Origin of the sequence: Burkholderia sp. AU39826, from assembly GCF_020419965.1 — a bacterium.
Lineage (GTDB): Bacteria > Pseudomonadota > Gammaproteobacteria > Burkholderiales > Burkholderiaceae > Burkholderia > Burkholderia semiarida.
Genome location: NZ_JAIZQG010000003.1, coordinates 397,092 through 449,204 on the forward strand (window position 1 = coordinate 397,092; position 52,113 = coordinate 449,204).

The 52,113-nt window shown below is 67.3% G+C and carries 51 protein-coding genes, 3 pseudogenes and 1 riboswitch (1 of these 55 cut by a window edge); of the genes and pseudogenes, 34 read left to right on the forward strand and 20 right to left on the reverse strand.

Annotated features, from left to right (window positions below; translation table 11 throughout):
* The 7 genes and pseudogenes from LGM42_RS10820 to LGM42_RS10850 all read left to right on the forward strand — a co-directional run.
* Positions 1–2,020, forward strand: the 3' portion of a protein-coding gene (locus tag LGM42_RS10820) for an ATP-binding protein (RefSeq protein ID WP_226232233.1). The gene continues 1,055 nt to the left of window position 1, outside the view; only the last 2,020 of its 3,075 coding nucleotides appear in the window; its start codon lies off the left edge, out of view; it ends in the stop codon at positions 2,018–2,020.
* A 120-nt stretch (positions 2,021–2,140) separates the two neighbouring features.
* Positions 2,141–2,329 (forward strand): hypothetical protein, encoded by a 189-nt coding sequence (locus tag LGM42_RS10825; protein WP_081059181.1) that lies wholly within the window; start codon positions 2,141–2,143, stop codon positions 2,327–2,329.
* 350 nt (positions 2,330–2,679) lie between these two features.
* A complete protein-coding gene (locus LGM42_RS10830; RefSeq protein WP_226232197.1) occupies positions 2,680–3,339 on the forward strand; it encodes a response regulator in 660 nt (219 codons plus the stop codon).
* 98 nt (positions 3,340–3,437) lie between these two features.
* Positions 3,438–3,668: pseudogene (locus tag LGM42_RS10835) on the forward strand (transposase); the annotation flags it as partial.
* Complete coding sequence (locus LGM42_RS10840; RefSeq protein WP_226232198.1) at positions 3,653–6,658, forward strand: ATP-binding protein; 3,006 nt, start codon at positions 3,653–3,655, stop codon at positions 6,656–6,658. The pseudogene LGM42_RS10835 and the gene LGM42_RS10840, both read left to right, overlap by 16 nt.
* Positions 6,659–6,940: 282 nt before the next feature.
* A complete protein-coding gene (poxB, locus tag LGM42_RS10845) occupies positions 6,941–8,662 on the forward strand; it encodes a ubiquinone-dependent pyruvate dehydrogenase (RefSeq protein WP_226232199.1) in 1,722 nt (573 codons plus the stop codon).
* A 480-nt stretch (positions 8,663–9,142) separates the two neighbouring features.
* Complete coding sequence (locus LGM42_RS10850) at positions 9,143–9,733, forward strand: class I SAM-dependent methyltransferase (RefSeq protein WP_059608813.1); 591 nt, start codon at positions 9,143–9,145, stop codon at positions 9,731–9,733.
* A gap of 173 nt (positions 9,734–9,906) precedes the next feature.
* Here the strand turns inward: LGM42_RS10850 and LGM42_RS10855 are convergent, their stop codons facing one another.
* The 4 genes from LGM42_RS10855 to LGM42_RS10870 all read right to left on the reverse strand — a co-directional run bounded on the left by LGM42_RS10855 (position 9,907) and on the right by LGM42_RS10870 (position 13,296).
* Positions 9,907–11,046, reverse strand: coding sequence for an acyltransferase family protein (locus LGM42_RS10855; protein ID WP_226232200.1), 1,140 nt, complete (start codon positions 11,044–11,046; stop codon positions 9,907–9,909).
* Positions 11,043–11,849, reverse strand: a complete 807-nt coding sequence (blaOXA, locus tag LGM42_RS10860; protein ID WP_226232201.1) for an OXA-1043 family class D beta-lactamase — start codon at positions 11,847–11,849, stop codon at positions 11,043–11,045. The genes LGM42_RS10855 and blaOXA overlap by 4 nt, the downstream gene beginning before the upstream one ends.
* Before the next feature lie 338 nt (positions 11,850–12,187).
* On the reverse strand, positions 12,188–12,541 hold the full coding sequence (locus LGM42_RS10865; RefSeq protein ID WP_060968014.1) for a hypothetical protein: 354 nt from the start codon (positions 12,539–12,541) through the stop codon (positions 12,188–12,190).
* Entirely contained in the window at positions 12,538–13,296 is a 759-nt protein-coding gene (locus tag LGM42_RS10870; RefSeq protein WP_226232202.1) for a hypothetical protein, read from the reverse strand. Before LGM42_RS10870 ends, LGM42_RS10865 begins: the two co-directional genes overlap by 4 nt.
* Before the next feature lie 253 nt (positions 13,297–13,549).
* Here LGM42_RS10870 and LGM42_RS10875 point away from each other — a divergent pair, with 253 nt between their 5' ends.
* Both LGM42_RS10875 and LGM42_RS10880 read left to right on the forward strand, forming a co-directional pair.
* Positions 13,550–13,900 carry a hypothetical protein gene (locus tag LGM42_RS10875; protein WP_226232234.1) on the forward strand — a complete coding sequence of 117 codons (351 nt, stop codon included), beginning with the start codon at positions 13,550–13,552 and terminating at the stop codon, positions 13,898–13,900.
* A 128-nt stretch (positions 13,901–14,028) separates the two neighbouring features.
* On the forward strand, positions 14,029–14,601 hold the full coding sequence (locus LGM42_RS10880) for a hypothetical protein (RefSeq protein WP_059579673.1): 573 nt from the start codon (positions 14,029–14,031) through the stop codon (positions 14,599–14,601).
* Between the two features lie 27 nt (positions 14,602–14,628).
* Here LGM42_RS10880 and LGM42_RS10885 read toward each other — a convergent pair whose 3' ends face one another.
* A complete protein-coding gene (locus tag LGM42_RS10885) occupies positions 14,629–15,504 on the reverse strand; it encodes a LysR family transcriptional regulator (RefSeq protein ID WP_006485479.1) in 876 nt (291 codons plus the stop codon).
* Between the two features lie 161 nt (positions 15,505–15,665).
* Here LGM42_RS10885 and LGM42_RS10890 point away from each other — a divergent pair, with 161 nt between their 5' ends.
* From LGM42_RS10890 to LGM42_RS10900, 3 genes are all read left to right on the forward strand, one after another.
* On the forward strand, positions 15,666–16,985 hold the full coding sequence (locus LGM42_RS10890; RefSeq protein WP_226232203.1) for a DUF3422 family protein: 1,320 nt from the start codon (positions 15,666–15,668) through the stop codon (positions 16,983–16,985).
* A 34-nt stretch (positions 16,986–17,019) separates the two neighbouring features.
* Entirely contained in the window at positions 17,020–17,223 is a 204-nt protein-coding gene (locus LGM42_RS10895; protein WP_226232204.1) for a hypothetical protein, read from the forward strand.
* Positions 17,224–17,331: 108 nt separating this feature from the next.
* Positions 17,332–17,766, forward strand: a complete 435-nt coding sequence (locus LGM42_RS10900) for a GNAT family N-acetyltransferase (RefSeq protein ID WP_226232205.1) — start codon at positions 17,332–17,334, stop codon at positions 17,764–17,766.
* Positions 17,767–17,837: 71 nt separating this feature from the next.
* Here the strand turns inward: LGM42_RS10900 and LGM42_RS10905 are convergent, their stop codons facing one another.
* Entirely contained in the window at positions 17,838–18,734 is an 897-nt protein-coding gene (locus LGM42_RS10905; protein WP_059640526.1) for a LysR family transcriptional regulator, read from the reverse strand.
* Positions 18,735–18,872: 138 nt separating this feature from the next.
* Here LGM42_RS10905 and tam point away from each other — a divergent pair, with 138 nt between their 5' ends.
* Positions 18,873–19,658, forward strand: a complete 786-nt coding sequence (tam, locus tag LGM42_RS10910; protein WP_104013144.1) for a trans-aconitate 2-methyltransferase — start codon at positions 18,873–18,875, stop codon at positions 19,656–19,658.
* Positions 19,659–19,748: 90 nt separating this feature from the next.
* On the opposite strand, the gene LGM42_RS10915 is transcribed toward tam, so the two are convergent.
* From LGM42_RS10915 to LGM42_RS10930, 4 genes and pseudogenes are all read right to left on the reverse strand, one after another.
* Positions 19,749–20,633, reverse strand: a complete 885-nt coding sequence (locus LGM42_RS10915) for a helix-turn-helix transcriptional regulator (protein ID WP_226232206.1) — start codon at positions 20,631–20,633, stop codon at positions 19,749–19,751.
* Between the two features lie 502 nt (positions 20,634–21,135).
* The gene (locus LGM42_RS10920) at positions 21,136–21,999 is read right to left on the reverse strand and encodes an XAC2610-related protein (RefSeq protein WP_226232207.1); all 864 of its coding nucleotides are present in this window, start codon (positions 21,997–21,999) and stop codon (positions 21,136–21,138) included.
* Between the two features lie 40 nt (positions 22,000–22,039).
* Positions 22,040–22,408, reverse strand: coding sequence for a hypothetical protein (locus LGM42_RS10925; RefSeq protein ID WP_060316113.1), 369 nt, complete (start codon positions 22,406–22,408; stop codon positions 22,040–22,042).
* Between the two features lie 22 nt (positions 22,409–22,430).
* A pseudogene (locus LGM42_RS10930) lies at positions 22,431–22,634 on the reverse strand (winged helix-turn-helix transcriptional regulator); the annotation flags it as partial.
* Positions 22,635–22,678: 44 nt separating this feature from the next.
* Between LGM42_RS10930 and LGM42_RS10935 the strand changes: the two are divergent.
* The 6 genes from LGM42_RS10935 (at position 22,679) to LGM42_RS10960 (ending at position 30,297) form a co-directional block, all read left to right on the forward strand.
* Complete coding sequence (locus LGM42_RS10935) at positions 22,679–23,335, forward strand: glutathione S-transferase N-terminal domain-containing protein (RefSeq protein WP_226232208.1); 657 nt, start codon at positions 22,679–22,681, stop codon at positions 23,333–23,335.
* A gap of 87 nt (positions 23,336–23,422) precedes the next feature.
* Positions 23,423–23,809, forward strand: coding sequence for a hypothetical protein (locus LGM42_RS10940; protein WP_059579699.1), 387 nt, complete (start codon positions 23,423–23,425; stop codon positions 23,807–23,809).
* Between the two features lie 92 nt (positions 23,810–23,901).
* A complete protein-coding gene (locus LGM42_RS10945) occupies positions 23,902–25,194 on the forward strand; it encodes a TolC family protein (protein WP_226232209.1) in 1,293 nt (430 codons plus the stop codon).
* An 11-nt stretch (positions 25,195–25,205) separates the two neighbouring features.
* Entirely contained in the window at positions 25,206–26,729 is a 1,524-nt protein-coding gene (locus LGM42_RS10950; RefSeq protein ID WP_226232210.1) for an efflux RND transporter periplasmic adaptor subunit, read from the forward strand.
* Positions 26,726–29,932 (forward strand): efflux RND transporter permease subunit, encoded by a 3,207-nt coding sequence (locus LGM42_RS10955; RefSeq protein WP_104013139.1) that lies wholly within the window; start codon positions 26,726–26,728, stop codon positions 29,930–29,932. The genes LGM42_RS10950 and LGM42_RS10955 overlap by 4 nt, the downstream gene beginning before the upstream one ends.
* Entirely contained in the window at positions 29,929–30,297 is a 369-nt protein-coding gene (locus LGM42_RS10960; RefSeq protein ID WP_060316099.1) for a copper-binding protein, read from the forward strand. The genes LGM42_RS10955 and LGM42_RS10960 overlap by 4 nt, the downstream gene beginning before the upstream one ends.
* Positions 30,298–30,391: 94 nt before the next feature.
* On the opposite strand, the gene LGM42_RS10965 is transcribed toward LGM42_RS10960, so the two are convergent.
* Complete coding sequence (locus tag LGM42_RS10965) at positions 30,392–31,402, reverse strand: sodium:calcium antiporter (RefSeq protein WP_226232211.1); 1,011 nt, start codon at positions 31,400–31,402, stop codon at positions 30,392–30,394.
* A gap of 69 nt (positions 31,403–31,471) precedes the next feature.
* Positions 31,472–31,640, reverse strand: a riboswitch (yybP-ykoY riboswitch).
* Positions 31,641–31,755: 115 nt separating this feature from the next.
* Here LGM42_RS10965 and LGM42_RS10970 point away from each other — a divergent pair.
* The 4 genes from LGM42_RS10970 (at position 31,756) to LGM42_RS10985 (ending at position 34,537) form a co-directional block, all read left to right on the forward strand.
* A complete protein-coding gene (locus LGM42_RS10970; RefSeq protein ID WP_059579714.1) occupies positions 31,756–32,031 on the forward strand; it encodes a metal/formaldehyde-sensitive transcriptional repressor in 276 nt (91 codons plus the stop codon).
* A gap of 12 nt (positions 32,032–32,043) precedes the next feature.
* Positions 32,044–33,051: a CDF family Co(II)/Ni(II) efflux transporter DmeF gene (gene dmeF / locus LGM42_RS10975; protein ID WP_226232212.1), complete on the forward strand. Its 1,008-nt coding sequence runs from the start codon at positions 32,044–32,046 to the stop codon at positions 33,049–33,051.
* A 2-nt stretch (positions 33,052–33,053) separates the two neighbouring features.
* Entirely contained in the window at positions 33,054–33,239 is a 186-nt protein-coding gene (locus tag LGM42_RS10980) for a DUF1289 domain-containing protein (protein WP_226232213.1), read from the forward strand.
* Positions 33,240–33,328: 89 nt separating this feature from the next.
* Positions 33,329–34,537 (forward strand): MFS transporter, encoded by a 1,209-nt coding sequence (locus LGM42_RS10985; RefSeq protein WP_226232214.1) that lies wholly within the window; start codon positions 33,329–33,331, stop codon positions 34,535–34,537.
* A gap of 23 nt (positions 34,538–34,560) precedes the next feature.
* Here LGM42_RS10985 and LGM42_RS10990 read toward each other — a convergent pair whose 3' ends face one another.
* Both LGM42_RS10990 and LGM42_RS10995 read right to left on the reverse strand, forming a co-directional pair.
* On the reverse strand, positions 34,561–35,970 hold the full coding sequence (locus LGM42_RS10990; protein ID WP_226232215.1) for a heavy metal sensor histidine kinase: 1,410 nt from the start codon (positions 35,968–35,970) through the stop codon (positions 34,561–34,563).
* Positions 35,967–36,638 carry a heavy metal response regulator transcription factor gene (locus tag LGM42_RS10995; protein WP_059579730.1) on the reverse strand — a complete coding sequence of 224 codons (672 nt, stop codon included), beginning with the start codon at positions 36,636–36,638 and terminating at the stop codon, positions 35,967–35,969. Before LGM42_RS10995 ends, LGM42_RS10990 begins: the two co-directional genes overlap by 4 nt.
* A gap of 228 nt (positions 36,639–36,866) precedes the next feature.
* Here LGM42_RS10995 and LGM42_RS11000 point away from each other — a divergent pair, with 228 nt between their 5' ends.
* From LGM42_RS11000 to copC, 6 genes are all read left to right on the forward strand, one after another.
* Entirely contained in the window at positions 36,867–37,223 is a 357-nt protein-coding gene (locus LGM42_RS11000; RefSeq protein WP_060011782.1) for a hypothetical protein, read from the forward strand.
* Between the two features lie 90 nt (positions 37,224–37,313).
* Positions 37,314–37,595 (forward strand): hypothetical protein, encoded by a 282-nt coding sequence (locus LGM42_RS11005; RefSeq protein ID WP_226232216.1) that lies wholly within the window; start codon positions 37,314–37,316, stop codon positions 37,593–37,595.
* Entirely contained in the window at positions 37,592–39,094 is a 1,503-nt protein-coding gene (locus LGM42_RS11010) for a TolC family protein (protein WP_226232217.1), read from the forward strand. The genes LGM42_RS11005 and LGM42_RS11010 overlap by 4 nt, the downstream gene beginning before the upstream one ends.
* A 1-nt stretch (position 39,095) precedes the next feature.
* On the forward strand, positions 39,096–40,391 hold the full coding sequence (locus LGM42_RS11015; protein ID WP_226232218.1) for a multicopper oxidase family protein: 1,296 nt from the start codon (positions 39,096–39,098) through the stop codon (positions 40,389–40,391).
* A gap of 66 nt (positions 40,392–40,457) precedes the next feature.
* Entirely contained in the window at positions 40,458–40,805 is a 348-nt protein-coding gene (locus LGM42_RS11020) for a copper-binding protein (RefSeq protein ID WP_059579844.1), read from the forward strand.
* Positions 40,806–40,819: 14 nt separating this feature from the next.
* Positions 40,820–41,200: a copper homeostasis periplasmic binding protein CopC gene (copC, locus tag LGM42_RS11025; protein WP_059579847.1), complete on the forward strand. Its 381-nt coding sequence runs from the start codon at positions 40,820–40,822 to the stop codon at positions 41,198–41,200.
* Between the two features lie 13 nt (positions 41,201–41,213).
* Here copC and LGM42_RS11030 read toward each other — a convergent pair whose 3' ends face one another.
* Positions 41,214–41,639, reverse strand: coding sequence for a transposase (locus LGM42_RS11030; protein WP_226232219.1), 426 nt, complete (start codon positions 41,637–41,639; stop codon positions 41,214–41,216).
* Between the two features lie 89 nt (positions 41,640–41,728).
* Between LGM42_RS11030 and LGM42_RS11035 the strand changes: the two genes are divergently transcribed.
* Positions 41,729–42,670 (forward strand): CopD family protein, encoded by a 942-nt coding sequence (locus LGM42_RS11035; RefSeq protein WP_059640496.1) that lies wholly within the window; start codon positions 41,729–41,731, stop codon positions 42,668–42,670.
* Positions 42,671–42,897: 227 nt separating this feature from the next.
* Positions 42,898–44,712: an ExeM/NucH family extracellular endonuclease gene (locus LGM42_RS11040; protein WP_226232220.1), complete on the forward strand. Its 1,815-nt coding sequence runs from the start codon at positions 42,898–42,900 to the stop codon at positions 44,710–44,712.
* A 216-nt stretch (positions 44,713–44,928) separates the two neighbouring features.
* On the opposite strand, the gene LGM42_RS11045 is transcribed toward LGM42_RS11040, so the two are convergent.
* Entirely contained in the window at positions 44,929–45,177 is a 249-nt protein-coding gene (locus tag LGM42_RS11045) for a hypothetical protein (protein WP_226232221.1), read from the reverse strand.
* Between the two features lie 238 nt (positions 45,178–45,415).
* Here LGM42_RS11045 and LGM42_RS11050 point away from each other — a divergent pair, with 238 nt between their 5' ends.
* From LGM42_RS11050 to LGM42_RS11060, 3 genes are all read left to right on the forward strand, one after another.
* A complete protein-coding gene (locus tag LGM42_RS11050) occupies positions 45,416–47,263 on the forward strand; it encodes a S10 family serine carboxypeptidase-like protein (RefSeq protein ID WP_226232222.1) in 1,848 nt (615 codons plus the stop codon).
* A gap of 43 nt (positions 47,264–47,306) precedes the next feature.
* Positions 47,307–47,738 (forward strand): hypothetical protein, encoded by a 432-nt coding sequence (locus LGM42_RS11055; protein WP_059579750.1) that lies wholly within the window; start codon positions 47,307–47,309, stop codon positions 47,736–47,738.
* Between the two features lie 135 nt (positions 47,739–47,873).
* A complete protein-coding gene (locus tag LGM42_RS11060) occupies positions 47,874–48,041 on the forward strand; it encodes a hypothetical protein (RefSeq protein ID WP_226232223.1) in 168 nt (55 codons plus the stop codon).
* A 96-nt stretch (positions 48,042–48,137) separates the two neighbouring features.
* Here the strand turns inward: LGM42_RS11060 and LGM42_RS11065 are convergent, their stop codons facing one another.
* The 5 genes and pseudogenes from LGM42_RS11065 to LGM42_RS11085 form a co-directional block, all read right to left on the reverse strand.
* Positions 48,138–49,616 carry an aminotransferase class V-fold PLP-dependent enzyme gene (locus LGM42_RS11065; RefSeq protein ID WP_226232224.1) on the reverse strand — a complete coding sequence of 493 codons (1,479 nt, stop codon included), beginning with the start codon at positions 49,614–49,616 and terminating at the stop codon, positions 48,138–48,140.
* 155 nt (positions 49,617–49,771) lie between these two features.
* On the reverse strand, positions 49,772–50,086 hold the full coding sequence (locus LGM42_RS11070; protein WP_060316206.1) for a TrfB-related DNA-binding protein: 315 nt from the start codon (positions 50,084–50,086) through the stop codon (positions 49,772–49,774).
* 18 nt (positions 50,087–50,104) lie between these two features.
* The gene (locus LGM42_RS11075) at positions 50,105–50,362 is read right to left on the reverse strand and encodes a PAAR domain-containing protein (RefSeq protein ID WP_059579755.1); all 258 of its coding nucleotides are present in this window, start codon (positions 50,360–50,362) and stop codon (positions 50,105–50,107) included.
* 79 nt (positions 50,363–50,441) lie between these two features.
* A complete protein-coding gene (locus LGM42_RS11080; protein WP_226232225.1) occupies positions 50,442–51,785 on the reverse strand; it encodes a virulence factor in 1,344 nt (447 codons plus the stop codon).
* Between the two features lie 65 nt (positions 51,786–51,850).
* Positions 51,851–52,113: pseudogene (locus LGM42_RS11085) on the reverse strand (virulence factor); the annotation flags it as partial.

Sequence of the window (52,113 nt, forward strand, 5' to 3'; positions counted from 1 at the left end):
GCTGCTGGTGCGCTTCTACCGGCGCATGCTCGTGCCCGTCTACGCGCGCTCGGCACGCGTGTTCGACAGCGAGGATCTGTGCCGCAGCGTGATCGGAATGGCGCCCGTCGGCATCGGGCTCGTGTCACGATCCGATCGCCGCGTGATACTGGCGAGCGACGTGCTGGCGCAGATGCTCGTGCCGTACGGCGGCGATCCGCAGGCGCTGGCGGCGCAGGTCCTCGCGCAATACGAGGGGTTCGTCGCGAACGAAGGCGCTGGCCGAACGATGACGACCGAACTCGTGCTCGACGCATCCGGCGCCGCGCCGCTGCATCTGGAGGTCATCGCGCACGGCGCGCGCTATCAGGGCGAGGACGTGATGATCGCGTCCTTCGCCGACACGAGTGCCCAGCGCCGGCTCGTGCATCAGCTCGAGGAAGCCGTGCGCGCGGCCGATTCGGCGAATGCCGCCAAGTCGTCGTTCCTCGCCGCGACGAGCCATGAGATCCGGACCCCGCTCAACGTGATCCTCGGCAACCTCGAATTGCTCGAGCGCACAGCGCTCGATGCATCGCAGCAGAGCCGCGTGCAGACGTTGCGCGCATCGGCGGAGGGCCTCCTCGCGATCGTCAGCGATATCCTCGATTTCTCGAAGATCGAGGCCGGCGCGATGTCGGTCGAGTCGATCGAGTTCGACGTGATCTCGGTGATCGAGCGCGAACTGGCGGCATTTTCCTCCGTCGCGAAGGCGAAGGGATTGCCGCTGTTCGCCGACATCGACGCGAGCGGCGCGCAGCGCATGCGCGGCGATCCGACGCGGCTCGCGCAGGTGGTCGGCAACCTGCTGGGCAACGCGATCAAGTTCACCCGCGAAGGCCGCGTCGTCGCCCGTGTGGTGGCGGGGCGAGGCACGGGCGGCGTACCGGAACTCGCGATCGGCATCGAGGACACGGGCATCGGCATCGATCCCGCGCAGCGGGCCAGACTTTTCAAGCCGTTTTCCCAGGTCGACGCGTCGATCACGCGGCGCTATGGCGGCACGGGGCTCGGCCTCGCGCTGTGCGATCGGCTCGTCGCGGCGATGGGCGGGACGATTTCGGTCGACAGCGCGCCGGGCGTCGGCAGCCGGTTTACCGTTCGGTTGCCGCTGCGCATGGAGATTGCGCCGAAATCCCGGGCGGTGACAGGCGAGCGCCGGACACTGATCGTCGTGTCGCCCGACGATGCGTGGCGCGCGTTCGCCTTTCCGCATCTGCGTGCATGGGGTTTCGATGTCGCGATGCATCCGAGTCCGATCGGGATTGCCGCCGGGTGCCTCGAGCGTGCTCACGCGATCGTACTCTTCGGCGATTCGGAGCAGTGGCGGCGCGACGAGCTCGACAGTCTCGGCGGCGGTACGCCGGTCGTACTCGCGACACCGGACGGCCCGCTGCAGCCGAACGTCGCGGGCCGCACGATCCGCGTGTCGAGCTATTCGTTGAACGGGTTGTGCACGGCGATCGAGCAGGCGCGCGTCGTGACGGCCGAGCAGCGGCGGCCGCCGGCGCGGGAAGGGAGTGACGATCGGCCAGCGGGAACTTCCGGCGCGCGTGTGCCTCGCGTGCTGGTTGCCGACGATGCGTCGGTCAACGGGTCGATTTTCCGCGAGCAACTCGAGGTGCTCGGTTGCGCGGTCCGGTGCGTGTCGTCCGGCGGCGCCGCGCTCGATACGCTCGCGAGCGGTGCGTGGGACGTGCTGCTGCTCGGCGCCGACCTGCCCGACATGTCGGCATGCGAACTCGCGGAAGCCGTCCATGCGCGCGCGTTGCCTGGCGACATGGTCGCGGTCGCATCGCATTTGACGCCCGAGGACGCGCGTCGTTACGCGGCGTCGAACGTCGACTGCGTGTTGACCAAGCCGGTGACGCTGGCCGACCTGCGTCGCAGCCTGGCCCGTATCGCACGACAGCGCGAGATACGGTTTCCCGCCGCCGCCGCGGACGAACGGCCGACGTCGAGAGCAGCCGTGGCTGCGGCGGCGCACTGGCCAGGACGATAAAAATGAACGATGCGACTGCGGCGTAGATCGCCCGTATCCAGACTGGGAAGGCAGGCACGCGGCATCGCTTGGATGCCGCGTGATTTCGATTGAACAAGGAGGGCGAAGGCCGTGCGCTATATGGGGAAGGTGTTCGGGCTGTTGCTTGGATTCGCGACGCTACCGGAGAAATCCAGACGGGATTTCCTCACGAGGCTGAACGAGTTCATGATGATGTCGCCGTCGCAGAAGCGGCGGGCGATCACCGAGTGGCAGCATGCTGCGGACGACAGGATGGATGAACCGGACAAGACCGTGGCCAGGCGTTAGGCAACGGGCCAAGGCGCTTTGCGGGACGGGATGGATCGACGGTGTGGGGGCCGTCGATCGGGTGTGCGTGGGCGTCCGATTGCCGAAACTGCGTGCCGTCGCGGCGCCGTGTTCCAGCCGGCGGCCGGCGCGTCGGCGGTGGCGTCGAAGCTCGACGGGCGCGGACCAGCGGAAGCGCCGCCCGTCCCGATTCTCGGTGGCGACGCCGAACCCGTCTATTATCTTAAAATTACGCTGCGCATCGCCCGGTTCGCTGAACGTCGCAATCCAACCGTTGCGAGATCGATTCGAATCCCGACGCGTCGCGCAACATGGCACGTCGGGCCGCGTGTATCGGGAGAAGAATAAAGATGGATGAATTTTTTGTGCGAGTGATGGTGGCGGACGATCATCCGTCGTCCGCACTCGGGATGTCGCAGGCACTCGCGGGCAGCAGCACGATCAAGCTGCTCGGCACTGTCTCGAATTCGACCGATCTGGTGGCGATGCTCGACGAGCAGCAGAGCGACGTGCTCGTCGTCGATTACGTGATGCCGGGCGGCAAGTATGGCGACGGCCTCACGTTGTTGTCGTTTCTGCAGCGCCGCTATCCCGCGCTTCATCTCGTCACGATCACGATGATCGACAATCCCAGTGTGCTGCATGCGATCCAGCGGCAGGGCGTGGGGTGCATCCTCAGCAAGTCCGATGCGATTTCGCATCTGGTCGGCGCGGTTCACGCGGCCTATGTCGGCGCGAACTATCTGTCGCCGTTCGTCAAGCAGTTGCTCGAGGGCACCGAGAAATCGACGGGCACGCGTGCGCTGACGGCCCGCGAAATCGAGGTCGTCCGGCTTTACGGGGCCGGCCTGACGGTCGGCGAGATCGCCATTCAGCTTCACCGGAGCAAGCAGACGATCAGCTCGCAAAAGTCGAGCGCGATGAAGAAGCTCGGCATCGTCCGCGACGCGGATCTGATCCGCTATGCAAGCGAGGGCCATCTGCCCGACATGCCTGGGACCGATGCGTAGACGGGCAACCGGCCGGCGGTAACCGTGACCCGGGCGGCGCGGGCGGCTGCACCGGCGCCGACGCGACTTCCACGACACCTGGAAAATCCAACAAAAGTATCGCTGCGCAGACCGCCCGTCGACGTGAGCCGCACGGCAGTGGCCTCGGACAAACCCGCTGGGGCGTCGAGCGCCCCTTCGCATGGCTGCGCAACTCCAGGCGCTTGCGTATCCGGTTCGAACGCCTCGCTGCCATACGCGAGGCGTTCATGAAAATCGCCGCTTGCATCATCTGCTGGCGGCAACTTCAAAAATCATTCTGCCAGCGTCTCTTATGCCCACCAAACTGAAAGCGCTGATTGCGCACGCTACCGCCCCGGGCCGCAAGCCGTTCGAGCCCGGGCGCGTGCGGCGCCAGCAGCAATGGCTGCTGTACGGAAGCGGTGTGGCGATCACGGTGTTCGTGCTGGTTTGCGCGGCACTTGTCGTGCGACTCGACCTGCAGGAATCGCTTACGCACTACCGTTCGGAGTTTCTGGTGCGCAAGGCCGACCTGCTCACGGAGATGGAGGTGGTCAGGGCGCTGCAGAACCGCTATGTCGAGAACATCGAGTTGATCGCCAAGAACCGCACGGCCGTGGCGCCCGATACGCTCGGGCGCTTCGCCGACGATCGCGGCAGGCTGGTCGTCGTCGGCGAGGCGGGGCGGGTGGCGTTTGCCGCGTTCGCGGTCGCTTCGTCATCGCAGTCGGCAAAGGCCTATGCTCCGTGGCTGGGCAGGCTGCTCGCGCAGAGCGAGGTCACGGGCACCATGCCGGCACAACAGCCCGGCGATCCGGGAATGGGCGGATATCTGATCGATCCGGAAGGCAATTTCGTCATTGTCGCCGGGTATCCGTTGGTCAAGCAGGTGCTGGCGCTTCCCGCGGGCTTCGACATCAAGGCATTGATCCGGCAGTTGCAGCCGCCGCCCGAGTTCATATCGGCGGCGGCCGAATCGGATTACCGGAAGATCCTGCTGGACCGGCGACAAGACCCGCTCGTCGGGCGTTCGGTGCTGCGGTTCGTGCAGGCAGTACGCGACCCGCAGGGCAAGCCGATCGCCTGGTTTGCCCTTGTCACGCGACCTGCGATCGACGATTTTCTGCGTTCTTCGTCCGTCGGCAAGGATTACGCGCTGGTCGCCCCGGGCGCGCATGTCCTGACGGGGCGCGAAGCGGATCCGGCGCTGACTGCCCGCGCACTCGACTTTGCACAAGGGGCGCACGATGAAAGGGCGGCGCTCCATCGCGTCGGCATGAATATCGTCATCGGCGACCAGATGGCGGGGTTCCGCGCGGCGTTGATCGCGACCATCTCGTGGCGCAGCCTGTTCGACGACGTGGCTGCCCGCCTCGGAATCGCGATCGGTCTCGCGGTGCTGGCGATCGGCATGGTGTGGTTCGCGATCGTGATGTTCGACCGACGCGCGCTGCGCCCGATGAACCGTCGTGCAATCCGGCTGATCGAAAGCGAGGCGCTGAACCGCACGCTGATTCGCACGGCGCCGGCCGGGCTCATGCTGCTGTCGCTCGCCAACGGCGACACCATGGTGCGCAACGAGGCCGCGCAGGCATTTGACGACACCGGAACCGAGCCGCCGCTCGGCAAGCGCATCTGGCAGGCCTATCACGACAGTATGGCGGGTGGGCGGACGCCACGTGTCGTCACGCACGAATTGCCGGTCGGTCGCGCCGGCGACGGGACGGCCTTTCTCGCCGCGCACATCGTCCGTACGCGCTATCGCGGCGTCGATGTGTTGCTCTGTACGCTGACCGACATCACCGCGCACAAGCAGATGGAGGGCATGCTGCGCGAGGCCCGGGAGGCGGCGGACGATGCGAACAAGGCGAAGTCGACGTTCCTCGCGACGATGAGCCACGAGATCCGCACGCCGCTGAACGCGATCGTCGGCAATCTGGAGTTGATGGAGCGCGCGCCGTTGCCGGCCGACGAGCGGCGACGCCTGCAGACGGTGATGTCGTCGTCGGATGCGTTGCTGCGCGTGATCAACGACGTGCTCGATCTGTCGAAGGTCGAATCGAACCAGATGGTGCTGGAGGCCGTGCCGTTCGATTTGCGTGCGGTTGTGCGCGACGTCGCGGCGATTTTCCGTCCGCTCGCCGCCGCCCGGCACCTCGCGCTCGAATGCAGGATCGATCCGCGACTGGCCGACGGTCATGTCGGCGACCCCACTCGCCTGCGTCAGATCGTGTCGAATCTCGTCAGCAACGCAATCAAGTTCACCGAGCGCGGCAGCGTGACGATCGAGGCGCGCCCGACGGGCGCCGACGGTCGAGCGCATGGCGTCGAGGTGGTGGTACGCGACACCGGTATCGGTATCGCGCCGGAGAGTCTGCCGACGTTGTTCGACGTGTATGTCCAGACCGATGCGTCGATCTACCGGCGCTTCGGCGGAACGGGGCTCGGCCTGCCGTTGTGCCGGCGCCTCGCGCGGCTGATGCATGGCGACCTGGCGGTCGAGACCCGGCCGGGCCAGGGCGCGACGTTCATCGTGTCGCTGCCGTTGCGCGACGCCCCGTCCGGATGGCGCGCCGAGTTCGACGAGACGGATTCCGCCGCGTCGTCGTTGCCGGCATACGCGGCGGGCGAGACGCCGCTGCGCGTGCTCGTTGCGGAGGATCATCCGGCGAGCCGCGCGCTGCTGCGCGATCAGCTCGATGCGCTGCATTGCGACGCCATGCTCGTCGCGAACGGTGTGGAGGCGATGCGCGCGTTCTTCGCGCATCCGTTCGACGTGGTGCTGACCGATCTCGGCATGCCGGAACTCGATGGCTTCGCGCTCGCGAACTTCCTGCGCGAGCAGGGCGCGAAGGTGCCGGTGATCGCGATGACCGCGCATGCGACCGAGGAGGATCGGCGGCGCTGCGCGCAGACCGGCGTCGCGGAGGTCGTGCTCAAGCCGCTGTCGATCGATGCGCTCGGCGCGGTGTTGCGGCGCCACGGAGGACGCGGCGCGGCGGCGTCGCATCAGGCCGATCGTGCCGCCCGGCCGGTGCCGCCCATGACGGACGAGATACGCGAAAAATTGCGTGCCTCGACGCTGCATTCGCTGGCGACGATCGATGCCGCGCTGCTGCGCGGGGACGTCGCATGCCTCCGCGGCGAACTGCATTCGATGCGAGGCGGTTTCGCGCTGGCCGGCGATGCGGAGTCGAGCGAAGCATGCGCGAAAGGCGAGCGCATGCTGGCTGCGGGCGGTCTCGACGCGCTCAAGCGGGAATGGCCGGAGATACGCGCGGCGATGGAGGCCGCGCTGGCGAGATTGGCCGGCATCTGAACCGAATGGCGCCGCGCCGGGCTGCGCCTCCTGCGCCCGCACTTCGTCCGCGAAACCGATGAAGCCGAACCCGCCGAGCGGATGCGCGTTCATGGTGCTCGCGGCGATCCTGTCCACGCACGCGTTGCCGCTGTCGCGCGGCGTGACGGCCGGTTTCGCGCGGGTGTTCCGCGCGCAACGGGCCGCGATTGCACCGATCAGACGTCAGTTTGCGTCCTTGACTATCATGCGCCCATGCGGGGCAGATGCCGCATATCGCGATAACCTAACTGTGAGGGCATCATGGCAAGACAGACGATGGCGGAATACCTGGCGAAGACGCTGGCGGCAGCGGGCGTCGAGCGCATCTGGGGCGTGACGGGCGACAGCCTGAACGGCCTGTCGTTCAGCCTGAGCCAGATCGGCTCGATTCGCTGGATGCATACGCGGCACGAGGAAAGCGCGGCGTTCGCGGCCGGCGCGGATGCCGCGTCGACCGGGCGGCTCGCCGTTTGCGCGGGCAGCTGCGGCCCCGGCAACCTGCACCTGATCAACGGCCTGTACGACTGCCACCGCAATCACCAGCCGGTGCTCGCGATCGCCGCGCACATCCCGTCGACCGAGATCGGCCTCGGCTATTTCCAGGAAACCCATCCGCAGGATCTGTTTCGCGAGTGCAGCCACTTCGCCGAACTCGTGACGAACGCGTCGCAGTTTCCGCGCGTGCTGGCGCGGGCGATGCGCACCGCGATCGAGGAACGCGGCGTCGCGGTGATCGTGCTGCCGGGCGACATCGCGCTCGGCGACGGCCCCGACGAGGCGCCTGTCTGGAGCGAATCGGCACCGCCGTCCATCGTGCCGGCCGATGCCGATCTCGACCGGCTCGCGGCGCTGCTCAACGGGTCCGACGCCGTCACGCTGCTGTGCGGCAGCGGCACGCAGGGCGCGCACGACGAAGTGGTCGCGCTGGCCGACACGGTCGGCGCGCCGGTCGTGCATGCGCTGCGCGGCAAGCAGTTCGTCGAATGGGACAACCCGTTCGACGTCGGGATGACGGGGCTGATCGGTTTCAGCTCCGGGTATCACGCGATGGAATCGTGCGACACGCTGCTGATGCTCGGCACGGATTTCCCGTACCGGCCGTTCTATCCGGCGAATGCGAAGGTCGTGCAGATCGACTGGAAAGGCTCGCAGCTCGGCCACCGCGCGCCGCTCGCGCTGGGGCTCGTCGGCACGGTGAAGGAGACGATCGCGGCGTTGCTGCCGCGCTTGACGCGCAAGACGCAGCGGCGCTTCCTCGAGAATGCGCTGAAGCACTATGCGGCCGCGCGCAAGGGGCTCGACGATCTCGCGGTGGCCGAGCCGCCGGGCCGCGCGATTCATCCGCAGTACCTGACGAAGATCATCGACGAAGTCGCGGCCGACGATGCGATCTTCACGGCCGACGTCGGCACGCCGACGCTGTGGGCGGCGCGCTACCTGACGATGAACGGCAAGCGGCAACTGCACGGCTCGTTCAACCACGGGTCGATGGCGAATGCGATGCCGCAGGCGCTCGGCGCGCAGGGCGCGCATCCGGGGCGGCAGGTCGTGTCGCTGTCGGGCGACGGCGGGCTGTCGATGCTGCTTGGCGATCTGCTGAGCGCCCGCCAGCTCAAGCTGCCGATCAAGATCGTCGTGTACAACAACAGCCTGCTCGGCTTCGTGTCGATGGAGTTGAAGGCGGCCGGCTATCTCGACACGAACGTCGACCTGAGCCCGACCGACTTCGCGGCGATCGCGAAAGGCGCCGGCATTTTCAGCGTGCGCGTCGAGCATTCGGAGAACGTCGAGCACGCGTTGCGTACGGCATTCGCGCATGACGGGCCCGCGGTGGTCGACGTCGTCACGTCGAAGTACGAGCTCGCGATGCCGCCGAAGATCGAGCTCGCGCATGCGAAGGGCTTCAGCCTGTTCATGCTGCGCGCGATCCTCAGCGGGCGCGGCGACGAGATCGTCGAACTCGCGAGAACCAACTTGCGGTGACGTGTGCTGCGCGTCGTGCCATCAGCATGGCGCGCGCTGCACAGCGCCGGCAGTGCCGCCTGCTCGCACATGGCATCGAAGACCACCGTCGACGCCGTCGGCGGGTAGGGCGCGGGCGAATGGCACTCCGCGTCAATGCCCCCGACCCCATTTCGACCGCCGCCGTGGGGTCGCGGGCCGACGATCTCGCCGCGATCGAGAGACGATGCTGCGGCAGGTCCGGATCGCTGGCGAGCGTTGCGCCGCGCGCTTGCCGCGGCGCGTCGATCGCCGACCGTGGAACGGGCGGGTGGCCAGGCACGAATTGGTCAGGCGAATCAGGGTCAATCTTCACGTCGCCTTAAGTTTGCGTTTCCTAGAATCGATTGATCGTCGCGCGTCCTGCGGCGGACAGATTCGCCGAGGAGGATACGCATGAACCCTGTTCCGCGCAGTCGTCGGCACGCCGCGGCTCACCGCACAAGCGCTGGAGGCGCGCCTATGACGTGGCCGAACGCGTGGCGTGTCTCGGCACTGTTCGTGCGCGAGTGGGTTGGCCGGCCGGCCTCGGTCGGTGCGTTGTGCCCGAGTTCGCGGCATCTGGCGCGCGAGATGGCCGACGCGGTGCCGGGCGGCGACGGGCTGGTCGTCGAGCTCGGCGGCGGCACTGGCGCGATCACCGCGGCGCTGCTCGAACGCGGCGTCGCGCCGCGGCGCCTCGTCGTGGTCGAACGCTCGCCGGCGTTCGTGCAGCATCTGCGGCGTCGCTTTCCCGGCATCTCGATCGTGTCGGGCGACGCGCGGCAGCTCGAGCGGCTGCTGCCGCCGGGCGCCACGGTCGACGCGATCGTGTCGTGCCTGCCGCTGCGCACGCTGCCGCGTGAGGACGTGGCGGCGATCCTCGGTCAATGTCAACGCGCGCTGTCGGCCGACGGCGTGATGATTCAGTTCACATACGATCTGCGCCCGCCCGGCCGTCATCCGCTCGGCGATCCGGGATTCGTCGCGTGCGACAGCCGGATCGTCTGGGCCAATCTTCCGCCGGCGCGCATCGTGACCGTGCGCTGCGCCGCCGCCGAATACGCCGGCTGAGCTGGCCGCGGCGCGCTGCCGCATCCTAGCAGCGGCCATACCGACTCTTCCAGATTCCATCCATCGTGCCGTCATGTCCGGTTCTCGCCGCTGGATGGGTCGACACGTCGTGAGCAATGCTTGCGATCAGGTCGCCGGTGTCGTGTCGGCGATACTGGCGATATGGTCACGCGCTAGACACGCGCGCTGTCCGTTACCTGCACCCCGGGCCGCGACGCGACCCGCTTGATGAAGCGATCGAGCGGCGTCGCGTAGCCGCGTGCGATGACCGCGCTCACGCCAGCCGACAGCGCCAGATAGGCGACGAGCAGCGCAAGCTTGCCGTTGCCGTGCGTGGCAGACGGCGGCCAGAACGTGCGCAGCGCGCCGAGCACGATCAGGTGGAACAGATACAGCTCATAGCTGAGCCGGCCGCTCCAGCGCAGCGGCGCGAGCGTGCGGCCGCGAGCGGGGCCGCGTTCCGCATGCGCGCCGATCAGCAGTATGGCCGTGCCGAGCGCCATCGCGGACACACCGAACACATGGCTTTCGGCGATCGGCCACGCGAGATAGAGCGCGGTCATCAGTACGGCGGCGAGCCATTGCACGGACGCGGCCGCAAGCTTCTGCCATCGCGCGCGTGCAGCCAGCAGCGCGGTGCAGCAGCCGATCGCGATGCCGTCGAAGCATGCGAAGTACGCGTACAGGAAGCCGCCTTCGTCACCCTGATGCGTGTAGCGGTACACGGGACCGATCGCGGCAATCAGCAGCCAGAACGCGAACAACCGCGTGTCGCGGCGCAGCGCGATGCACAGCAGCGGGAACGACAGATAGAACACCTCTTCGACCGACAGCGACCACAGCACGCCGAGCGCGTAGTTGACCCATCCGTACGCGCCGATCAGCACGTTCATCCAGAACGTGAGCGACGCCAGATTCACGAGCCAGTACGACACGGCGATGCCCTGCGGCGCATGGTTCGTGAAGATCGGCACGCCGGCCGCCGCGAGGCCGTTGACGAGCGCGAGCAGCAGAAGCAGGCATGGGACGATCCTCGCGATGCGCGACACGTAGAATGCGCGCACGTCGAGCGCGCCGAGGCCGCCCCAGCGGCGGCGCGCGTTCGACGTGATCAGGTAGCCCGAGATCGTGAAGAACATCGTCACGCCGTAGTTGCCATTGCGCACGATCGCATGGATCGTGTCCCAGCCGAGCACGCGCGCGAGCGCGGTGTCGCGCAGCGGATACGCGATGTTGAAGTGATGCAGCAGGACGAGCAGGATCGAGACGCCGCGCAGCAGGTCGATGCGGGCGTTGCGGGGGGCGGTGCTCATTGCGGCCGGGCCGGTTCGGCAAGCGTCGGCAGCGCCGCGAGGAACGTGTCGCGCGAGCGCAGGCCGGCGTTCGGCGTCTGCCGCTCGTCGTCCTGGATCAGGTTCGCGAACACCAGCGTGCGCGCACCCTTCGTCGCCCAGCCGACAAACCAGCCGTATGCGTGCGCGGCATCGTACTTGATACCCGGCGAGCCGGTGCCGGTCTTGCCGTGCACCGTCCAGCCGCCCGGCTGCGTGTCGATCAGCGTGATGCGTGCGGTCATGTCGTACGCGTGCGCGCTGACGGGCAGCGTCCGTCGTGCGATCCCGCGCATGAACGCGACTTGTTCGAGCGGCGAAATGCGTAGCGACGAATTGACCCACGCGCCCATCACGCCGGGGCGTTCGCCGTCGTTGCTGGTGACGTCGGCGTTGCCGTAGCCGAACGCGCTCGTGTACTGCTGGAAGCGTGCCTGCCCGAGCGCCTGCGCGACCTGCTGCGAATACCAGAAGATCGACAGCTTCATCCAGCGTGCCGGGTCGGTCGGCTCGCGCCACGGCGCACCGCCCCAGTCGGGGTAGCTGGTGTGGAAGTCGAGCGTGGGCGTGTGCTCGTCCTTCAGCACGCCGGCGTCGAAGCCCATCAGGCTGATTGCGACCTTGAACGTCGATGCAGGCGTCACGCGGGTCGTGCAGTCGCCCTGCTGCACGAGCACCGTGCCGGTGTCGGCCTCGGAGACGACGGTGCAAACGGGATGGGCGTGAGACGGCGCGGCGGCCGCGAGGCCGGCGAAGGCGAACAGCGCATGGCGCCAGGGCTTCAAGTGCAACTCCTTGGAAAGCGTGCGGAAGGTGCGCGGGCGGGAAGCGGGAGGGCCGTGCGCAATGGAAGCCGACGGTCGGCATGGGTGAGCGCGATCGAGGCCGTCGGCGTGGCTCACAGTGTATCGGCGGATCGCCGGCTGTCGACCTGTCATGGTTGACGGGGCGCGCATGGCGACGCTCGCCGGGCCCAGCGGCTCGTGTCGATCACACGCATTGTCACGCCGATGAAAGGCTCGCGGCCGTCCTGTGCCTGCGGGCGGACAAAGACACCTCGCGCAGACCGGCGCGGTTGTCGCATGGTGGCAGGGGGAGGCGGCTGCCCGGGGCTTGCGACGCGTTACAGGTCCGGATCCAACCCGAAGTGCAGGAGCGTTTCCCGGCGGCAACGCGCTTCGGCGTCGGCTATCGAGATGACGCTCAGCGTGCTCTTCGACCGGTCGATCGGCCCCACGTCGAAGACTTTTCGTTGCGGTGGCGCGGGCGAGTGGAGGGCCGGCAGTGTATCGGGTGCGACGGTAGCCGTATTTGACGCCTGCGAGTGTCCGTCATGACGTTCGTGCGTGATGAGCGCGTGGATGAGCTGCTTGAACTGCGAGAAGCGAATGGGAAGATGGGTGTTCGGCGCGCGACCGCGTCCGGCCGTGGGCTTCACGATCCGAAAGCCGGCAATTGGACGGTGTTTCCGAGTCATCCGTATATCCCTTTTTCGATCAGGTATCGTTGCAGTGCCAGTACTGACGCGCCATGAGGCGCAACGTTGAATGTCATCACGCGATGCGATCCGGCCGCCCGCCAGAAGTCTCGTCCGGATCGCGTCGCGTAAAGCGCATGCAGAGACCGAAGCGATCCGTCGGCCAAGCCGACCGGATATCCCTGGAAGTACTGGAACAGTGCAGCCTCGTCGCCATGCGTGCCGGGAATGGGCGCATCGAAACCAAACCGCGGCCACGCGTAATATCCGCAGAGCCGAGGCCCGCCGGGTTCGGGTGGTGCTTTGCGGCCGCCTATTGCGAATGCGCTGATCCGCGCGATCTTCAACCTATCACATGCCCTGACGATTCGCCACAGCATCGCCGCGCCGAGCCCGACGACAGCGTTATCGACGAGATCGATGATCCCAAGTTCCAGTATGGACGCTTCGTGGGTTTGAAGCACGGATACGCGGTTCTCGGATCGGATGGGCCCTGGATGCGTCACGGAGAACGTCAGTCGATTCGTGCTATCGACATACACCTGAATGTCCGACCCGGCAGGCGCACCACACAGCGAAACCAGCAGTTCGTCCGGCACGTCGCCGTCCACGCCGACGCACGCGGCGATATCCAGATCGTTTCGATCGACCGTGAGCCGATCGTCGAAGTACATCGTCTCGTATGGCAGGACGTGACTGAGATCGACACGCTGAACGGTCATGGCTGCGGGCGACGAGTGGAAAGCGCCCAGCATATCGCCGCGCCCCCGGCGGGCCGAGTCCGCCAAACGGCCGATCGGATGTCGACTCGATTGCCCGTCGTATCCGCCTTGCCCCTGTCGAACGTCGGCAGCGCCACGCGGCAGGTCGGCTCGTAAAACAGCAGGATCCGTCCGTCGCGCGGCATGCCGTTTTTTGCACGACCGCCCCGTTTTTTTGCACGGCTTTTATACGGTCGCTTCTAAGCTGTGGACGTGTCGAACAGCCGGGACGGCCTCCGTCCGCGCCATGACCTTCATTCATCCCTTTCCCGCGTTCGATGTCGCAAGCCGACGGTTACGCGCCGGCGCACCCGACGACGTCGCACCGTTTCCGCCGCCGCGTCCGCGCCTGCAACTGCCCGTCACGTTGACGGCCGACTCCGCCGAGGCCGCGCACGCCCGGCTCGCCCGGTTGCTGCATTCCCCGCTCGGTGTATATGTCGTCAGCGCGCGCACCGTGCGCAACGTGATCCACGTGCATGTCGACATCGCACCGGAAGACCTGGATTTCACGCTGCACACGCTGATCGCGCAGCAAGTCGACGCGGTGATCGGGCCGGTCGCGCGCCGGTTGGGCGTTCTGCCCGCCGCCCGCTGAGCCGGGAACGCCGATTGCTCGGTTAATCCGCCGCCGATTCGCCGGCCGGCGTGCTGTCCGCCGGCCGGCAACGGCGGCCGTTTGTGCGCTGCGTCGAACGCGGCGCTACCCCTGAACAGGGAGGGCCCATGTACCTTACGGAAGAAGTGCGTATCGCGCGCCCGGCCGCCCGCCGCGCGCACGCCGCGGCGTTGCCGTCGGGCAGGCAGCTTGCCCGGCAATTGATGGTGACGGTTCGCGCGGCGGACGTGCTGCTGCGCCAGGCGATTCGCGTGCCCGATCGCCATCAGTGGTCGGTCGACGCCGAGCGCGTCGATGCGGCCGGCGGGCCGCTCGCCGCGTGGGATTCCCACGTGACGTTCCGCATCGTCAAGTCACTCGCACCGGCGTTCGATGCGGACGGGGATGCGAATGCGGCCGACCCCGATCAAGTCGCGGTCGAGATCCGGTTGTTTCTTCCCGAACAGGCTTATGTGGCCGAGCGGCGCATCGGCATCTTCGGCCGGCGACACGGCCAGCGGTTCAGCGCGACGCTGTCGGTCACGGCCGGCTCGCAGTGGGGCGGCCGGCGCGGCGAGCATGTTCCGCCGGCAGGGCGGCACGTGCACGGCGACACGCTCGAAGCGCTCGTGGACACGGTGGCCGGCATCGTCAACGCGGCGTTGCGCGCGGCCGGACATGGCGCGACGGGCCACGGGTGAGCCCGCGGCGAGCGAGCGCCGGCGGGCTCACGCGTCGCCGGTCTGCCCGGTCTGCCGTTGCAGGTCTTCCATCAACTGTTCCGCGAGGAAGTCGCACGGCGGCCGTTTCGACTTGGTGCTGCGCGCGAGGATCAGCTCGAGCGGCGGGAGATCGGGCAGCCCGTGCGAGCGGCCGAGCATCGACAGTTGCGCGGGAATCGCGCAGCGCGCGAGCGGCGCGACCGCGAGGCCGGCCTCCACCATGCTGAGCAGCCCGAGCAGGCTCGGGCTTTCATACGACGTGCGGTACGGTACCTTCGCGCGTTCGAGGCTGCGGATGGCGTTCTCGCGCGCGACGCTGCCCGGCATGAACACCGCGATCGGCAGCGGCCGCTCCTCCCACACGCGCGGCCCGTTCGTCATCGCGGCCCACGCCATCGGCTCGTGGCGGATGAAATCGCCCGACAGCCCCTTGATGCGCGTCCCGCACACGAGATCGACGGTGCCCTCCTTGATCAGCGGCGCGAGGGCGCTGCTCGGCAGCCCCATCACCTGAATCTCGACCTTCGGGTAGGTCGCGGAGAATTTCTTCAGCACCGATGGCAGCAGCGACGACGCATAGTCGTCCGGCACGCCGATCACGACCTTGCCGGTCACTTCCGGCCGCACCACGGCCGCCCATGCCTCGTCACGCAGCGCCAGCATTCGTCTGGCGAATCCCAGCAGCACCTCGCCTTCGCGCGTCAGCACGATGCTGCGCGGCTTGCGCACGAACAGCGGCCGGCCGATCGCGTCCTCCAGGCTCTTGATCTGCATGCTCACGGCCGACTGCGAGCGGTTCACGGCCTCGGCCGCGCGGGTCATGTTGCCGGTTTCCGCGACGGCGACGACGGTGGCCAGCACGTCGTGATCGAGCATCTTCATGGGGTATCAGGAAAACTGAACGTAACGATCAGCATTATGCGTTTTTATTGTTGCTGTGTGTCTGCCATAGTGCGATCACGCTGGCGCTTCGCCCGACGAGGCGCGGCGCTCGGGCCGGACGATCCGGCGTGCGGGACCGAACAGGGAAGCGTGGTGAATCGATGATGGACCATCCGTTGCGCGCCGCACTGGCCGCGGAATTGCATGCGCGGCCGTTCCTGCGGCTCGCCGAAGCCGTATCGCTCACGCATTACGCGATCTATGCGGACGGCCAGGCCGACATCCACGAAACGCTGCTGCACGCGCTGTGCCGCGACACGGGCATCGACGCGCCGCACGAAGGCGCGACGCACCACGCGGTGCAGTCGCCGTGCGGCTGGCACCTGAAGTGGGAGCGCCACACCGAATTCTCGACCTTCACGTTCGTCGCGCCGCGTCGCGACGCCGGCTATTTCGACGATCTCGCGATCACCGGCATTCCGGCTGCGTGGTTCGCGCGGCTGGCGGGCATCCGCTTCGTCGCGGTGTGGATGGAACTGCTGTCGGGCGATGCCGCGCAGCGTGTGTGCGGCGACCTGCGGCGCTGGATCGACGGGCCCGCGCTCGTCGGCAGCCACGTGCTCGGCGGCGGCAAGGTGTTCTGCGACTGGCACGTACGCGACGACGGCTTCATGCGCTTTCTCGTCGTCGACGAGGATTTCCGCGAGGAGCAGGGCGGCCGCCTGCTGCAGCGCCTGTACGAAATCGAAACCTACCGGATGATGGCGCTGCTCGCGTTGCCCGTCGCGCGCCGGATGAGCCGCGAGCTCGACGAGATCCATGCGGCGCTGCATGCGTTGATGCAGCGGATGGACGCGAGCGGCGCCGACGGCGACGACGCGGCGCTGCTCGTCAGGCTCACGCATCTCGCGGTGCGGGTCGAATCGTTATCGGGATCGGGGGCGCGCTTCAGCGCGTCGCGCGCATACGAAAAGCTCGTGCTGGCGCGCATCCAGGAGTTGCGCGAGGAGCGTATCGAAGGGATGCCGACGATCGCCGAATTCATGGAGCGGCGCTTTGCGCCGGCGATGGAAACGTGCCGCAGCGTGTGGGCGCGCCACGAGCAGATCGCCGCGCGAATCGCGCGTGCGGTCGACCTGCTGCGCACACGCGTGAATCTCGCTCAGGAAAAGGACGTCACGCGCCTGCTGGCCGGCATGGAGCGCACCGCGCGCAACCAGCTTCATTTGCAGCACGCGGTCGAAGGGCTGTCGGTGGCCGCCATTTCGTACTACGTGTTGTCGCTCGCGACGGCGGCGTTCAAGGCGCTGCATGTGATGAACCTGCCGGTCGATCCCGAACTGGCGGAAGGGCTGCTGATCGCGCCGGTCGTGTTCGCGGTGATCCACATCACGCGACGCACGCGTGCGCAGCTTGCGCGTTCGGAGGCGGCGCATGACGGTGCGCCCGTGCATGCGGCGGCGTTGAAGCGGGCCAGCTAAAACATCAACGACCTATCAAGGCAAAGGAGTGGAGATGACTTTTTCGCAGAAGCAAGCGGCGTTCTATAGCGGTTTCGATGCCGCGTCCGACGAGCCGGCCGCGGATGACGCGGGTATGCCGGAAGAAATGCGCGTGACGTCGTATCAGGCCGTGCTGCAGGAACCGATGACGTCGCTCGTCGGGAATACGCTCGACCGGCCGGAGGTCGCGGCGGTGGCGATTCTCGGGTACAACTGACGCGCGTTTCGTTCGCCGCGATCGTTGTGACCTGACGCGCTATAGTCGTGCGATATCCGCCGCGTGTGCTGCGCAGCCGGCGGCCTATTCACGTACGCGTTCGCTTCCATGACAGCCCATCCCGACGTCACCCTTCAACTGACCGACACCGAGCAGCCAGCCGCGCGAGACTTCATCAGCCGCAAACTCGGCGAATTCAACCACGCGATGACGGGGCGAGCCGATACGGCCGCGCTCGATGTCTACGTGACCGATCCCTCGACCGGCGACGTGTTGGGCGGCCTCACCGGCCGCACGTCGCTCGGCCTGTTCTTCATCGATTTGTTCTATTTACCCGAACCGCTGCGCGGCGGCGGCTTCGGCAGCCGGCTGCTGCGCGAGGCGGAAGCGGAGGCGAAGCGGCGCGGTTGCGCGCGTGCGGTGCTGTACACGATCTCGTTCCAGGCGCCGGACTTCTACCGGAAGCACGGTTACGAGACGTTCGGCGAAGTGCCGTGCGAGCCGGAAGGCGCGGCGCGCGTGTTCATGGTCAAAGTGCTCTGAGCGTGAAGGAGCGGCAACGGGCCGCTTCCCGACATCTCGTGACGCGCCGGTCGCCCCGCACGGCTCGCGAATCACCGCCCGGGCGCCGCACGCTCGACGATCATGTCGTACAGCGCCCGCGCCGCGGGCGACAGTTGCGCGCTTCGGCGCGTGACGAGCACGAGCGTGCGCGACACCGACGGCTCGACGAGCTCGATCGTGCGGATCATCGGATACGCATTCTTCTGGAGCGCGAGCTTCGGCACGACGGCCGCGCCGAGCCCTTGCGCGACGAGCCCGAGCGCGGTCGAACTGCGCTGCACCTCGTAGAACGAATGCAGCGACACGCCGCTCGTTTTCAGCGCGCCTTCGAGCAGCCCGCGATTGCCGCTCACTTCGCCGGCGAAGATCAGCGGATGCGGCTGCAGCGCTGCCCAGCGAATGCGACGCCGCTTCGCGAGCGGGTGATCGTCGCGGCACACGAGTACGTAAGGGTCATGCGTGAGCGGCACGCTGACGAGTTCCGGGTGCTGGTCGCCGGCGATACCGATGCCGAATTCCGCCTCGCGCCGCAGCACGGCCTGCAGCACCGACGCCGATGCGTGATCGAGAATCTTCACGCGATCGTGCGGCCGGTGCCCGGAGAACGCGCGCAGGATGCGCGGCAGGTACTGAACGCCGACCGTCGGCACGCACGCGATCGTGACGTCGCCGCGCTGGCTCAGGCCCGTCTCGCGGATTTCGGTCAGCGCGTCGGAGAGCTCGTTCAGCAGCCGGCGCGCCTGCGGCAGGAAACGCCGGCCGATCTCGGTCAGCGTGGTGCGGCGCGTCGTGCGTTCGACCAGCGCGACGCCGAGATACGCCTCGAGCTTGCGCAGCCGCTGCGTGATCGCCGTTTGCGTGACATGGAGCGTATCGGCAGCCTGCCTGAAGCTGCCGCCGTCGGCAATCGCGACGAAAGCCTGGACACCGAGCGTATCGATTTTCATCAGAATTTTGAATCAATCACGATATTAAATTCATTTTACTGAAGGCTGGGCGCAGTCGCAGAATGCGTTGGACCGATGGCCAGCCGCTTCCCCCGCGCGGATGCGCGGCGGCCGCTCATGCCGACAAGGAGATCTATCGTGACGACCCCGCTCGATCAATACGCGAATCAGTACGTGCAGTTCGAGGACGAACGGACACGGCCGGTGCGCGACCTGCTGGCCGCCGTGCCGAACACACCGATCCATACGGCGATCGATATCGGCTGTGGGCCCGGCAATTCGACGGAAGCGCTGATCGCGCGCGCGCCGGACGCGACGATCCACGGGATCGATGCGTCGGCGGACATGATCGCGGCCGCGCGCAAGCGCCTGCCGGCGCTGCGTTTCGACGTGGCCGATGTTTCCACCTGGGACGATCCGGGCGGCTATGACCTGATCCTGTCGAACGCGGTGCTGCAATGGGTGCCCGCGCACGACGCGCTGTTCCCGATGCTCGTCGGCCGGCTCGCGCGAGGCGGCCACCTCGCGGTGCAGATGCCCGACAATCTCGACGAACCCGCGCACCGGCTGATGCGCGAAGTCGCCGCGGCCGGGCCGTGGGCCGACAAGCTGAAAGGCGCGGCGCGCACCGAGCGGTTCGATGCGCGCTATTACCATGCGCTGCTCGCGCCGCTGTGCTCGCGCGTGGACGTCTGGCGTACGACCTATTACCACCCGCTGCGCGGCGGCGCGGATGCGGTCGTCGAATGGTTCAAGGGCAGCGCGCTGCGGCCGTTTCTCGCGGCGCTCGACGCGTCCGAACAGCGCGCGTTTCTCGCGCGCTATCGCGACGCGCTGGCCGGGCCGGACGGTTATCCGGCGCAAGGCGACGGCACGGTGCTGCTGCCGTTTCCGCGCCTGTTCATCGTGGCGACGCGCAAGTAACGTGGCAACGACGCGGCATCGATTAGACCGATGGCCGTGCGTCAGCGCACCGGCTGCAGCGATGCCGGGACGCCGACGCGGCGGCGCAGGTCAGCGCAAGATGGCCGGCGGTGCGCCGCCGTCGTGCGATCCGGCGGCGGGGCGCACGTCGATGGCCGAACCCCACGCGGCGAGTTCGCGCTTCGTGCGTACGCCGAGCTTCGCGAATGCGCGCTTCACGTACGACTCGGCCGACGCGACGCGCACGCCGAGAATCCCGGCGGTTTCCGGCACGGTCTTGCCGGAGAGCAGGTGCTTGCAGGTTTCGTATTCGCGCTTCGACAGCTTCACGCCGTCGGCCGCGAGCCGCGCATCGAATTGCGCGAGCGAATGGACGTCGGGCGTCGCGTGCGCGATGCGCCGCGCGGCGGTGGTCGACGCATGCAGTTCGAGCAGCGGGAACAGCATGTCGCTGATGCTGCGGAAGCGGTTCATCTCGGCGAGCGTGAACGGCGGGCGGTCGCGGCCGCGCTCCAGCGCGATCGAATGCTGCGAATAGCGCGTGCCGCGTGCGAGCACGCATTCATGCCCGATATGCACGTCGTCGAACAGGCGCTGGCGGAACTCGCCAGGCGGGATCGCCGCGACGTCGCGCACGACGAGCATCGTGCCCGTCTTGCCGCGCAGCCCCGCGAACAGCGGGTCTGCGTCGAGAAAGCGCTCGTAGTAGAGCGTCATCACGTCGGAGACGCCGGTGGACGCGGCGCCGATGCCGCTGCTGCCGATCCATTCGCAACGGTAGCCGGTGGGCATCGTGCCGTCGACGCGCGAGCGTTCGACGTGTGCGACGTCGAGCGGCACGATGTCGTTCAGCAGTTGCGTGAGGCGCGGCACGAAGTGCGGCGTGCCGACCGTCTCGATCAGCTCGCCCAATGCCTTGAACGATACGTTGAAGCGATCGTTGTCGCGGTGGATGGGGTTCACGTTGAGCAGCATGCGGTTCCGAAGGGCCTGTTCCGCCCATGACGCGCGTTCCATTGATACGAAAAAAACAGGTGTCGGGCCGGCCCTCGGCGGGGCCGACCGCCCGCCCGTCATCCGCGGGAGCACGCCCTTGACGCGGCTGGATTCTAGCGCTTGCCGTTCGCCCCGTAAAACGTCGCGCGTCACCCCGAAGAGGGCATACCGGGGCAGTGTAAACGAGCCACTGCATCTCCACCTTTTTTCTTGCGCGGCTACGCGTCGATGCGTGCCACCTCGCCGACGAGCAGCCCGTACGATGGCTGCCCGCGAGCGCCATCGCGGCGATGCAGGTGGGCCACGGTCGTCTCCTGTGTTCTATGCGCCGGCCGGCGCGCGCGAACGAGGCGGCCGGATCGAATGGCGTTGGAGCGAACGTTGGAGCCGTGGCGCGGCGTGCGTGACATTTGGGCAGGCATTCCGTTAATGGGATGTTCAGCGCTCGATATGTGGCAGCGGGGGAGCACTGCATCGTCCCTCAGTTTCCCATCGCCTCCTTCGCACTGACCCAGCCCTGCACGGCGCCGGCTTGCGGATTGCGATACCGCACCTTCAACCACCGGAAATCGTCGCTCGCGTCGATCACCTCCACCGTGTCGCCCGCGACGACGTAGCGGCGCGTGGGTGCGTCGGCCATCGCGATGTGCAGCGGCAGGCGCGCCGGCCGCACCTTGAACGTGACCGTGCCGCCATCATGATCCTGCGGGCGGCGCGACACGCGCCTGCCGTGCTCGTCGTAGGTGAGCAGCATCGACGACGGGCCCGAGTCGCCATCGAGCAGATCGCGCAGATCGTCGGGGATCGCTTCGCTGGTTTGATACAGATACATCTTGCCGTTGCCGTCGAAGCGGTACGCATCGGTGTACCAGATCGGGCCGCCGCGGCACGAGCTGTACAGCGTGCGCGTTTTCGGCTTCGCTTCGACGTTGATCAGGTCGTCGCAATTGCCGTGCGGCCCGTTGCCCGCCGGCATCTTCAGCGGTTCGAACCGCTGGCGCGCGGGGTCGTACAGGTAGATGCCGTAGTTCTCGTTGACCATGCCGAGCATCGCGCGCATCGCGAGATCGCGATGGCCGTCGAAGTTGTAGTCGTCGGTCGCGAGGTGGTAGCGGCCTTCCTCGTCGGCGGCGGTGACGGCCAGCGTCTGGGTCGTTCCGCTCGGCAGGAAGCGGACCGTGACGTGCGCGCCGTCGGTGCGCTCGACGCGTGCCGTGACGGCATCGTCGACCTTGAACTCGAGCAGCGGCCGGGCGGCGTGCGCGGCGGGTGCGATCGACGCACACGTGGCGAACAGCAGCGCGGCGACACGGGCAAGCGGGTGGAATCGCGGAAATCGTGTCATGGGCGGTTGTCGTGGCGAGGAAGAGCGTGCAGGCGACCGATCAACCACGCGTGCTGTCGTCGCGATAGCCGTCCTTGCCGACGAAGATTTCATTCAACGCGGCGCGCAGCGTGACCGGATCGTACTGACCGGGCGCGAGATGGATCACGTAGCGCGTGTGGCCGTCGAGACGCGCGGCGACGCCCGGTTCGATCTCGACGTCGATCGTGTCGTCGGTCAGCCGCACCGACAGATCCTTGACGCGCAGGTTGAGCTGGTCGCGCACCATCACTTCGATCAGCGTGTCGTCCGGAAAGCGCGACAGCGCGAAGCAATAGTCCTGATCCGCGTCGTGACAGTAGATGTTGGCGAAGCTTTCGTCGTCGTCGAGGTCGGACGTGGCCGCGCCGACGGTAGCGTGAAGTTCCATGAACGTGGGTTCCTGCGTGGGGTTAGCGGGGGGCATGCGCCGTCGGCTCGATTGCGGCCGGGGCGTCGGCGTGCGCGTCGCGCGCCTTCAGCCACAGCCCGAATTCGCGCATCACGTCGACCACCGGCCGCAGCCGGTCGCCGTCCGCGGTGAGATCGTACTCGACGCGCACCGGCACTTCCGGATAGACGGTGCGCCGCACGAGACCCGCGTCTTCCCGGCGCCGTGCCGATGCGAGATATTAGCGCCCGCGTCGCGGCGAATCGATACATGGACAACCCACGAAGGAAACGCACGAAGCTCTATCACGCTCCCGGCAGCTGTTCGCAGGCGATTTGCATCGTGCTGCGCGAAGGCGGATTCGACGCCGAGATCGTCAAGGTCGACGCGCGCAAGCATGTCGTCGAGGACCGCCGCGATTACTACGACGTGACCGAACTCGGCTACGTGCCGCTGCTCGAACTCGACGACGGCACGATGCTGCGCGAAGGGCCGGTGATCGCCCAGTACCTCGCGGACCAGCGCCCGGAAGCCGCGCTCGCGCCCGCTTACGGCACGCTCGCGCGCTACCGGCTGCTGGAATGGCTGAACTTTCTCGGCACCGAGATCCACAAGGGCTTCATTCCGCTGCTGTATGCGGTGCAGGCGGGCAAGTACGTCGCGCCCGTGCGGCAGAAGCTCGACGGTCGCTTCGCGTGGATCGACCGCCAGCTCGACGGCAGGACGTTCGTCACCGGCGACACGTTCACGGTCGCGGATGCGTACCTGTTCGCGCTGACCGGCTGGGGCAAGGCCGGCTGGATGCGTTCGGTGTACAACGCGGATATCGACCTGAGCCGGCATGCGCATCTGCGGGCGTGGTACGAGCGGGTGCGCGAGCGGCCGGCCGTGCAGGCCGTGCTGGCGGCGGACGACCTGCCGCGATGACGCGCGGCGCCCACCGCGGGGAATGCGCATCATTTCGTCGTAGTGACGCCGCGCCATGCCGCGACGGGCCGCGCTATAATCGCCGCCATGAAACTGTTTCGGACTTTCATCCTGCTGCTGCTGTGCGCGGTGCTGCCCATCACTGGGCTGGCAGCCAGCGGCCTGACCGGTGAATGTCCGATGCAGCACACGATGTCGATGGACGCGGATACGGGCATGAACATGGCCATGTCCGCCGACATGAGCAACTGCGATTCGATGCAGCCGCCCTCCGCCGATCACGCGAAGGCCAAAGCCAAGGGCATGGCCTGCAAGGTGACGGCCCAATGCCAGTTCGGCAGTCTCTACCACCCGGCCGCCCGCGTCGACGTCAGCCGTCCCGCTGCCTTCGCCAGCACGATCGTTTTCCACTACACGCAGTCCGTCCCGGCTCGCGACCCGAACGGGTTGTGGCGCCCGCCACGCATCAGCTGATCCCGATTTGACCGGTTCACCGCGCGCGCGGTGAGGTTTCGTCCTGTGCGCAGGACGTGGAATCCCTTTGGGTTCCGATTTGGGGTTACACCATGTCATTCGCTTTCCGCACGCCGCGCATGCCGCGTGCATGCCGGCGCGCGCCCGTATCGTGGGCCGCGCTGCTGATGGCGGGCGCGGTTCACGCGCAGCAGTCGCCGCTCACGCTGGACGCCGCGCTGCAGTCCGCCACCGATCGTTCCGCGTCGATGCAGGCCGCCCAGGCTTCCGTGCTCGCGCGTGCCGAAGCGGCGGTCAGGGCCGGCCAGTTGCCGGACCCGATGCTCAAGGCCGGCATCGACAACCTGCCGATCAACGGCGGGCAGCGCTTCACCGTCGGCCAGGACTTCATGACGATGCGCCGCATCGGCATCGAACAGGAATGGGTGTCCGGCGACAAGCGGCGGCTGCGTACCGCGCTGGCCGACCAACAGGTCGGCCGCGAGCGCGCGGGCTATCTCGTGGAGCTGGTGGCCGTGCGCCGGCAGACCGCGGCCGCGTGGCTCGATGCCGTCTACGCGAAGCAGGCGCTCGCGCTTCAGCAGGCGTTGCTCGGTCACATGAACCATGAACTCGACGCGACGCAGGCGTCGTATCGCGGCGCGAAGGCGAGCGCGGGCGATGTCGTGCAGGCCCGCGCGATGCTCGCGCAGACGCAGGACCAGGTGCTCAAGGCGCAGCAGGCGTATCGCACCGCGCTCGTCGCGCTGGCCCGCTGGACGGCGGCGCCCGTGACGGACGTGACGGGTACGCCGCCCGCGCCCGAATCCGTCGTATCGGCGTTGCCGCCGGACGAGCTGCGCCTGTCGCAGCCGACGCTCGTCGCCGCCGCGGACGATATCGCGGTGGCCGAAGCCGACGCTGCGGTCGCGAACAGCGAGCGCAGCCCCAACTGGACGTGGGAAATCGCGTACCAGCAGCGCGGCGGCGCGTATTCGAACATGGTGTCGGTGGGCGTCTCGATCCCGCTGCCGCTCAATCGCAAGAATCGCCAGAACCGCGACGTGGCCGAAAAGGCGGCGCTCGCGACGAAGGCGCGCCTGATGTACGAGGACACGCTGCGTCAGGTACAGGCCGACATCCGTACGCAATCCGACACGCTGGCGAGCGGCCGTGAACGTATCGCGAACCTGAGCGCCGCGCTGTTGCCGGCCGCCGATCAGCGCGTGCAGCTCGCGACGGCCGCGTACCGGGCCGGCACGGGGTCGCTCGCCGACACGTTCGCCGCGCGGCGTGCGCAACTCGAAGCGCAGTTGCAGGTGCTCGACCTCAGGCGCGACGTGTCGCAGACCTGGGCGCGGCTCGAATATCAGGTCGTGCCGTCGGCGATGGCCGCCGCGCAGTGAAGGAGACGCTCATGACAAGGCAATCACTGATGCGTGCGGCGCTGATCGCATCCGCCGGCGCGATACTCGTCGGCGCCGGCTATGTCGTCGGCGTCCGCCATGCGATGAACGGCGCGGCGGCGTCCGCCGTGCCCGCTGCCGCGCCGTCGGGCGCGCCGGCGCCGCAGGCCGCGCTCAAGGTCCTGTACTGGCACGACCCGATGGTGCCGAACCAGCACTTCGACAAACCGGGCAAATCGCCGTTCATGGACATGCAGTTGCAGCCCGTCTATGCGGACGAAGGCGGCGACGCACCGGGCGTCCGGATCGATCCGGGCCTGCAGCAGAACCTGGGCATTCGCTATGCGACCGTGCGCCGGCAGCAGACGGCGGCCGGCTTCGACGCGGTGGGCGCCACGCAGTTCGACGAAGCGCGCTCGGCGGTCGTGCAGTCGCGCGTGACCGGCTACATCGACCATCTGTATGCACGCGCGCCGATGCAGCGCATCGCGAAGGGCGCGCCGGTCGCATCGCTGTTCGTGCCCGACTGGCTCGCGCCGCAGGAGGAATATCTCGCGCTGAAGCGCGGCGGGATGGACGGCAGCCTGCTCGACGCGGCGCGCGCGCGGATGCGGGCGCTGTCGATTCCGGACGGCATGATCGCGGCCCTCGACCGCACCGGCCGCGCGCAGACGCACGTCGTGCTGAGTGCGCCGGAGGCCGGCGTCGTCAGCGAGCTGAACGTGCGCGACGGCGCGATGGTCGCGCCCGGCCAGACGCTTGCGAAGATCGCCGGCTTGTCGACGCTGTGGCTGATCGTCGAGGTGCCCGAGGCGCTCGCGCTGAACGTGCAGCCGGGGATGTCGGTCGACGCGACGTTCGCGAGCGATCCGGCGCGGCATTTCAGCGGACGCATCCGCGAAGTGCTGCCCGGCATCAGCACGGGCAGCCGCACGCTGCAGGCGCGCGTGGAGATCGACAACGCATCGCTGACGCTCACGCCCGGCATGCTGATGCGCGTGCGGGTCGCGGAGAAGGAGACGGTGTCGCGCCTGCTCGTGCCATCCGAGGCCGTGATCGCGACCGGCCGGCGCACGATCGTCATCGCGAAGCTCGGCGACGGCCGGCTCCAGCCGGTGTCGGTGACGGTCGGCAACGACGTCGGCGGCGACACGGAAGTGCTCGACGGGCTGAACGAGGGCGACACGGTCGTCGCGTCGGGGCAATTCCTGATCGATTCGGAAGCCAGCCTGAAAAGCGTGTTGCCGCGGCTGGAGCGGGCGGCCGGGGCAAGCGCGGCCGCATCGTCCGTGCCGGCAGCCGCGCCGGTCTACGAAACCACCGGCAAGGTCGAGAACGTCACGGCCGACGACATCACGTTCTCGCATCAGCCGGTGCCGGCGCTCGGCTGGGGCGCGATGACGATGGCGTTCGGCAAGCCGTCGGCGCACGCGTTTCCGGACGTCAAGCCGGGACAGACCGTGCGTTTCGCGTTCACGCAGACCGACGACGGCTACCGGCTGACGAAGGTCGAGCCGCAGCGAGGTGAGCGATGATCGCGCGCATCATTCACTGGTCCGTCCACCACCGGTTTCTGGTGCTGCTGGCCACCGTGCTGCTCGCGGCATGGGGCGTGCATTCGCTGCGACAGACGCCGCTCGACGCGTTGCCCGACCTGTCGGATACCCAGGTGATCGTGAAGGCGTCGTATCCGGGCAAGGCGCCGCAGATCGTCGAGGACCAGGTGACCTATCCGCTGACGACGACGCTGCTCGGCGTGCCGGGCGCGAAAACCGTGCGCGCGTATTCGTCGTTCGGCGACGCGTTCGTCTACGTGCTGTTCGACGACCGCACCGATCCGTACTGGGCGCGCTCGCGCGTGCTCGAATACCTGAGCCAGGTGCAGAGCCGCCTGCCGGCGGGCGCGACCGTGTCGCTCGGCCCGGATGCGACCGGCGTCGGCTGGGTCTACGAGTACGCGCTCGTCGATCGCACCGGCCGTCACGATCCCGGCCAGCTGCGCGCGCTCAACGACTGGTTCCTGAAGTTCGAGCTGAAGGCCGTGCCGGACGTATCGGAAGTCGCGAGCATCGGCGGCATGGTGCGCCAGTACCAGGTCGTGCTCGATCCCGACAGGCTGCGCGCGTACGGCATCACGCAGGCGGCGGTCGCGGAGGCGCTCGGCAAGGCCAACCAGGCATCCGGCGGCTCGGTCGTCGAGCTGGCCGAGTCGGAGTACATGGTGCGGTCGTCCGGCTACCTGCGCACGCTCGACGATTTCCGTCGCGTCGTGCTGCGCACCGACGACGCCGGCACGCCGGTCCTGCTCGGCGACGTCGCGCGCATCCAGGTCGGCCCGGCGATGCGGCGCGGCATCGCGGAGCTGAACGGGCAGGGCGAGGTGACGGGCGGCGTCGTCGTGATGCGCTCGGGCAAGAACGCGCTGACGACGATCGACGCGGTGAAGGCGAAGCTCGCCGAGCTCAAGCGTTCGCTGCCGGCCGGCGTCGAGATCGTCACGACCTACGATCGTTCGCAACTGATCGCGCGCGCGGTCGACAACCTGACGGACAAGCTGGTCGAGGAATTCGTCATCGTCGGCGTCGTCTGCGCGGTGTTCCTGTTCCATCTGCGCAGCGCGCTGGTCGCGATCCTGTCGCTGCCGCTCGGCGTATTGGCCGCGTTCATCGTGATGCGCTATCAGGGCGTGAACGCGAACCTGATGTCGCTCGGCGGGATCGCGATCGCGATCGGCGCGATGATCGACGCGGCGATCGTGATGATCGAGAACGCGCACAAGCATCTGGAAGCGTACGACCGCGCGCATCCCGGCGAGCCGATCACGGCCGCGCGCCGCTGGGAACTCGTCGCGGCCTCGGCTGCGGAGGTGGGGCCCGCGCTGTTCTTCTCGCTGCTGATCATCACGCTGTCGTTCGTTCCGGTGTTTTCGCTGGAAGGGCAGGAGGGCAAGCTGTTCGCGCCGCTGGCGTTCACGAAGACCTATACGATCGCGGCCGCCGCCGGGCTGTCGGTGACGCTGGTGCCGGTGCTGATGGGCTATCTGGTGCGCGGCCGCATTCCGCCCGAGCACGCGAACCCGATCAACCGCGTGCTGATCCGCCTGTACCGGCCGCTGCTCGACGCGACGCTGCGGCGCCCGTGGGCCGCGATCGGCGTCGCGGTCGTCGCGCTCGTGGTGACGGCCGTGCCGTTGTCGCGCCTCGGCGGCGAATTCATGCCGCCGCTCGACGAAGGCGATCTGCTGTACATGCCGACCGCGCTGCCGGGCATCTCGGCGGACAAGGCGAGCGAGCTGCTGCAGCAGACCGACCGGTTGATCAAGACCGTGCCCGAGGTCGACACGGTGTTCGGCAAGTCGGGCCGCGCCGATACGGCGACCGACCCGGCGCCGCTCGAGATGTTCGAGACGACGATCCGCTTCAAGCCGCGCAGCGCGTGGCGGCCGGGCATGACGCCGGAGAAGCTGATCGACGAACTCGACCGGACGGTGAAGGTGCCGGGCCTGTCGAACGTGTGGGTGCCGCCGATCCGCAACCGGCTCGACATGCTGTCTACCGGGATCAAGACGCCGGTCGGCGTGAAGATTTCCGGGCCGGACCTCGCGGGGATCGACGCGATCGCGACGCAGGTCGAGGCCGCCGTGAAGCGCGTGCCGGGCGTGACGTCCGCGCTCGCGGAGCGGCTGAACGGCGGCCGCTACATCGACGTCGACATCGACCGGCTCGCCGCCGCGCGTTACGGGCTGTCGGTGGCCGATATCCAGTCGGTCGTGTCGTCGGCGATCGGCGGCGAGGACGTCGGCGAAGTGATCGCGGGACGCGAGCGCTTCCCGATCAACATCCGCTATCCGCGCGAGATCCGCGATTCGCTCGAGAACCTGCGGCAGTTGCCGATCGTCACCGCGCGCGGCGCGCAGATCCGCCTCGGCGACGTCGCGCGTATCGCGATCGCCGACGGGCCGCCGATGATCCGCAGCGAGAACGCGCGGCTGTCCGGCTACGTGTACGTCGATCTCCGCGGTACCGACCTCAGCACGGCCGTGCGCGCGATGCAGCAGACCGTCGCGCGGCAGGTTGCGTTGCCGCCCGGCTATTCGATCGCTTGGTCGGGGCAGTTCGAGTATCTCGAACGCGCGGCGGCGACGCTGCGCACCGTCGTGCCCGTCACGCTCGTCGTGATCTTCGTGCTGCTGTTCGTCACGTTCGAGTCGGCGGCCGACGCGCTGCTGCTGATGTCGACGGTGCCGTTCGCGCTGGTCGGCGGGTTCTGGCTCGTGTGGGCGCTCGGTCACGCGGTGTCCGTCGCGACGTCGGTGGGTTTCATCGCGCTGGCGGGCGTGGCCGCGGAATTCGGCGTCGTGATGCTGCTGTACCTGAAGGGTGCGCTGCAGCGCCGGCTCGACGCAGGCGAACCGCCGACCGATGCGTTGCTGCTCGATGCGATCCGCGAAGGCGCGGTGCTGCGCGTGCGGCCGAAGGCGATGACGGTCGCCGTCGTGCTCGCCGGGCTCGTGCCGATCATGATCGGCCACGGCGCCGGTTCCGAAGTCATGCAGCGGATCGCCGCGCCGATGGTCGGCGGCATGGTCACGGCGCCGCTGCTGTCGATGTTCGTCATTCCCGCCGCGTGGCTTCTGCTTCAGCGCCGTCGTGCGCGAAGCGCGGGCCGCGCGCGGCATTCCGATGCAGTTCCTTCCGGCACGAACGTGCCATCCCTTCCCACCGGAGAATCACGATGAAGATGAATCAACTGATCGCCACTGCAACCGCTGTCGTCGCGCTGAGCGCTTTCGCGGTACCGGCGTTTGCCGCCGGCGACATGTCGGGCATGGACATGTCCGGCATGAAGATGTCGTCGGGCGGCGCGGCGGAGTCGAACGGCGCGCTGACCGACGCCGAAGTGAAGAAGGTCGATGCCGCGAGCGGCAAGATCACGCTGAAGCACGGCGCGCTGGAGAATGTCGGGATGCCGCCGATGACGATGGCGTTCAAGGCGAAGGACGCGGCGATGCTCGCGCACGCGCATGCGGGCGACAAGGTCAAGGTGCGGATCGAGAAGGTCGACGGCACGTTGACGATCGTCAAGCTCGTCAAGGCTTCCTGATCGTCCGGATGCGGGCGATGCCGTCGCTCGCATCGCATGCAGCGACGCGCACCGAGCCGACGTGTCGGTCGGCCGGTGCGCCCCACCGGCGCATTCAGCGCGTGAGCGTCAGCACCAGATATCCCGCATAACCGGCGCCGTTCGCGAGCAGCGCCCAGATCGCGAGCCCGCGCGTGCGCGCATTGACGCGCAGCCAGGCGGCCGCCGCAAGCGTGATGATCACGCCGGTCAGCACTTCGGGGCGCGGCTCCCACGGCGTCAGCATGATGCCGATCGCGGGCAGCAGCGTGCCCTGGAACACCATCGCGCCGGTGATGTTGCCGAACGCGAGCGTGTCCTTCCCGCGGCGGATCCACAGCACGCTGTTGACCTTCTCCGGCAGTTCCGTCGCGATGGGCACGATGATCAGCGACAGCAGCAGCGCCGACACGCCGAGCACGTGCGACACGCCTTCCACGCCGTGAATGAAGCCCTTTGCACCGCCGACCAGCAGCGCGACGCCGATCAGCAGTTGCAGCACGATCGTCGCCAGGTTGGTCGGCAGGCCGACGCGCGACAGGAACATCGCGTGCGGCGCCTCGGTGCCGTGCCCGGCGTCGACGAGCCCGGTCGACGCGCGGAACGTCAGCACGACGTACATCACGTAGAGGCCGACCAGCATCGCGGCGAGCAGCGCGCGCATGGCCCAGTTGTGATGCGGGACGAACATCGCGGCGGCCGCGAGCGAGAACGCGGCGAGGAAGGTGTTCATGTCGCGCACGAAGCCCGTGCGTTCTGGCGCGATCGTGCCGCGCAGCCCGCGCGAGCGGATCACGGCGAGCGTCATCAGGAACGTGGTGAGCGTCGCGAGCATCAGCGGCGCGCCCAGGATCGCGCCGACGCCGATCTCCTCGTTCACGGCCTGGTTCGACGTGCCGCCGGCCAGCGCGAGCAGCGGCACCATCGTTTCGGGCAGCGCGGTGCCGACGGCCGCGAACAGCGAGCCGGTCACGCCTTCCGAAATCTTCAGGCGCTCGCCGAGATGTTCGAGGGCATTGGTGAAGAGTTCGGCCGCGACGAGGATGACGATCAGCATGAACGCCAGTTCGACGAACATGAAGGTCATGCGGCACCTCCGCGGGCAGCGGTGGCGTGACGGAAGCGAGCGAGAAGGAACATGGGGACTCCGTGGTCGGACGCTGACGAACCATGACACATCCGCCGCCGTCCGACCAGGAACGACGCGACGTGCCGATGGTCTCGCCAGGCCGATCAGGCTGAACGCGCCACGGCCACAGGCCGAGTGTGTTGACGCGTTCGCTTTCCGGCGGACGGAAAGCAGGCTACTCCCCAAAGACGGAAATCAGTCTAGCCGAGTGGTTTTCCTTCGACAAGCCTTCGTCTCGAAAAATATACCCCTCCACCCTATAGGGTCAGCCTTCCGGAGATATACTCCCCTACCCTATACCGGAGCCGCCGATGAGTCATACCGTTCGCGAAAAACAGAAGCTGCTGAACCGCGTGCGCCGTATCAAGGGGCAGGTCGAGGCGATCGAGCGGGCGCTGGAAGAAGAGCGCGGCTGCAACGACGTGCTGCAATTGATCACGAGTTGCCGCGGCGCGATGAACGGCTTGCTGGCCGTCGTGCTGGAAGACCACATCCGGTCGCATCTCGTCGATGCGGACACGGCCGACGCGCACGAGGGCAGCGCGACCGAGCAACTGATCGACGTCGTGCACAGCTATTTCAAGTAACCGGGCCGGAACATGAACGAATTCAATGGCTCGCCGGCCGGCGGTGCGCACAGCCACGCGTTTCTGGGCGCCGCCCACGCGCGCAACGAGCGGAAGACGTGGATGGTCATCGGCCTGTGCACGGCGATGATGATCGCCGAGATCGTCGGCGGCACGTTGTTCGGCTCGCTCGCGCTGGTCGCCGACGGGCTGCACATGTCGACGCACGCGGGCGCGATGCTGATCGCCGCGCTGGCCTACACCTATGCGCGCCGGTACGCCGACGATCCGCGCTTCGTGTTCGGCACCGGCAAGCTCGGCGACCTGGCCGGCTTCACGAGCGCGATCGTGCTGGCGATGATTGCGTTGCTGATCGGCTACGAGGCGATCGCGCGCCTGCTGGCGCCGGTGCCGATCCATTTCGACGAAGCGATTCCGATCGCCGTGCTGGGGCTCGCCGTGAACCTCGCCAGCGTGTGGCTGCTGAGCGGCGACCACCATCACGGGCATGGTCACGGCCATCACCACGCGCACGGGCACGACCACCACGATGACCATGACCACGACGACCACGCGCACCATGATCGCGGTTCGCACTCGGCCGCGCATCGCGACCACAACATCCGGTCGGCCTACGTTCACGTGATCGCCGACGCGGCCGTGTCGGTGCTGGCGATCGTCGGCCTGCTGCTCGCGCGTGCGTTCGGATGGGGCTGGATGGACCCGCTCGCGGGCATCGTCGGCGCGCTGGTGATCGCCAACTGGTCGTACGGGCTGATGCGCGATACGGGCGAGATCCTGCTCGACGTCAACGTCGATCGCCCGCTGACGGACAACGTGCGTCGCGCGATCGAGGCGCTCGGCGACACGGTCAACGATCTCCATGTGTGGCGCGTGGGCCCCGGGCACATGAGTGCGATCGTGTCGGTCGAATCGGGCGACGCCGCGCGCGATGCGCGTTTCTACCATGCGCTGCTCGCGGGCTTCGACGGCATGTCGCACGTGACGGTCGAAGTGATGACACCGGCGAAGGCGGCCTGATCGTGGCCGTGAAATCGCCGTGTATCGACCTGTGCGCGTTCGACGGCCGCACGGGTTTTTGTGTCGGCTGCCTGCGCACGCGCGACGAGGCGCGCGACTGGAAGAAGCTGACCGATCATCGCCGGCATCAGATACTGAACGATCGTAAGCGCCGGCAGGCGAAGCTCCAGCGCGAGACGGCGGAATAGCAAGGGCGCGCGTTCCCCGGCTCGGCGTCGCGGGCGTGCGGTAGCATCACGGGCATTCAGCCTCAGGATTCCTGAACCGGGAGCGACCCATGCAGACCGACGCATCGACCGGCATTCTTCGGCAGATTCCGCGCAGCGTGTGGGTGCTCGGCTGTGTCAGCCTGCTGATGGACGTGTCGTCCGAGATCATCCACAGCCTGTTGCCGATGTTCCTGATGGCGGGGCTCGGTGCGAGCGCGACGACGATCGGCCTGATCGAAGGGATCGCCGAGGCGACGTCGCCGGTCGTCAAGGTGTTCTCCGGCACGCTGAGCGACTACCTGCGCAATCGCAAATGGCTCGCGGTGGCCGGCTATGCGCTCGGCGCGCTCAGCAAGCCGCTGTTCGCGATCGCGCCGACGATCGGCGTCGTGGTGACCGCGCGGATCGTCGACCGCGTCGGCAAGGGGATTCGCGGCGCGCCGCGCGATGCGCTCGTCGCCGACGTCACGCCCGTTCACCTGCGCGGCGCCGCGTACGGACTGCGCCAGGCGCTCGACACGGTGGGCGCGTTCCTCGGGCCGCTGCTGGCCGTCGTCATCATGCTGGCGTGGCGCGACGATTTCCGCCTCGCGTTCTGGCTCGCCGTGATCCCCGGCGTGCTGGCCGTGACGCTGCTCGCGTTCGGCATCGACGAGCCGGCGCGCGCGCCGGGCGAGAAGCGCGTGAACCCGATCCGCCGTGCGGTCGTCGCGCAACTCGGCACCCGCTACTGGTGGGTCGTGGCCGTGGGCGGCGTGTTCGCGCTCGCGCGTTTCAGCGAGGCGTTCCTGGTGCTGCGCGCGATGGGCAGCGGCGTGCCCGTCGCACTCGTGCCGCTCGTGATGGTCGCGATGAACGTCGTGTATGCGTTATCCGCTTACCCGTTCGGCAAGCTCGCCGATACGACGAGCCACACGAAACTGATGGTGATAGGGCTGGTGCTGCTGATCGCCGCCGATGTCGTGCTGGCGCACGGCGCGCACTGGCCGACCGTGCTCGTCGGCGTCGCGCTGTGGGGGCTTCATATGGGGATGACGCAAGGACTGCTCGCGACGATGGTCGCGCAGGCCGCGCCGGCCGAACTGAGAGGGACCGCGTTCGGCGTGTTCAACCTGATCAGCGGGGTCGTGACGCTCGTATCGAGCGTCGTCGCGGGCGCGCTGTGGGACCGGGCGGGCGCCGCCGCCACGTTCTACGCGGGAGCCGTATTCAGCGCGGCGACCATCCTGCTGCTCGTGTGCGTTCGCACGTCGTTCGGCGCGGTGCGGGATCGCTAGCGCTGAACGCAGTGGCGCACGATCTAACCATCGGCGCCGTGCGGAAAGTACAGCGCGAACGTCGTGCGCCCGTCGCGGCTTGCAACCTCCACCTTGCCGCGGTGCAGTTCCATGATCGACTTCACGATCGCGAGCCCGAGCCCCGCGTTGCGCGCCGCGCCGTGCCGCGACGAATCGATCCGGTAGAAGCGCTCGAAGATCCGCTCGATCTGTTCGGGCGGGATCGCCGCGCCGCGATTCGTGACTTCGACGACCGCGTAATCGCCCTGGGTCGACACCGCCAGCTCGATCGTCGACGCGGCTTGCGCGTGTTCGAGCGCATTCGACGCGAGGTTGCTCACCGCGCGCCGGAACAGCGTCGCGTCCGCGACGACCGGCGCTTCGCCGCGCACGTCGATGCGCACGCCGGCTTCGTCGGCCAGCGCCTGGAAATACGACGCGAGCCGGCGCAACTCGCCACCCGCGTCGAGTTTGGTGGCCTTCAGATGCTGCGTCGCATTGTCGGTGCGCGCGAGAAACAGCATGTTCTCGATCATCCGCTGCAGCCGTTCGCATTCCTCGATGTTTGATTCGATCAGCGTCTCGTATTCGTCCGTCGAGCGGGCGCGCGACAGCGTGATCTGCGACGAGCTGATCACGTTCGCGAGCGGCGTGCGCATGTCGTGCGCGAGATCGGACGAGAACTGCGACAGCCGCACGAACGCGCGTTCGAGCCGGTCGAGCATCCGGTTCACCGACGTGGCGAGCTCGCGCAATTCGACCGGGCCGCCACGCGCGTCGAGGCGCGCGTTCAGGTTGTGCGCCTCGATGCGCGACGTCTGCCGGCCGAGGCTTTCGACCGGGTGCAGGCCGCGCGACGCGACCGCGTAGCCGAGCGCGCCGACGAGCAGCGCGCCGACGGCCGCCGCGAGCCAGATATCGACCCGATAGCTTTCGAGCAGCGACTGCCGATCGGCCGCGGTGCGCGCGAGCGCGACGTGGATCGTTTCGCCGGATGGCAGCGTTTCGCGTGCAACCACGCAGCGCGACGTGCCGATGCCGGGCGGCGCGCATGTGAACGGGCCGTCGGCGCCGCCAGCCGGATGTGGCGCGGCGATCACCGACGCGAGCGTATTGCCGGCTGCGTCGGAATGCTCGACGAGCGGGCGGTTCCCTGCGTCGTAGATGCCGAGATAGACGCCCGGATGCGACAGCAGCACGTCATGGAACACAGCCGGATCGGCGCGCAGCGCGGCCGTCGATCCGCTGGCGCGCGCGAGTTGCAGGAACTGGTTGAGCTTGCCGGAGATCTCGATGTCGTCGCGCCGCGTCAGCTCCGCGGACAGCGAGCGGTACAGATACGCGCCGGTCAGCGCGAACACGAGCGCCGCGACCGCGGCGAACGCGAGCGTGAGACGCCGCAGCAGCGAATACGAAGCGGAGCGCGCGGTCACGAACGATCCTCGAGCACGTAGCCCATGCCGCGAATCGTGTGGATCAGCTTGTTCTCGTACGCGTTGTCGATCTTCGCACGCAGGCGCTTGATCGCCGCATCGACGACGTTCGTGTCGCTGTCGAAATTCATGTCCCAGATCTGCGACGTGATGAAGGTGCGCGTCAGCACCTCGCCCTCTCGTTCGGCGAGCAGTTGCAGCAGCGCGAATTCCTGCGCGGTCAGGTCGATGCGGGCATCAGCGCGCCGCACGCGGCGCTTGAGCAGGTCGATTTCGAGATCGGCGACGTGCAGGACGTCGCGCACGTTGCGCGGCGCGCGCCGCAGCAGCGAGCGGATGCGCGCCAGGAATTCGGCATACGCGAACGGCTTGAGCAGGTAATCGTCGGCGCCGAGCTCGAGCCCGGCGACCTTGTCCTCGATCGCGTCGCGCGCCGTGAGCAGCAGCACGGGCGTCTGCTTTTGCGCGCGCAGCCGCTTGAGCACCTCGAAGCCGTCCAGCTCCGGCAGCATCACGTCGAGCACGACCAGGTCGAAATCCTCGTGCAGCGCGAGGAACAGCCCGTCCTGGCCGTTTTCCGCGACGTCGACCGTATAGCTCGCCTCCATCAACCCCTTCCGGAGGTAGGACGCCATCTTCGGTTCGTCTTCGACTATCAGTATCCGCATGGTGAGGCAGGCTGTCCGTGATTCCAGCCGGTCAGTGTAACGCCAGAGCGTACGGCGTCGCGCGTGCGCGAAGGATGACCGGCGGATGACGGAATTGTCATGAAAAACCGGTCATGGTTCGGCCATCTCGTCGTCACCGCGGCGGCGCTAAGCTGCGGCCGTCTTGTCCCCGGAGCGCGCCGTCGTGCGCCGCGCCGGCCCAACGGTCGCTGTCCCGATTTCGCTTCCATGTCGTACTGGCGCACATTCGTTCTCGTCGTGTTGCTCGCGCTGAGCCTGCCGATCCAGTCGTTCGCGGCTGTGTCGATGCCATGCGCGGGCGCCGCCGTGTCGCATGGGGACAGCGCGCCGCACACGCTATCGGCCGCGCAGGACGGGCATCACGATCACGGCGACCACGCGCGGCATGCGACGTCGTGCGCCGCGTGCGTGTCCTGCTGCTTCGGCGCGGCCATGTCGGGCACGCCCGCGGTGCCCGCCGCGGCGAGCGTCGGCGTCGCGATCGTCGCGCCGCCGCGTTCGGCCGGGGACGTGTCGTTCCTGACCGGCGGCATCGACCGGCCGCCTCGCCGAATGCCCGTCTAGCTCCTGCCCGCGGCGGACCCGCCGCGATCCCGCTATTTGCTCCGGCCGACGCATCGCGCCACGCCGGACGACTGACGACGAGACATGTTCATGCGATTGATCATTGCGGCGCTCTGGAGCGCGGCGGCCCTCGCGCCGTCGCTCGTGCCGGCGCAAACCCGGTTTCCCGATCCGGCCGACGCCGCCGCGTCGGTGCCGGACGTCACCGTGACGTCCGCGTTCGACGGCTACCGGCCGTATCGGGACGACGCAGGCCCGGGCTGGCAGCAACTGAACCGGGACGTGACGGAGCGGCCCGCGAAAGGGCACACGAGCGGCGCCGCGGCCGGCAACGGCGCCGCCCATTCGACACACGGCGGGGCCGCGCGATGACGACGCTCGCGATATCGCCGAGGATCGGCGCGGCCGCGGTCGTGCTGGCGCTCCTCGCGGGCTGCACGACGTTTTCGAAGGACGGCGGCTTCGACGCCGTGTCGTCCGTCGCATCCGAGCGCATCGGCAAGGAGGCGGTGGCTGTGCGGACCGACGCCGACCGCGAAGCCGTCGACCGGCGGACGACGGAATTGCTCGCGAAACCGCTGTCGATGGACGATGCGGTGCAAATCGCGCTGCTGAACAACCGCGGCCTGCAGGCGTCGTACGCAGAACTCGGGCTGTCGGAGGCCGACCTCGTGCAGGCCGGCCGGCTGCCGAACCCGCGCTTCGCATTCAGCCGCACGCGTGCCGGCGACGGCGAGCTGACGCTCGGCCGCACGTTCTCGGCGAACGTGTTCGCGCTGCTGACGATGCCGCTCGCGACGCATATCGAACGCCGCCGCTTCGAGCAGACCAAGCTCGAAACGGCCGACGCGATGCTGAAGGTCGCGGCCGACGCGCGCCGCGCGTATGTCGAGGCCGTCGCCGCCGAGCAGGCCGCGAACTATGCGCAGCAGGTGCGCGAGGCCGCCAGCGCGGCCGCCGAACTCGCGCTGCGGATGCGGCAGGCCGGCAACTTCAGCCGGCTCGACCATGCACGCGAACAGGCGTTTCACGCCGACGCGGTCGCGCAGCAGGCGAAGGCGCGCCAGCAGGCCGTCGCCGCACGCGAGAGGCTCACGCGCGCGATGGGGCTGTGGGGCGAACGCACGCGGTACGCGCTGCCCGAACGCTTGCCGGATTTGCCAAAGGCGCGCCCGGACCTGCCCGATCTCGAACGCTTCGCGATGAGCAACCGCCTCGACATCCAGGCGGCGAAATTGCAGACGCAAGGCGTCGCGTCTTCGCTTGGCCTCAGCAAGGCCACGCGCTTCGTCAACGCGGTCGAGCTCGGCTACGTGAACGACTACGAAACCGGCAAGGGCCACGAGCACGGCTACGAGATCAGCGTCGAGATTCCGCTGTTCGACTGGGGCGGCGCGAAGGTCGCGCGCGCCGAGGCGATCTACATGCAGTCCGCGAACCGGCTCGCGAAAACCGCCATCGATGCCCGCTCCGAAGTGCGCGAATCGTACGCGGCGTACGTGACGAGCTACGACGTCGCCACGCACTACCGCGATGAAGTCGTGCCGCTGCACAAGACGATCTCCGACGAACTGCTGCTGCGCTACAACGGGATGCTCGCGAGCGTGTTCGAGCTGCTGACCGACGCGCGCGAACAGGTCGGCGCGGTCAATGGCTACATCGATGCGCTGAAGGACTACTGGCTCGCCGAAACCGATCTGCAGATGGCCGTCGGCGGCCGGTTGCCGTCGTCGGATGCCGTGCCGCGCGCGACGCATTCCGCCGCATCCGCATCCGCATCCGCTGCAAGACCCGACGCCGCGCCGCAGCCGGCTTCCACTCCCGCGGCGCCGTCGGTGCCCGCCACGCAACCGCATCCGGAAGGTCATTGACATGGTGTCCCGTCGACAATTTCTCAGCGGCTCGGGCGCCGCGCTGCTCGGTGCGGCGATGGTCAGCCGGGCCGGCGCCGCGTCGCTGCCCGAAGCGCCCACGATGGCGAAAGCCGGCACGCAGCCGCCGCTCGTGCCGCCCAACGGCCGCCCGTACACGCCCGTCGCGACGCTGAACGGCTGGTCGCTGCCGTGGCGGATGAAGAACGGCTGGAAGGAGTTCCACCTGACGGCCGAGCCCGTCGTGCGCGAGATGGCGCCCGGCATGAACGCGAACCTGTGGGGCTACAACGGCCAGTCGCCGGGCCCGACGATCGAGGCCGTCGAAGGCGACAAGGTCCGCATCTTCGTGACCAACCGGCTGCCCGAGCACACGACGATCCACTGGCACGGGCTGCGGCTGCCGAACGGGATGGACGGCGTCGGCGGCCTCACGCAGCCGCATATCCCGCCGGGCAAGACGTTCGTCTACGAGTTCCGGCTCGAAGCGCACGGCACGTTCATGTATCACCCGCACGCCGACGAGATGGTGCAGATGGCGATGGGGATGATGGGCATGTTCATCGTACATCCGAAGGATCGCGGCACGATGCCGGTCGACCGCGATTTCGTGTTCCTGCTCGCCGCGTACGATATCGACCCGGGCAGCTACACGCCGCGCGTAAACGAGATGACCGACTTCAACATGTGGACCTTCAACTCGCGCGTGTTCCCCGGCATCGATCCATTGCCGGTGCGCGCGGGCGACCGCGTGCGGATTCGTTTCGGCAACCTGACGATGACGAATCATCCGATCCACCTGCACGGCTACAGCTTCGAAGTCGCGGGCACCGACGGCGGCTGGAATCCGCCGGCCGCACGCTGGCCGGAAGTGACGGCCGACGTCGCGGTGGGCCAGATGCGCGCGATCGAGTTCACCGCCGATCGTCCGGGCGACTGGGCGTTCCATTGCCACAAGTCGCACCACACGATGAATGCGATGGGCCACCAGGTGCCGAACCTGATCGGCGTGCCGCAGAAGGATCTCGCGAAGCGGATCGGCAAGCTCGTGCCCGACTACATGGCGATGGGCAGCACGGGCGGCGCGATGGGCGGCATGGAAATGCCGCTGCCCGACAACACGCTGCCGATGATGACCGGCACGGGCCCGTTCGGGCCGCTGGAGATGGGCGGCATGTTCACGGTGCTCAAGGTGCGACAGGGGCTTGGGCGCAACGACTATCGCGATCCGGGCTGGTTCCGGCATCCGAAGGGCACCGTCGCGTACGAATACACCGGCGAATTGCCGGACGGCTGAAGCAGCACGCGGCGGCCGCGCCGATGCGGCCGCCGGTTTCCATTCACTCACACGGGAGTCGACATGATGAAGAAGGGACTGGTTTTGATGGCGACGGGTTGCGCGCTGGCGTTCCCGGCCGCGTCGTACGCGGCCGGCGACATGGCCGGCATGGACATGGGCGCGAGCGCGAAGCAGGGCGCCGCCGCGGCGGCGCGCATGTCGCACGGCGAGATCCGCAAGGTCGACACGGCGGCCGGCAAGCTGACGATAAAGCACGGCCCGCTGGAGAACCTCGGGATGGACGCGATGACGATGGTGTTCAAGGTGAAGGACCCGGCGATGCTGTCGCAGGTGAAGGCGGGCGATACGGTCGACTTCGTCGCCGAGGACGTGAACGGCGCGCTGACCGTCGTCGAACTGAAGAAGCCGTGATGCGGAGCGCGAACATGAAGATCTCGATGCTCAACCGGCTGGCCGGCTTCACCGCGGCCGCCGCCCTTTTCGCGGTCGCACCGGGTGCGGCGTCGGCGCACGGCAAGCTGGAAAGCGCCGTACCGGCGGCCGGCGGCACGGTCGACACCGCGCCCGACACGGTGCGGCTCACGTTCAACGAAGATCTCGAACCGGCATTCAGCTCGGTGAAGGTGTCCGACGCGAACGGCAACGCCGCCACGCAGGACAAGGCGAAGGTCGATGCGTCGAACCCGCGCGTGATGACCGTCGCGATACCGAAGCTCGCGGCGGGCGCGTACAGGGTGCAGTGGGCGGCGATGACGGCCGACGCGCATCGTACGAAGGGTAGCTACACATTCCGGGTGAAGGATTGACGTCCTCCTCTCCCTAAAGGGAGAAGATTCCCACACCTGGCGATGCACGTCCGCATCGAAGAATGTTCAACGCAGCGTTGGTATCTCGATCATGCTCGACACCACAGTCACTGCAGGCCCACTCTCTTATTCTCAGTCCCGCGATACCTTTCGGCCGCGTCGTGCTGCCGCGATAGCGCAGGTAGGGCCGACGGTGCTGGCTGAGCGACTTCGCATATTGCTCGCACGTCGCGTTGATCGTGCCGGAGTGGATGCCGAGCGCCTTGCTGCTGCCAGTGGTGAGCATGTTCAGGTCAAAGCCCGTCGGCCACTTCTTGCTCCACTTGAGCGCGTGCTTCTGCGTGTCGTTGCAGAAGTTCCAGACGTAGTTCACCGCACGGCTCTGCTTGTTGAGCAGTCCGTTGAGCGACTTCACGCGGTAGCGGTAGACAAGGATCATGTCGGTGATCCTAACCCGTGGAAGAAGCTGTCCGTCAACAGCGATCCTTTCCTTCCCGTCCTGAAGGACGGGGTTTCTCGGAGCAACTGATGAACGACGGTATCGTCGGCCTGCTGCGGCTCGTGGGGGTGGCGATCCAGAACGCCGGGTTCGCGGTCGTCGTCGGTGCGCTGCTGGCGCGCCACTGGCTCGCGCGCGGCGCGTCCGCGTGGCAGCACGGCGTCGGGCGGCGGCTCGTCGCGACGCTGCGCATCGCGTCCGTCGTATCGCTGCTCGCGAGCGTCACCGCGTTCTGGGCGCATTGCGCGCTGATGAGCGAGGTGTCGTTGCTCGAAGCGGGGCCGGCCGTCCGCGCGATGCTCGCGGGTACGGGGTTCGGTCATGCGTGGCTGGTCGGGGCGGTGTTCATGCTCGTCGTCGTGGTGCTGTCGTTTATCCGGCGCGCGAACGATACGCGCTTGCCGTTCGCGATGTGGGCCGCGCTCGCCTGCGTCGCGCTCGCACGCAGCAACGGCGGACATCCGGTGGACGCAGGCCTGTTCAGCGTACCGGTGTGGATCGACTGGCTGCATCTGCTGGCGATCAGCGCGTGGGTCGGGCTCGTGCTCGTGACGGCATTCGGCGTGATGCCGAGGCTTGCTGCGATGCCCGCGAGCGAACGCACGACCGGCGCATCGTTCGTGCAGTCGCTGTCCGATACGTCGACCTACACGTTGATCGTGCTGTTCGTGACCGGCGCGTACAACGGCTGGCGAGGCGTCGATACGCCCGCCAATCTGCTCGCGTCGACGTACGGGCAGATCCTGCTGCTGAAGCTCGCGCTCGTGCTGATCGCGGCGGCGCTCGGCGGACATAACCGCTTCTTCGGGATGCCGAATCTGTTGGCCACACTGAAGGATCCGGCAGCCCCGATGCCGGCCAGTTCGTTGAAACGGTTCGGCGCCGTGTTGCGGATCGAGGCGGTGGTGCTCGGCGGCGTGCTGATGGTTGCGGCCGTGCTCGTGTCGAGCGCGCTGCCGGGCACGGTGTAGTGCGACGGCGCGACGCTGCGCTGTCGTGGCAGCGAAGGCGTGCGGGGCAATCGTCATGGGCGCGGCGAACTTTCGTCAGACGAACCCCCGCTTTTTCCGGGGTAAACGCGCGGTCGGTGGCGATCTCAGCGCGATAGCGATAATTACATATGACTGTCTCGCGATTACCAAAAACTGTCATTGAGCGCCGCTAAGCTTTCGCCACCCTCACAACCGGGATTCCCGCCATGCGCTCGACAATCCGCCTGTTTGCCCCGCTATTGCTGCTCCCGGCGCTCGCCGCGCCGGTATTCGGCGCCACCGCCGCGCCCGTCAGCCCGAACTGCGGCGGCAGCACGACGCCGATCGCCGATATCCAGGGGCCGGGCGCGCCGTCGCCGCTCGCCGGTCAGAACGCGTCGATCGAGGCCGTCGTCACCGCCGATTTCGGCGGCACGGACGGCTTCGGCGGCTTCTTCGTCCAGCAGGCCGACGCGCAGCGCCGCAACCAGCCGGGCGTGTCCGAAGGCCTGTTCGTCTATGCGCCGAAGGTGCGTGCGAAGGCCGGCGATCTCGTGCACGTGACGGGCAAGGTCGAGGAGAAATACGGGCAGACGCAGCTCACGCTGTCGGGCGCGATCGCGGTGTGCGCGAACGGCCAGACCGTAACGCCCGCGACGCTCACGCTGCCGGTCGACGGCCCGAACGCGTTCGCCGCATACGAAGGGATGCGCGTGCGCCTGCCGCAGACGCTGAGCGTCACCGACAACTACGAGCTTGGCCGCTACGGCAGCGTGATGCTCAGCAACGGCCGCCTGCGTACGCCGACGAGCGTCGTGCCGCCCGCGCAGGCGCAGACGCAGATCGGCGCGAACGCGCGCAACCGCCTGATCCTCGACGACGGCTCGAACAAGCAGAACCCCGCGACCGTACCGTATCCGGCGCCGGGCCTGTCGGCCGCGAACACGCTGCGCGCGGGCTACACCGTGCGCGACGTCGAGGGCGTGCTCGAAGTGCGTTACGGCGCATGGCGCGTGCAGCCGCTGCCGGGCGCGGCCGTGCCGGCGTTCGACAAGCGCGAGAACCCGCGCACCAACGCACCCGCGCGCGACCCGAAATCGAACCTGCGCGTCGCGTCGTTCAACGTGCTCAACTACTTCAACGGCAACGGTCTCGGCGGCGGCTTCGACGATCCGGACAACCGCGGCGCGAAGACGTTCCAGGAATTCCAGCGCCAGGAAGCGAAGATCGTCAGCGCGCTGAAGGCCATCGACGCCGACGTGATCGGCCTGATGGAAATCCAGAACAACGGCTACGGCGAATTGAGCGCGGTGCGCCAGCTCGCGGCGAAGCTCGGCAATCAGTGGCGCGTGGTCGATCCGGGCACGTCGCGGCTCGGCGGCGATGCGATAGCGGTCGCGATGATCTACGACAGCCGCAAGGTCGAACCGGTCGGCCGCGCGGCGACGCTCGCGATCGACGACAAGAACCGCCAGCCGCTCGCGCAGTCGTTCCGGCTGGTCGGCGGCAACAAGCAGGCGCTGACGGTGGCCGTGAACCACCTGAAGTCGAAGAACTGCCCGGACGCCGCGAACGACGATCTCGACCAGGGCGATGGCCAGGGCTGCTGGAACCCGACGCGCACGCGCGCGGCGGCGAAGGTGGCCGACTGGTTGGCCGGCAACCCGACGGGCGTCAAGAGTCAGGGCGTGCTGCTGATCGGCGACTTCAACAGCTACACGTACGAAGACCCGATCCGCACGCTCGAATCGCGCGGCTATCACAACCTCGTCGCGCGCTGGATCGGCGCGAACGCGTACAGCTACGTGTACAACGGCGAAGCCGGCTATCTCGACCACGCGCTCGCGACGCTGCCGCTCGCGTCGCACGTGAAGGCCGTGCACGAATGGCACATCAACGCGGACGAGCCGCTCGCGCTGCAATACACGCTCGCGTACAAGTCGGCCGAGCAGCAGAAGACGTTCTACGCGGCCGATGCGTATCGTTCGTCGGATCACGATCCGGTGCTGATCGATATCGCGCTGCCGGGCGGCGGGAAGTAATCGTGGTTTGAGTCTTTGCGACGACGGGCGCGATGTGCGGCAATGCCGCGCGTCGCGCCCGTCCCGGAAAGCCGTTCGAATACCGGGTAAATAATGCCGTGAATAATTCGTCGAGCCGGTATTTTATGGATGACGCAGTGCACATCGGCACTTCGATTGAAACGCGATTGAAGTGGAAAGAATCATCGAGTGGCGTGTGCATGATGCCGCATCGTCTTAATCGATTGGCGATAATAAAATTGAAAGAATGATCCTGTCGATATGAAGGCTTTCGATGCGTTGCGCCAATACGGGAAGCGGCTTCTGCGCCGTGCTGAAAAAGTAAAATAGTCGGCGCGACATAGCCGATAAAGCCCACCTTGCACGAATAATTCCGTTTTCTTTCAAATCCCAGACACTATCTGCCTTTCGCATCATCGCGGGATTTTTAATATCCGAATGATCTTTGACAACGCGGCGCAGCACCGCCTATTTTTGTCATGTCGTAAATTTCGGTAATACAAAAGTTGGCCAAACTGCAGGGGGCGCGTCCGGGCATCATTCTCGCCAGCAGTTTGCTGTGTCTGTATCAAGTTCAGTCTCTGAGAAGTCCCATTCCCAACCGCCGACTGCCGACCTTGCAACGCGAGTCGCGGGGTAGGCCTGCGCGTGTCGCGGGCGTTGGCGGCCTTTGTGATGCGGTATCCGAAGCCAAAGGAAAGAGATGAAACCAGACAGGAGCAGTACCGGCAGCCGCCGTGTTCGTCGTGGCCGGCTGGCCGGGCTAGGCGCAATGACCGCCATGACGCTGGCGCTCGCGGCATGCGGCGGCGACGATTCGTCGTCCGTCGGCGCGTCGAGCCTCGCGCAGGCCACCGCGAGCCAGCAGGCCAGCGCGCAGGCGGCCGGCACGCAGGCGCCGGCCGCCAACCAGCCGTACGTCGACCCGGTCGCGTATTCGATGAACGCGACCGACGGCCTCGCGCCGTCGCAGGTGTCCGAGAAAGCGGCCGTCATGCATTACCAGTGGAAAGGCGGCGGCAAGACGATCGACTACACGACGACCACCGGCCACCTGACCGCGCAGGACGCGAACGGCAATCCGGAAGCGTCGATGTCGTATGTCGCGTACACGGCGCCCAGCACCAACGGCAAGCCGCGCCCGGTCACGTTCGTCTACAACGGCGGGCCCGGCTCGTCGTCGATCTGGCTGCGGCTCGGCTCGTTCGCGCCAACCCGCGTGGCCACGCCCGATCCGCTGTTCGGCACCAACTGGCCGAACTATCCGCTCGTCGACAACGCGGACAGCCTGATCGACACCACCGACCTCGTGTTCATCGACCCGCCCGGCACCGGGCTGTCGGAAGCCGTGTTGCCGAACACCAACCAGAAGTACTGGGGCTCCGACGTGGACGTGAACATCATGCGCGACTTCATCCAGCGCTACCTGAACGTCAACGGCCGCGGCACGTCGCCGATCTACCTGTACGGCGAATCGTACGGCACACCGCGTACCGACATGCTCGCGCTCGCGCTCGAATCGGCCGGCGTGCACCTGACGGGCATCGTGCTGCAGTCGTCGATCCTCAACTACTTCGCGGACGCGGTGGAAGCGGTGGCGATCACGCAGTCGACCGAAGGGCTGCTGCTCGATACCGATACGGTGGCCGGCTACCTGCCCGGCTACGCGGCGGTCGCGGCGTACTTCAACCAGGTGTCGCCGGCGCCGGTGAACCAGGATCTGTACGCACTGCAGACGGAACTGTTCACGACGCTGATCTACAGCCAGTTGCAGAAGTATTCGCAGTCGTGGGTGTTGAGCCAGCTCGGCATTCCGGATGCGCTCGGCACGCCGGTGTTCCCGAGCGATGCGACGCTCAGGCTGTGGTCGATTCCGTCGAGCCTCACGCAGCGGGCGCTGCGCGACTACTTCAACGCGAATCCGTTCGGCACGAGTCTGGTGCCCGGCACGACGATCGGCCGCTACGACGGGCGCGTGTCGCTGCCGAATTCGGCCCCGCGGCTGCAGACCGACGGCGATCCGTCCGACATCCTGATCTCGCAGCCGTTCACGAACGCGCTCGCGACGCAGATGCCGGACTATCTCGGCTATACGGCCCCGAACGCGACGTACCTGCCGCTGAACGACGACATCATCGGCGTCTGGGATTTCTCGCACGACGGCCAGCCGATGCCCGACACGATCCCCGATCTGCTCGGTGCGCTGCAGCTCAACCCGAAGCTGCGCGTGCTCGCGGAGAACGGCTACCACGATCTCGCGACGCCGTTCTTCAACACCGAGAAGCAACTCGCGCGGCTGCAGACGGTGAAGGGCCTGAATCCGAAGCTGCAGGTGAACTTCTTCCAGGGCGGCCACATGATCTATCTGGACGACGTTGCCCGTCCGCAGATGAAGCGGGACTTGCAGACGTTCTACAAGGGCGCGCGGATTCCGACGGCGCTGACGCTGCATACGCTGCCGCCGCCGTGGCCGGACGAAAACCCGCCGGGCGTACCGACCGGCAGCGCGCCGGGCGCGACAGCGGCGACGACGCTGGCGGCCGCCCCCTGAGCGACGGACTCCTTGTCAAAGGAACCCTCTATTCATCCATTGAATGCGAGCGATCATGTCCCTAATCCAATTGATGCGGCGTATGTCCCCGTTGATCGTGCTCGGTGCCGTGATGAGCAGTGCCTACGCGTTGCCGCCGCAGGCGGTGGCGCCGGTGAAGCTGCCGCACGGCGGGCGCGGCGTCGACGGCCCGTTCTTCCCGGCCACGCGGGCGGCGCCGGTGCTGCCGTCGACCGGTGCGGCCCTGCAGCAGCAGGCGCAGCAGCGCGTCGACGCGCGGCTCGGCGGCAATACCGTGCTGAGCAACGGCGCGGCCGTGACGAAGGCGCAGGCGCAGAGCAGCGGGCTCGGCTTCGTGTCGCAGCACTTCGACGAGATCGATGCGAAGCACACCGGCCGCGTGACGATGAGCGATGTACGGCAGTTCATCCGGCAGCGACAGGTGCAGGCGCAGCAGGAGCAGCAGGACGAGTGACGTAGCAACGCAGGGCGGCGGCCGGCGCGGCTTTCCCTCGCGCGGGCCGCCGATCATCGCGCAGCTCGTCGCGCATTTTCGGCGGCGTGCCTACGTGACGGACCGGCGCCAGTCGATCGCAACATCCTTGTCTACATGTTCAAGGCGCCGCACGCGCGTGCGCTGTTCGCCGCGAGCCGGGCCGACGAGACGCCGCGGATGATCGCGCTGCTTCACACGAGCCACGATCTCTATGCGAAGAACGACGATCCCGCGCTGAAGCTGGCGATCCATACGCCGGTAAACGGCGATGACGAGGCGTGATGCGGAGGTGACGGGCGCCCCCCGGCGGCCACGCAGCGAAGCATCGGCTTCGTGCGTGAACGCGGGTGGCACGCGTCATGGCGGAAGGGCGGCGGCTCAGGCCGTGCGTCGAGCGGACAGCCGATTCCAAAGCAGGCCGGAGCGGCTGCCGCTGCGGCAATACGCGAGCACGGGCTTCGGCAGCGTGTCGACCAGTGCGCCGAACGCGTCGACTTCCGCTTCGCCGATGCGGTCGCGCTCGACCGGCAGGTAACGCGCATCCATGCCCAGTTCGCGCGCCGCGGCGGCGATCTCCTCGAACGCCGGTTGATCCGCGCCTTCGCCGTCGGGCCGGTTGCAGATCACCGCGCGAAAGCCGGCATTACGGATCGCCTTCAGATCGGCCGGCGTGATCTGCCGCGACGCGGTGAAGCCGGTCGCCGCCGCCGCCCGGCATTGCTCGATCGCCCGCGTGAAACAGGCGATCGCGAAGTCGACGTCCTCTTCCGTCGTGAAACGGCCGAAACTGATGCGTACGGTACGCCCGGCCGTTTCGGCATCGAGGCCGATCGCGGTCAGCACGTGCGACGGTGCGCCGCTGGTCGAGTTGCATGCGGAGGTGGACGACACGGCAAGCGCTTCACCGAGCATGAACGGGAAGAAGCCCGGCGCATGCACCGTCAGGCTCAGCGTGTGCGGGATACGGCGGGCGGCGGCCGCGTTCTGCGTGACGTCGCCGAGCGCGAACAGCGCGCCGGTGAGCCGCGCGCCGAGCGCCGTGATCCGCGCGGCCTCGCCGTCGAGCTTTTCAGCGGCGAGTTCGCAGGCTACACCCATGCCGACGATCTGATGCGTGGCGAGCGTGCCCGAGCGCAGCCCGCGCTCGTGGCCGCCGCCATGAATCTGCGGCGCGATCCGGCTCGCGATCTCGCGACGGACGAACAGCGCGCCGATGCCCTTGGGGCCATACACCTTGTGGGCGGACATCGACATCATGTCGATGCCGAGCGCGCGCACGTCGATCGGCGTCTTGCCGAGCGCCTGCGCGGCGTCCACGTGAAGCAGCGCGCCGGCGGCGTGGACGACGCGGGCGATCGCGCCGATGTCGGTCAGCGTGCCGATCTCGTTGTTCACGAGCATCAGCGACACGAGGCCCGTGTCGGGGCCGATCGCGGCCGCCACTGCGTCGGCGGTGATTTCGCCGTTCGCGTCGGGCGCCAGGAAGGTGACCTGCGCGCCGTGCTTCGACAGGTTCGCCATCGTGTCGAGAATGGCCTTGTGCTCGAGGCGGCTCGTGATCAGGTGGCGCTTGCCGGTCGCGTTTTCCGCATAGCCCTTCAGCGCGAGGTTGTTCGATTCGGTGGCGCCCGAGGTCCAGACGATCTCGTCGGCATCCGCGCCGATCAGCGCGGCGACCTGCGCACGGGCATGCTCGACCTTGTCTTTCGCCCGTCGGCCGGCCGCGTGCGAGCTGGACGCGGGGTTGCCGAAGATGCCGTCGAAGCCGAGGCAGGCCGTCATCGCTTCGATCACACTGGGGTCGGCAGGGGTCGTGGCTGCGTAGTCGAGGTAGTGCAGCGGGGGGATGTCGCTCATGTCCGTTTCTTGCTCATTGCGTGGTGACGGAATGATACGGGGGACAGTAGGGAAAAAGGATCCAAAGTTGGCTGACGATTCGATCTAACGTGGAATAACGTTTTGTTTATAAGCGAAATTGGGGAATTTGTTTTTATATGAGCACGCCGGCCCGATCACGTCGCCGTATCGGGGCCGGATTGGGTCGACAACCGGTGTGCATCCCGCACCCACGCCAGCAGCGCGTGCTCGTACTTCGACGGGATCGTGACCGTGAGCGTCGTGAGGCGGGTGGCGCTGCTGGGCAATTCCAGATAGCGCCGCCAGGCTTTTCGCACCAGTTGCGACATCGCGGAGTCCGTCATGCCGAGTTCGGCGGCCAGCGCCCGTTGGGATCTGCCTTTCACGAAAATCTCGTGCAGGGCCCACTGGTTCAGCGGCTTGGTCCGCGTATCCTGAAGCCGCAACAGCCGGAACTGTTCGGCAGTCATGCGTCGGGTCGTTTGCATTCAGATCCGCCCCGAATGTTGAAGTGACGAGATCAATTCCGCGCCGCACGAAGTCTTGTGGCCGTCGAAAGCGGCGGCCCGGCCTTCGATGTCGAAGCTCGGGTCGCCTTCGGCGATCTCGCAGGCGCCATGAATCGGACACGAGCACGCGTCGCCGATACGCGCGACCGCGCGTCCCATCACCGTGCTTGTTTGGGCGCCGGATTCGACCCGGCCGCCGTGGGTGTGCGTATCTTCTACCCGGATAATTCCCCGCATGGGATTTCCTCCTCCAAATGGTTTGAGGTCTGACGCGGCGATCACGTTCGGACGAAGCGATTTGCCGTGCCGGTGTGCATCACCATGAATAGCCTTGCATGCCGTAATTCGTATCGTGTCGGCGTCCCCACCACGGCAGGTAGGCGTTGTTTCCGCCGCGTGCGCGGAACCAGTCCTTGTCGGGATCGATCGGCGTGAGCTTCGACGGTGGCCGGACAACGACCGCGACCGGGTGCTCCGGATCGGTCGTGCCGGCGACGAGTGCGTTGCCGCCGAAGTGATTGATTCGGCCGATGGCGAGCGCGACGTCGGTCAATGCGCTGCCGGTTCCCATGTCGCCGAGCAGGGCGGCCGTGTTGAATGTCTGCTTGCGGTGGTCGTATTCGGGAAGGGTTTCGGTCAACGTCTGCGCGAGCGCGGCAAGACGTGCCGACGATGCGTCGCTGCCTTTACCTGCGTCGTGAACGATGTAGTTGACGTCGGTTGCCGCGATGCCGGCGTTGCGTGCGGCTTGGTCGATGGTCGCCTTCCACGCCTGCACGGCGCGCATTGTGCCGACCTTCGGCGAAAAATCATGCGTGTTGCCGGTTGCTGCCTTGCCGATCCAGGCGAGCGGTTCACGCTCGGTGTTGAAGGTCGGGCCGGCGAGGAACAGCACGACAAGATTCTCGTTGATCTGTGCGTCCGTGGGCGGGAAGTTGGGTGCGTCCCAGTTCATCGCCCAGACGCTCTTGTCGGGGTTCGCCTGCAAGTAGTCCAACGCATTGTTCAGCGATGTGAATCCGGCGTTGGGGCCGCCTTGTATGACTTGTACGTCGGGGAGCTCGTTGCGGCTCCACATCGTCGGAAAATGTGGGTTGCCGATCGAGAACGTCTTTCGGATCGAGTCCTGCAAGTAGCTTTGCGATTCGGCTGCGTCGAGCCGCTCCGGAATCGCTAGTTCGACACGGATGCCAGCCAGCTCGCGCCAGTTGTTTTTATTATCGGGATTAACAGTATAGAAATACCTAGGATTGGACGCATAGCGCGATCGAAGCAGTAGAGGGAACTCAAAAATGTACTTGCGATAGAACCCTCTAAACGTTTCTGCGCCTTCGTTGCCGTATGCGATACCCGCTACCGACTGGAGCGTCGTAAAGGACTTCGGATCGGTCCGCACCATGTCGTCGTTCTTGTTCGGGGATGCGAGTCCTTGCGTCCACAACAATTGCCATTCGGTCGGATAGTCCATGCGTTGCAACGGATTCAACCAAATGAGTCCGACGACCTGGGCAAAGAATGGCTTCGCCGGCTCTTCGACGGAGGGAGCTGCGTTCGCTATTGGTTCAGCGGCGGCTGCGGAATGCGCCGAGCGCATCATGGCCGTCGAGAACAGAAACGCCACAAGTGCCATCCAACTCGGTACAACTACAAATCGTTTCATCCCACCTCCTGCTGCTCGATACAACATCTACGTTCACGTTTAACGCGCTGCCGTGCCGGTATGCATCACCATGAATAGCCTTGCATGCCGTAATTCGTATCGTGTCGGCGTCCCCACCACGGCAGGTAGGCGTTGTTTCCGCCGCGTGCGCGGAACCAGTCCTTGTCGGGATCGATCGACGTGAGCTTCGACGGTGGCCGGACAACGACCGCGACCGGGTGCTCGGGGTCGGTCGTGCCGGCGACGAGTGCGTTGCCGCCGAAGTGATTGATCCGGCCGATGGCGAGCGCGACGTCGGTCAATGCGCTGCCTGTTCCCATGTCGCCGA

Bases quoted from the DNA above. Each gene is read 5' to 3' on its own strand.
- LGM42_RS10890 (WP_226232203.1), top strand. From the start codon at position 15,666: ATGATGGACCATCCGTTGCGCGCCGCACTGGCCGCGGAATTGCATGCG.
- LGM42_RS10950 (WP_226232210.1), top strand. From the start codon at position 25,206: ATGACAAGGCAATCACTGATGCGTGCGGCGCTGATCGCATCCGCCGGC.
- LGM42_RS10840 (WP_226232198.1), top strand. From the start codon at position 3,653: ATGCCCACCAAACTGAAAGCGCTGATTGCGCACGCTACCGCCCCGGGC.
- LGM42_RS10900 (WP_226232205.1), top strand. From the start codon at position 17,332: ATGACAGCCCATCCCGACGTCACCCTTCAACTGACCGACACCGAGCAG.
- LGM42_RS11005 (WP_226232216.1), top strand. From the start codon at position 37,314: ATGCGATTGATCATTGCGGCGCTCTGGAGCGCGGCGGCCCTCGCGCCG.
- LGM42_RS11015 (WP_226232218.1), top strand. From the start codon at position 39,096: ATGGTGTCCCGTCGACAATTTCTCAGCGGCTCGGGCGCCGCGCTGCTC.
- LGM42_RS11075 (WP_059579755.1), bottom strand. From the start codon at position 50,362: ATGCGGGGAATTATCCGGGTAGAAGATACGCACACCCACGGCGGCCGG.
- LGM42_RS10960 (WP_060316099.1), top strand. From the start codon at position 29,929: ATGAAGATGAATCAACTGATCGCCACTGCAACCGCTGTCGTCGCGCTG.
- LGM42_RS10855 (WP_226232200.1), bottom strand. From the start codon at position 11,046: ATGAGCACCGCCCCCCGCAACGCCCGCATCGACCTGCTGCGCGGCGTC.
- LGM42_RS11070 (WP_060316206.1), bottom strand. From the start codon at position 50,086: ATGACTGCCGAACAGTTCCGGCTGTTGCGGCTTCAGGATACGCGGACC.
- LGM42_RS11065 (WP_226232224.1), bottom strand. From the start codon at position 49,616: ATGAGCGACATCCCCCCGCTGCACTACCTCGACTACGCAGCCACGACC.
- LGM42_RS11000 (WP_060011782.1), top strand. From the start codon at position 36,867: ATGTCGTACTGGCGCACATTCGTTCTCGTCGTGTTGCTCGCGCTGAGC.
- dmeF (WP_226232212.1), top strand. From the start codon at position 32,044: ATGAACGAATTCAATGGCTCGCCGGCCGGCGGTGCGCACAGCCACGCG.
- LGM42_RS10885 (WP_006485479.1), bottom strand. From the start codon at position 15,504: ATGAAGATGCTCGATCACGACGTGCTGGCCACCGTCGTCGCCGTCGCG.
- LGM42_RS10915 (WP_226232206.1), bottom strand. From the start codon at position 20,633: ATGCTGCTCAACGTGAACCCCATCCACCGCGACAACGATCGCTTCAAC.
- LGM42_RS10965 (WP_226232211.1), bottom strand. From the start codon at position 31,402: ATGACCTTCATGTTCGTCGAACTGGCGTTCATGCTGATCGTCATCCTC.
- LGM42_RS10895 (WP_226232204.1), top strand. From the start codon at position 17,020: ATGACTTTTTCGCAGAAGCAAGCGGCGTTCTATAGCGGTTTCGATGCC.
- LGM42_RS10925 (WP_060316113.1), bottom strand. From the start codon at position 22,408: ATGGAACTTCACGCTACCGTCGGCGCGGCCACGTCCGACCTCGACGAC.
- LGM42_RS10905 (WP_059640526.1), bottom strand. From the start codon at position 18,734: ATGAAAATCGATACGCTCGGTGTCCAGGCTTTCGTCGCGATTGCCGAC.
- LGM42_RS10875 (WP_226232234.1), top strand. From the start codon at position 13,550: ATGACCTTCATTCATCCCTTTCCCGCGTTCGATGTCGCAAGCCGACGG.
- LGM42_RS11050 (WP_226232222.1), top strand. From the start codon at position 45,416: ATGAAACCAGACAGGAGCAGTACCGGCAGCCGCCGTGTTCGTCGTGGC.
- LGM42_RS11040 (WP_226232220.1), top strand. From the start codon at position 42,898: ATGCGCTCGACAATCCGCCTGTTTGCCCCGCTATTGCTGCTCCCGGCG.
- LGM42_RS11035 (WP_059640496.1), top strand. From the start codon at position 41,729: ATGAACGACGGTATCGTCGGCCTGCTGCGGCTCGTGGGGGTGGCGATC.
- LGM42_RS10870 (WP_226232202.1), bottom strand. From the start codon at position 13,296: ATGCTGGGCGCTTTCCACTCGTCGCCCGCAGCCATGACCGTTCAGCGT.
- LGM42_RS10825 (WP_081059181.1), top strand. From the start codon at position 2,141: ATGGGGAAGGTGTTCGGGCTGTTGCTTGGATTCGCGACGCTACCGGAG.
- poxB (WP_226232199.1), top strand. From the start codon at position 6,941: ATGGCAAGACAGACGATGGCGGAATACCTGGCGAAGACGCTGGCGGCA.
- LGM42_RS10935 (WP_226232208.1), top strand. From the start codon at position 22,679: ATGGACAACCCACGAAGGAAACGCACGAAGCTCTATCACGCTCCCGGC.
- LGM42_RS10945 (WP_226232209.1), top strand. From the start codon at position 23,902: ATGTCATTCGCTTTCCGCACGCCGCGCATGCCGCGTGCATGCCGGCGC.
- copC (WP_059579847.1), top strand. From the start codon at position 40,820: ATGAAGATCTCGATGCTCAACCGGCTGGCCGGCTTCACCGCGGCCGCC.
- LGM42_RS10985 (WP_226232214.1), top strand. From the start codon at position 33,329: ATGCAGACCGACGCATCGACCGGCATTCTTCGGCAGATTCCGCGCAGC.
- LGM42_RS11010 (WP_226232217.1), top strand. From the start codon at position 37,592: ATGACGACGCTCGCGATATCGCCGAGGATCGGCGCGGCCGCGGTCGTG.
- LGM42_RS10940 (WP_059579699.1), top strand. From the start codon at position 23,423: ATGAAACTGTTTCGGACTTTCATCCTGCTGCTGCTGTGCGCGGTGCTG.
- LGM42_RS11055 (WP_059579750.1), top strand. From the start codon at position 47,307: ATGCGAGCGATCATGTCCCTAATCCAATTGATGCGGCGTATGTCCCCG.
- LGM42_RS11080 (WP_226232225.1), bottom strand. From the start codon at position 51,785: ATGAAACGATTTGTAGTTGTACCGAGTTGGATGGCACTTGTGGCGTTT.
- LGM42_RS10920 (WP_226232207.1), bottom strand. From the start codon at position 21,999: ATGACACGATTTCCGCGATTCCACCCGCTTGCCCGTGTCGCCGCGCTG.
- LGM42_RS10850 (WP_059608813.1), top strand. From the start codon at position 9,143: ATGACGTGGCCGAACGCGTGGCGTGTCTCGGCACTGTTCGTGCGCGAG.
- LGM42_RS10995 (WP_059579730.1), bottom strand. From the start codon at position 36,638: ATGCGGATACTGATAGTCGAAGACGAACCGAAGATGGCGTCCTACCTC.
- LGM42_RS10970 (WP_059579714.1), top strand. From the start codon at position 31,756: ATGAGTCATACCGTTCGCGAAAAACAGAAGCTGCTGAACCGCGTGCGC.
- LGM42_RS10830 (WP_226232197.1), top strand. From the start codon at position 2,680: ATGGATGAATTTTTTGTGCGAGTGATGGTGGCGGACGATCATCCGTCG.
- LGM42_RS11060 (WP_226232223.1), top strand. From the start codon at position 47,874: ATGTTCAAGGCGCCGCACGCGCGTGCGCTGTTCGCCGCGAGCCGGGCC.
- LGM42_RS11030 (WP_226232219.1), bottom strand. From the start codon at position 41,639: ATGATCCTTGTCTACCGCTACCGCGTGAAGTCGCTCAACGGACTGCTC.
- LGM42_RS10865 (WP_060968014.1), bottom strand. From the start codon at position 12,541: ATGACTCGGAAACACCGTCCAATTGCCGGCTTTCGGATCGTGAAGCCC.
- LGM42_RS11020 (WP_059579844.1), top strand. From the start codon at position 40,458: ATGAAGAAGGGACTGGTTTTGATGGCGACGGGTTGCGCGCTGGCGTTC.
- LGM42_RS10955 (WP_104013139.1), top strand. From the start codon at position 26,726: ATGATCGCGCGCATCATTCACTGGTCCGTCCACCACCGGTTTCTGGTG.
- LGM42_RS10880 (WP_059579673.1), top strand. From the start codon at position 14,029: ATGTACCTTACGGAAGAAGTGCGTATCGCGCGCCCGGCCGCCCGCCGC.